The organism is Bradyrhizobium sp. Unk1 (assembly GCF_059512345.1).
Map to the genome: position 1 here is coordinate 227,849 of NZ_JCAMOP010000008.1, position 49,756 is coordinate 277,604.

Annotated in this window: 48 protein-coding genes and 1 pseudogene (1 of these 49 only partly in view); 24 read left to right on the top strand and 25 right to left on the bottom strand. The window is 64.6% G+C overall.

Annotation, left to right across the window (positions count from 1 at the left end):
• Positions 1-219: the 3' portion of a DUF4926 domain-containing protein gene (locus AC5ZFO_RS12965; RefSeq protein WP_282520132.1), read on the top strand. It extends 15 nt beyond the left edge of the window; 219 of the gene's 234 nt are visible here — the last part of the coding sequence; its start codon lies beyond the left edge, outside the window; the stop codon is at positions 217-219.
• Between the two features lie 8 nt (positions 220-227).
• Here the strand turns inward: AC5ZFO_RS12965 and AC5ZFO_RS12970 are convergent, their stop codons facing one another.
• Positions 228-902 carry a Crp/Fnr family transcriptional regulator gene (locus AC5ZFO_RS12970; RefSeq protein WP_282520131.1) on the bottom strand — a complete coding sequence of 225 codons (675 nt, stop codon included), beginning with the start codon at positions 900-902 and terminating at the stop codon, positions 228-230.
• A gap of 246 nt (positions 903-1,148) precedes the next feature.
• On the opposite strand from AC5ZFO_RS12970, the gene AC5ZFO_RS12975 reads away from it, so the two are divergent.
• From AC5ZFO_RS12975 to AC5ZFO_RS12985, 3 genes are all read left to right on the top strand, one after another.
• Positions 1,149-3,203: an AsmA family protein gene (locus tag AC5ZFO_RS12975; RefSeq protein WP_282520130.1), complete on the top strand. Its 2,055-nt coding sequence runs from the start codon at positions 1,149-1,151 to the stop codon at positions 3,201-3,203.
• A 247-nt stretch (positions 3,204-3,450) separates the two neighbouring features.
• Positions 3,451-5,898 carry an adenylate/guanylate cyclase domain-containing protein gene (locus AC5ZFO_RS12980; protein ID WP_282520129.1) on the top strand — a complete coding sequence of 816 codons (2,448 nt, stop codon included), beginning with the start codon at positions 3,451-3,453 and terminating at the stop codon, positions 5,896-5,898.
• 213 nt (positions 5,899-6,111) lie between these two features.
• Positions 6,112-6,978 carry a hypothetical protein gene (locus AC5ZFO_RS12985; RefSeq protein ID WP_308776715.1) on the top strand — a complete coding sequence of 289 codons (867 nt, stop codon included), beginning with the start codon at positions 6,112-6,114 and terminating at the stop codon, positions 6,976-6,978.
• Here the strand turns inward: AC5ZFO_RS12985 and AC5ZFO_RS12990 are convergent, their stop codons facing one another.
• Both AC5ZFO_RS12990 and AC5ZFO_RS12995 read right to left on the bottom strand, forming a co-directional pair.
• Positions 6,979-8,250 carry a Spy/CpxP family protein refolding chaperone gene (locus AC5ZFO_RS12990; RefSeq protein WP_282520516.1) on the bottom strand — a complete coding sequence of 424 codons (1,272 nt, stop codon included), beginning with the start codon at positions 8,248-8,250 and terminating at the stop codon, positions 6,979-6,981.
• A 141-nt stretch (positions 8,251-8,391) separates the two neighbouring features.
• Positions 8,392-9,417, bottom strand: a complete 1,026-nt coding sequence (locus AC5ZFO_RS12995) for a LysM peptidoglycan-binding domain-containing protein (protein WP_496122147.1) — start codon at positions 9,415-9,417, stop codon at positions 8,392-8,394.
• 186 nt (positions 9,418-9,603) lie between these two features.
• On the opposite strand from AC5ZFO_RS12995, the gene AC5ZFO_RS13000 reads away from it, so the two are divergent.
• The 3 genes from AC5ZFO_RS13000 (at position 9,604) to AC5ZFO_RS13010 (ending at position 13,804) form a co-directional block, all read left to right on the top strand.
• Complete coding sequence (locus tag AC5ZFO_RS13000) at positions 9,604-10,299, top strand: hypothetical protein (RefSeq protein ID WP_282520126.1); 696 nt, start codon at positions 9,604-9,606, stop codon at positions 10,297-10,299.
• Positions 10,300-10,457: 158 nt separating this feature from the next.
• A complete protein-coding gene (locus AC5ZFO_RS13005) occupies positions 10,458-13,121 on the top strand; it encodes a bifunctional diguanylate cyclase/phosphodiesterase (RefSeq protein WP_282520125.1) in 2,664 nt (887 codons plus the stop codon).
• Between the two features lie 284 nt (positions 13,122-13,405).
• Positions 13,406-13,804 carry a hypothetical protein gene (locus tag AC5ZFO_RS13010; RefSeq protein WP_282520124.1) on the top strand — a complete coding sequence of 133 codons (399 nt, stop codon included), beginning with the start codon at positions 13,406-13,408 and terminating at the stop codon, positions 13,802-13,804.
• Between the two features lie 991 nt (positions 13,805-14,795).
• On the opposite strand, the gene AC5ZFO_RS13015 is transcribed toward AC5ZFO_RS13010, so the two are convergent.
• Positions 14,796-14,924 carry a hypothetical protein gene (locus AC5ZFO_RS13015; RefSeq protein ID WP_282520123.1) on the bottom strand — a complete coding sequence of 43 codons (129 nt, stop codon included), beginning with the start codon at positions 14,922-14,924 and terminating at the stop codon, positions 14,796-14,798.
• 746 nt (positions 14,925-15,670) lie between these two features.
• Positions 15,671-16,102 carry a hypothetical protein gene (locus AC5ZFO_RS13020; protein ID WP_282520122.1) on the bottom strand — a complete coding sequence of 144 codons (432 nt, stop codon included), beginning with the start codon at positions 16,100-16,102 and terminating at the stop codon, positions 15,671-15,673.
• 50 nt (positions 16,103-16,152) lie between these two features.
• Here AC5ZFO_RS13020 and AC5ZFO_RS13025 point away from each other — a divergent pair, with 50 nt between their 5' ends.
• Entirely contained in the window at positions 16,153-16,422 is a 270-nt protein-coding gene (locus tag AC5ZFO_RS13025; RefSeq protein WP_282520121.1) for a hypothetical protein, read from the top strand.
• Positions 16,423-16,561: 139 nt separating this feature from the next.
• Positions 16,562-17,596, top strand: coding sequence for a transglutaminase family protein (locus tag AC5ZFO_RS13030; RefSeq protein ID WP_282520120.1), 1,035 nt, complete (start codon positions 16,562-16,564; stop codon positions 17,594-17,596).
• Between the two features lie 141 nt (positions 17,597-17,737).
• On the opposite strand, the gene AC5ZFO_RS13035 is transcribed toward AC5ZFO_RS13030, so the two are convergent.
• Positions 17,738-18,253 carry a Spy/CpxP family protein refolding chaperone gene (locus tag AC5ZFO_RS13035; protein WP_282520119.1) on the bottom strand — a complete coding sequence of 172 codons (516 nt, stop codon included), beginning with the start codon at positions 18,251-18,253 and terminating at the stop codon, positions 17,738-17,740.
• A gap of 104 nt (positions 18,254-18,357) precedes the next feature.
• Between AC5ZFO_RS13035 and AC5ZFO_RS13040 the strand changes: the two genes are divergently transcribed.
• Positions 18,358-18,501: a hypothetical protein gene (locus AC5ZFO_RS13040; protein WP_282520118.1), complete on the top strand. Its 144-nt coding sequence runs from the start codon at positions 18,358-18,360 to the stop codon at positions 18,499-18,501.
• A 40-nt stretch (positions 18,502-18,541) separates the two neighbouring features.
• Here AC5ZFO_RS13040 and AC5ZFO_RS13045 read toward each other — a convergent pair whose 3' ends face one another.
• The gene (locus tag AC5ZFO_RS13045) at positions 18,542-18,886 is read right to left on the bottom strand and encodes a hypothetical protein (RefSeq protein WP_282520117.1); all 345 of its coding nucleotides are present in this window, start codon (positions 18,884-18,886) and stop codon (positions 18,542-18,544) included.
• A gap of 348 nt (positions 18,887-19,234) precedes the next feature.
• On the opposite strand from AC5ZFO_RS13045, the gene AC5ZFO_RS13050 reads away from it, so the two are divergent.
• The 3 genes from AC5ZFO_RS13050 to AC5ZFO_RS13060 all read left to right on the top strand — a co-directional run bounded on the left by AC5ZFO_RS13050 (position 19,235) and on the right by AC5ZFO_RS13060 (position 20,187).
• Entirely contained in the window at positions 19,235-19,501 is a 267-nt protein-coding gene (locus AC5ZFO_RS13050; protein WP_282520116.1) for a hypothetical protein, read from the top strand.
• Positions 19,494-19,790 carry a hypothetical protein gene (locus tag AC5ZFO_RS13055; RefSeq protein ID WP_282520115.1) on the top strand — a complete coding sequence of 99 codons (297 nt, stop codon included), beginning with the start codon at positions 19,494-19,496 and terminating at the stop codon, positions 19,788-19,790. Before AC5ZFO_RS13050 ends, AC5ZFO_RS13055 begins: the two co-directional genes overlap by 8 nt.
• Before the next feature lie 118 nt (positions 19,791-19,908).
• The gene (locus AC5ZFO_RS13060; RefSeq protein ID WP_282520114.1) at positions 19,909-20,187 is read left to right on the top strand and encodes a DUF1488 family protein; all 279 of its coding nucleotides are present in this window, start codon (positions 19,909-19,911) and stop codon (positions 20,185-20,187) included.
• Here the strand turns inward: AC5ZFO_RS13060 and rpsU are convergent.
• The 3 genes from rpsU to AC5ZFO_RS13075 all read right to left on the bottom strand — a co-directional run bounded on the left by rpsU (position 20,177) and on the right by AC5ZFO_RS13075 (position 21,207).
• The gene (rpsU, locus tag AC5ZFO_RS13065; protein WP_282520113.1) at positions 20,177-20,458 is read right to left on the bottom strand and encodes a 30S ribosomal protein S21; all 282 of its coding nucleotides are present in this window, start codon (positions 20,456-20,458) and stop codon (positions 20,177-20,179) included. The genes AC5ZFO_RS13060 and rpsU overlap by 11 nt on opposite strands.
• Before the next feature lie 352 nt (positions 20,459-20,810).
• A complete protein-coding gene (locus AC5ZFO_RS13070; protein ID WP_282520112.1) occupies positions 20,811-20,933 on the bottom strand; it encodes a hypothetical protein in 123 nt (40 codons plus the stop codon).
• Between the two features lie 88 nt (positions 20,934-21,021).
• Positions 21,022-21,207, bottom strand: a complete 186-nt coding sequence (locus AC5ZFO_RS13075) for a hypothetical protein (RefSeq protein ID WP_282520529.1) — start codon at positions 21,205-21,207, stop codon at positions 21,022-21,024.
• 130 nt (positions 21,208-21,337) lie between these two features.
• On the opposite strand from AC5ZFO_RS13075, the gene AC5ZFO_RS13080 reads away from it, so the two are divergent.
• From AC5ZFO_RS13080 to AC5ZFO_RS13090, 3 genes are all read left to right on the top strand, one after another.
• The gene (locus tag AC5ZFO_RS13080) at positions 21,338-21,475 is read left to right on the top strand and encodes a hypothetical protein (RefSeq protein WP_175627410.1); all 138 of its coding nucleotides are present in this window, start codon (positions 21,338-21,340) and stop codon (positions 21,473-21,475) included.
• A gap of 124 nt (positions 21,476-21,599) precedes the next feature.
• Positions 21,600-22,730, top strand: coding sequence for a lactonase family protein (locus tag AC5ZFO_RS13085; protein WP_282520111.1), 1,131 nt, complete (start codon positions 21,600-21,602; stop codon positions 22,728-22,730).
• 180 nt (positions 22,731-22,910) lie between these two features.
• A complete protein-coding gene (locus tag AC5ZFO_RS13090; RefSeq protein ID WP_282520110.1) occupies positions 22,911-23,798 on the top strand; it encodes an efflux RND transporter periplasmic adaptor subunit in 888 nt (295 codons plus the stop codon).
• Positions 23,799-24,032: 234 nt separating this feature from the next.
• Here AC5ZFO_RS13090 and AC5ZFO_RS13095 read toward each other — a convergent pair whose 3' ends face one another.
• Positions 24,033-24,884: a caspase family protein gene (locus AC5ZFO_RS13095; RefSeq protein ID WP_282520109.1), complete on the bottom strand. Its 852-nt coding sequence runs from the start codon at positions 24,882-24,884 to the stop codon at positions 24,033-24,035.
• Positions 24,885-25,305: 421 nt separating this feature from the next.
• On the opposite strand from AC5ZFO_RS13095, the gene AC5ZFO_RS13100 reads away from it, so the two are divergent.
• From AC5ZFO_RS13100 to AC5ZFO_RS13110, 3 genes are all read left to right on the top strand, one after another.
• Positions 25,306-27,033: a hypothetical protein gene (locus tag AC5ZFO_RS13100; protein WP_496122148.1), complete on the top strand. Its 1,728-nt coding sequence runs from the start codon at positions 25,306-25,308 to the stop codon at positions 27,031-27,033.
• Between the two features lie 297 nt (positions 27,034-27,330).
• Positions 27,331-28,056, top strand: coding sequence for a thermonuclease family protein (locus AC5ZFO_RS13105; protein ID WP_282520107.1), 726 nt, complete (start codon positions 27,331-27,333; stop codon positions 28,054-28,056).
• Positions 28,057-28,220: 164 nt separating this feature from the next.
• Complete coding sequence (locus AC5ZFO_RS13110) at positions 28,221-29,408, top strand: pyridoxal-phosphate-dependent aminotransferase family protein (RefSeq protein WP_282520106.1); 1,188 nt, start codon at positions 28,221-28,223, stop codon at positions 29,406-29,408.
• Between the two features lie 242 nt (positions 29,409-29,650).
• Here AC5ZFO_RS13110 and AC5ZFO_RS13115 read toward each other — a convergent pair whose 3' ends face one another.
• Positions 29,651-30,751: a hypothetical protein gene (locus AC5ZFO_RS13115; protein WP_496122149.1), complete on the bottom strand. Its 1,101-nt coding sequence runs from the start codon at positions 30,749-30,751 to the stop codon at positions 29,651-29,653.
• Positions 30,751-32,187, bottom strand: a complete 1,437-nt coding sequence (locus tag AC5ZFO_RS13120; RefSeq protein ID WP_282520104.1) for an MBOAT family O-acyltransferase — start codon at positions 32,185-32,187, stop codon at positions 30,751-30,753. Before AC5ZFO_RS13120 ends, AC5ZFO_RS13115 begins: the two co-directional genes overlap by 1 nt.
• Before the next feature lie 152 nt (positions 32,188-32,339).
• Here AC5ZFO_RS13120 and AC5ZFO_RS13125 point away from each other — a divergent pair, with 152 nt between their 5' ends.
• Entirely contained in the window at positions 32,340-34,439 is a 2,100-nt protein-coding gene (locus tag AC5ZFO_RS13125; protein ID WP_282520103.1) for a S9 family peptidase, read from the top strand.
• Between the two features lie 284 nt (positions 34,440-34,723).
• Here the strand turns inward: AC5ZFO_RS13125 and AC5ZFO_RS13130 are convergent, their stop codons facing one another.
• From AC5ZFO_RS13130 to AC5ZFO_RS13155, 6 genes are all read right to left on the bottom strand, one after another.
• Entirely contained in the window at positions 34,724-35,815 is a 1,092-nt protein-coding gene (locus AC5ZFO_RS13130; protein ID WP_282520102.1) for an SMP-30/gluconolactonase/LRE family protein, read from the bottom strand.
• 75 nt (positions 35,816-35,890) lie between these two features.
• Positions 35,891-36,610: a ribonuclease activity regulator RraA gene (locus AC5ZFO_RS13135; protein WP_282520101.1), complete on the bottom strand. Its 720-nt coding sequence runs from the start codon at positions 36,608-36,610 to the stop codon at positions 35,891-35,893.
• A gap of 10 nt (positions 36,611-36,620) precedes the next feature.
• Positions 36,621-38,360, bottom strand: coding sequence for an L-arabinonate dehydratase (gene araD, locus AC5ZFO_RS13140; protein WP_282520100.1), 1,740 nt, complete (start codon positions 38,358-38,360; stop codon positions 36,621-36,623).
• Positions 38,357-39,220: an ABC transporter permease gene (locus AC5ZFO_RS13145; protein ID WP_282520099.1), complete on the bottom strand. Its 864-nt coding sequence runs from the start codon at positions 39,218-39,220 to the stop codon at positions 38,357-38,359. The genes araD and AC5ZFO_RS13145 overlap by 4 nt, the downstream gene beginning before the upstream one ends.
• 11 nt (positions 39,221-39,231) lie before the next feature.
• Positions 39,232-39,993: an ABC transporter ATP-binding protein gene (locus AC5ZFO_RS13150; RefSeq protein ID WP_282520098.1), complete on the bottom strand. Its 762-nt coding sequence runs from the start codon at positions 39,991-39,993 to the stop codon at positions 39,232-39,234.
• A complete protein-coding gene (locus AC5ZFO_RS13155) occupies positions 39,993-41,012 on the bottom strand; it encodes an ABC transporter substrate-binding protein (protein ID WP_282520097.1) in 1,020 nt (339 codons plus the stop codon). The genes AC5ZFO_RS13150 and AC5ZFO_RS13155 overlap by 1 nt, the downstream gene beginning before the upstream one ends.
• A 95-nt stretch (positions 41,013-41,107) precedes the next feature.
• Here AC5ZFO_RS13155 and AC5ZFO_RS13160 point away from each other — a divergent pair, with 95 nt between their 5' ends.
• The 3 genes from AC5ZFO_RS13160 to AC5ZFO_RS13170 all read left to right on the top strand — a co-directional run bounded on the left by AC5ZFO_RS13160 (position 41,108) and on the right by AC5ZFO_RS13170 (position 46,023).
• On the top strand, positions 41,108-41,833 hold the full coding sequence (locus AC5ZFO_RS13160; RefSeq protein ID WP_282520096.1) for a GntR family transcriptional regulator: 726 nt from the start codon (positions 41,108-41,110) through the stop codon (positions 41,831-41,833).
• A gap of 205 nt (positions 41,834-42,038) precedes the next feature.
• The gene (locus AC5ZFO_RS13165; RefSeq protein ID WP_282520095.1) at positions 42,039-42,455 is read left to right on the top strand and encodes a response regulator; all 417 of its coding nucleotides are present in this window, start codon (positions 42,039-42,041) and stop codon (positions 42,453-42,455) included.
• Between the two features lie 67 nt (positions 42,456-42,522).
• Complete coding sequence (locus AC5ZFO_RS13170) at positions 42,523-46,023, top strand: PAS domain S-box protein (RefSeq protein ID WP_282520094.1); 3,501 nt, start codon at positions 42,523-42,525, stop codon at positions 46,021-46,023.
• A gap of 116 nt (positions 46,024-46,139) precedes the next feature.
• On the opposite strand, the gene AC5ZFO_RS13175 is transcribed toward AC5ZFO_RS13170, so the two are convergent.
• Complete coding sequence (locus AC5ZFO_RS13175) at positions 46,140-46,775, bottom strand: response regulator transcription factor (RefSeq protein WP_028160526.1); 636 nt, start codon at positions 46,773-46,775, stop codon at positions 46,140-46,142.
• A 149-nt stretch (positions 46,776-46,924) separates the two neighbouring features.
• Between AC5ZFO_RS13175 and AC5ZFO_RS13180 the strand changes: the two genes are divergently transcribed.
• Entirely contained in the window at positions 46,925-47,215 is a 291-nt protein-coding gene (locus AC5ZFO_RS13180; protein WP_282520093.1) for a hypothetical protein, read from the top strand.
• Between the two features lie 54 nt (positions 47,216-47,269).
• Here AC5ZFO_RS13180 and AC5ZFO_RS13185 read toward each other — a convergent pair whose 3' ends face one another.
• The 5 genes and pseudogenes from AC5ZFO_RS13185 to AC5ZFO_RS13205 form a co-directional block, all read right to left on the bottom strand.
• Entirely contained in the window at positions 47,270-47,773 is a 504-nt protein-coding gene (locus AC5ZFO_RS13185; RefSeq protein ID WP_282520092.1) for a response regulator, read from the bottom strand.
• 156 nt (positions 47,774-47,929) lie between these two features.
• Positions 47,930-48,247 (bottom strand): hypothetical protein, encoded by a 318-nt coding sequence (locus tag AC5ZFO_RS13190; protein WP_014490546.1) that lies wholly within the window; start codon positions 48,245-48,247, stop codon positions 47,930-47,932.
• A gap of 2 nt (positions 48,248-48,249) precedes the next feature.
• Entirely contained in the window at positions 48,250-49,131 is an 882-nt protein-coding gene (locus AC5ZFO_RS13195; RefSeq protein WP_282520091.1) for a CheR family methyltransferase, read from the bottom strand.
• Between the two features lie 59 nt (positions 49,132-49,190).
• Entirely contained in the window at positions 49,191-49,577 is a 387-nt protein-coding gene (locus AC5ZFO_RS13200; protein WP_018321619.1) for a response regulator, read from the bottom strand.
• A 32-nt stretch (positions 49,578-49,609) separates the two neighbouring features.
• Positions 49,610-49,756 (bottom strand): annotated as a pseudogene (locus AC5ZFO_RS13205) (chemotaxis protein CheW); the annotation flags it as partial.

Here is a 49,756-nt window from a genome sequence, read left to right on the forward strand (position 1 = left end):
AAAGAAGATCCGGCACCGGCGACACTGGATGTCGTCGCATTGCTGGCGAACCTTCCGGAGCACCGGTTGGCGCGAGGAAACGTCGGCACGATCGTCGAAGAGCTTGACGACAGCACGGTGCTCGTCGAATTCAGTGACGATGATGGGCGACCATATGCCGTCGCCCCGTGCCGACGATCAGAGCTGCTGACTTTGCACTATGTGCCGGAAGCAGCCTAGCTACCTCCCTACTCGTTCCGCGCGATCGCCGTCAGCTTGGTCATGTTCCGCAGCAGGATGCGACCGCGCTGGAGATCGAGGATCGCCTCCTTGCGCCAGGCCTGAAGCTGACGGTTGACGCTCTCGCGGGCCGCGCCGACGAAGATGCCGAGCTGCTCCTGCGAGATGTGGACCTCCGATCCGAAATCGGCGGCGAGCGCGCAGAGCCGCCGTGCGAGGCGAACCGGCAGCGGTTGCAGCATGGATTCTTCCATGCGCTCGCTCTGCCAGCGGATGCGCTGGCACAGCAGCGCGATGATCTTGATCGCGACCTTCGGCTCGCGTTCGAGGAAGCTGAGAAAATCTTCGCGCCGCAGCACGAACAGTTCACTGGCTTCGCCTGCGGTCGCATCCGCAGTGCGGCTCTGGCCGTCCAGCACCGCGACCTCGCCGAACAGGTCGCCCGGCCCCATGAAGTTCAGGGTCAGACGGCTGCCGTCGGAGGCGCCGGTCTCGATACGGACCTGGCCCCGGCGCACGCCGAACAGCGCGTCCCCCGCATCGCCCTTCTGGAACAGCAGCTCGCCATTCCCCAGATGCTGGGTGTGGCAGAGATTCGACAGCCGCTGGAGCTCGTCTGCGCCGAGATCGGCGAACATCGCGTTCATCTTCAGGATGACCGCAAATTCGGCCTGCTTGCTCATTTCAATGTCCTTGTGAATTCCCTTAGCCAGTTTCCCTGGCAAATCGCTTGGAACCATCAAATCAGGATCGCGTAAAACCGCGCCGGGGAAGTGTGTCATAAGTCACATAACTTTGCAGCACCCCCTGACTATTTTTACGTGCTTGGAGCCGCTTCCCGTCCGGGGATAAACTCAGGGCAAAGGACGGATGCATAGGACGGTCATCTGCGGGATTCGCCGCCGATTGTCCGCCGTTGGAAAGTCGACATGAGAGCAGTGAAATTCGCCGGCGCGGCGATAGCCGCCGTCATCATCGTGATCGGGCTTCTCCTCGTGATCGGGATTCCCTCGGGATTCCTGACCACGACGATTGCCTCGCGGGTCGAGAGCGCGACCGGTTACCGCCTGTCCATCGACGGCACCACGAAGATCAGCCTGTGGCCGACGCTGAACGTCACGCTCAACGATCTCACGCTTCAGGACCCGAAGGATCGCAGCGGCATCACGCGCCTGACGGTCGACAGCGTGCAGGCCGACATGTCGCTCGCGAGCGTATGGTCGGGCAGCCCGAAGATCAGCGAACTCGTCGTCACCCATCCCGTGCTCTACCAGCCGCTGCTGCGTGAGCGACTGCCGAATGCCGGTACCGCGTCGAAGCCGCTGGCGCTCGACACCGGTGGCGCGACCATCGATCGCGTCAAGGTCGTCGACGGTGAAGTCGCATTCGCGCGCGTGCGCGACCGTGTCGAGGGCCGCATCAGCGCCATCAACGCCGACGCCGTCGTTGGCCGCGACCGCAAGGTCGACATCGCCGGCACCGCGCGCGTTGGCGATCACCCGACCAAGTTCGACATCAAGGCGTCGACGCCGGCGCCGCCGGCCGACCGGCCGACCATTCCGGTGGATTTCGCCATCGACATGCCTGATGTGCTGAAGTCCCAGCTCACCGGCCATGCCGAGATGCGGCTGAGTGGCGATGTCGTGATGATCAACGGCGTGAACGGCAGGCTCGGCGACGGCGCCTTCAACGGCTGGGCCTCGGTCGACATTGCGAGCAAGCCCCTGGTCAAGGTCGATCTCGACTTCCAGCGGCTCGCGATTCCGGTGGCGAAATCGCCGGAGGGCACGTCGGGACAGCCCTGGAGCAATGCACCGATCGACGTGTCGGGGCTCAATTATGTCGACGCACAAATCAGGATCTCCGCGAACGAGGCCGTGATCGGCGATGCGCACCTCGCGCCGCTGGCGCTCGATGCGAAGCTCGCCGGCGGCGTGCTGAAGGCCGGCACCGCCAATCTCGGCGCTTATGACGGCCAGGTCTCGGGCGAGGTGATCCTGGATGCCACAAGCGGTGCGCCGAGCTTTGCCATGCATTCCGATCTCGTCGGCGTGAGTGCACTGCCGCTGCTCCAGGGCCTTGCCGAGTTCGATCGGATCGACGGCAAGCTGCAGGCCAAGCTCGCGCTGCGCAGCGCCGGCACCAGCCAGCGCGCGCTGATGGCGAACATGCAGGGCACGGCCTTCGTCAATTTCCAGGACGGCGCCATCCGCGGCATCAATATCGCGCAGATGATCCGTTCGCTGACATCGGGCACGCTGTCCGGCTGGCAGGACAGTGAGGCCCAGAGCACGGATCTGTCGCAACTCTCGGCGTCGTTCCGCATCGACAAGGGCCAGGCGGTGACGACCGATCTCAATCTGATCGGACCGCTGGTGCGCGTGACCGGCGCCGGCACCATCGCCCTCGACACCAAGATGATGGGTTTTCGCGTCGAGCCGAAGCTCGTGATGACCACCGAAGGCCAGGGCCGCACATCGGAGCCGGTCGGCTTCGGCATCCCCGTGATGATCCAGGGCAGCTGGTCGCAGCCGCGGATCTACCCAGACATGGCCGGCATGCTGGACAATCCGGACGCCGCCTATGCCAAGCTGCGCGAGATGGGCAAGGGCCTGTTCGGCCCTGACGGCGCCGGGCTCGGCAATCTCCTGGGCAGCCTCGGATTGGGCGGCGCCACTGCGCCGGGCGGCGGCAACGCGACCGGCAATGCCAATCCGCAAACCCAGCAGCCGGGACAGAGCAACCCGCTCGGCGGTCCGCTGGGCGAGGCGATCGGCAATTTGATCCAGCAGGGGCTTTCCAGCGGCGCGGGGACCAGCACTGGCACCGGCCGCAGCCGCGGCCTGCCGGCAACACCGTCCACCCCCGCTCCGCAGGCCTCTCCCGCGCCCCCGGCCCAGGCTCCGGTTCAAGACGACCCGCCCCTGGCGCAGCAGGACAGCCAGCCGATGAACGACGTGCTGCGACAGCTCTTTAATCGATGATTGGCCGACCAACGCACTGGACTCCACGCCAATCCTTACATCGGCCTCTCCGTCCGCCGCTTCCTCCAAAGGGATGAGGCCGCGACAATTCACGACCCTTCCAGCCCAGCCCGGCGTCGACCGCGGGTAACCACGCTGGCCGGTCGACCGGCCGCAGGACCGTCCCCTGACCCGAATTGTGGTAGAAGGGCGCCTGGACCGGTACGGCCCGTAGCGCCGGCGTCGATGACGGCGCGAGAGGATCTGGATGGCGGGAGCGAAAGACAAGACACGGTTTCTGCGCGAGGGCCTGTTCGCCAAATACGTCGTCTCCCTCGTCGGCCTCGTCGTGTTTGTCCTCGCCGTCAACGGCGCGATGGAGACCTGGATCTCCTATCGCGCCACCAAGACCCAGCTGACCGACGGGCTCGACGACAAGGCGCAAGGCGCCGCCCGGCGGATCGAGCAGTCGATCTCCGAGCTCGAGCGCCAGATCAGCTGGGTGACGCGGGCAAGCCAGGACACGCTCGAGAAGCGCCGCGCCGACTACGCCTCGCTGCTGCACCAGGTCTCGGTCGTCAATCAGCTGTTCCAGCTCAACGGCGAGGGACGCGAGGTGCTGCGCGTCTCGCGCCAGTCGACCACGACCGGCGGCAATGCCGACCTCTCCCGCGACATGCGCTTCACCGACACGGTTGCCCGCGGCGTCAGCTACGCGCCGGCCTGGTTCTCCGACCGGACGCCGATGATGTCGATCTCGGTGGCGCATTCCGGCTTCAATGCCGGCGTCACCGTGGCCGAGATCGACCTCAGCTTCCTCTCCGACTTCCTGTCCGACGCCCAGGTCGGCAAGGCCGCGTTCGCCTATGTGGTCGATCCGCGCGGCCGCGTGCTGGCGACGTCGTCGAAAGGACCCGATGTCGGCAAGGACCTGTCGAAACTGCCGCAGGTGGCATCCGCGATTGCGCCCGGCCGCGAGCCCGACACCTCAGGCACCGACTTCAACGGCCATGCGGTGATGAGCGCCGCCAGCACCGTGCCGAAGCTCGGCTGGAACGTGATGTTCGAGCAGCCGGCCACGCAGGCGTTGATGCCGATCCGCGACCAGCTCGTGCGCATCGCGCTCTTGATCGGCATGGGCCTGATGGTCGCGATCCTCGCCGGCACGCTGCTCGCCCGCCGCATGATCATCCCGATCACGGCGCTGCGCGACGGCGCGCACAAGCTCGGCGAAGGCGATTTCAGCCACCGCATCGACGTCCACACCTCCGACGAGCTGGAAGACCTCGCCGGCCAGTTCAACCGCATGGCCGGCCAGCTCCAGGAAACCTATTCGGACCTGGAGACCAAGGTCGAGGAGCGCACCCGCGATCTCGCGCAGTCGATCAACGAGCTCAAGGCGCTGGAAGAGGTCGGCCGTGCGGTCGCCTCCTCGCTCGATCTCAACGCCGTGCTGCCGACCATCGCGGCGCGCGCGATCGAGATCACCCATGCCGATGCGGTGCTGATCTACGGCTTCGATGCCGAGACGCGCCGCTTCAACCTGATCGAATCCAACGGCATCGACAAATCGGCCGACGGCGCGCATGTCACGATCCAGCAAGGCGCGAACATCCTGAGCGACGCCGCCGACAGCGGCGAGCCGATCGTCATTGCCGATCTCGACCGGGCCTCCGAGCAGCCGCTGCGCGACGTCGCGGTCGATGCCGGCTTCCACTCGGTGCTGGTGGTGCCGCTGGTGGACCAGCAGGGCACGCTCGGCTCGCTGGTGGTGCTGCGCCGGGCCGGCGGCGAGTTCGCCGGAAGCCTCACCGGCCTGATGCGCACCTTCGCCAACCAGGCCGTGCTGGCGATGCGCAACGCGCGGCTGTTCACCGAGGTCGATCACAAGGGCCGCGAGCTCGCCGCTGCGCATAACACCGTGCAGCAGCAGGCGGCGAAGCTCCAGGAGCAGACCGAGCAGCTTCGCAATTGGAACCGCTCCCTGGAAGAGCGCGTCGAGAAGCAGCTCGGCGAGATCAGCCGCATCAAGCGGCTCGAACGCTTTCTCGCGCCGCAGGTCGCCCAGCTCATCGCGTCGTCGGATGGTCATGACTCGCTGCTCGACAGCCATCGCCGCGAGGTCACCGTGGTGTTCTGCGATCTGCGCGGCTTCACCGCCTTCACCGAGGCGACCGAGCCGGAAGAGGCGATGAACGTGCTGCGCGAATATCACGCAGCGCTCGGCAAGCTGATCTTCAAATACGAGGGCACGCTCGACAAATATGCCGGCGACGGCGTGATGATCCTGTTCAACGCGCCGATCCAGTTCGAGGACCACACGCGGCGCGCGGTGCAGATGGCGGTGGAGATGCGCGACACGATCGGCCCGCTGACCGAGAAGTGGCGCAACCGCGGGCACACGCTCGGCTTCGGCATCGGCATCGCGCTCGGCTATGCCACGCTCGGCCAGGTCGGCTTCGAGCAACGGCTGGAATATGCCGCGATCGGCAGCGTCACCAACCTCGCCTCGCGTCTCTGCGACGAAGCCAAGGCCAACCAGATCGTGGTCAGCCGCCGCGTCTACGGCATCGTCGAGCCCTGGGTCGAAGCCCGCGCGCTCGACGACCTCGTGCTCAAGGGGTTCAACCACCCGGTGCTGGCGATGGAGATTTTGTCCTGGCGCGAGCAGGTGGAGAACGTGGTGGATGCGTCCGCCGCGCGCCGGCGAGGGTAGCCAGCAACATAATACGCGAAAACAACCCCATGCACAGTAGACGGGGACTGTCGGATCAATGACTTACGCGGGTGCCAGTGTGGTTTGACACGTCGGGCAAAACACCGACAGAATGGCATCATCTCCCACACCCCGCCCACGAACCACATCCGTCCTCCCCGCGACTAACCATCGCCTCGGCGTCGAGGCTCGATTTTGGATGGGAGACGACCTGTGGCGTTTGCCTTGCCTTCGCGCGCGTATGATTTGCAGATGCTGGACCGTCCCGCTGATCGCGCGCGCGATCAGGGTTGGGTCTATGGCCTGCCGCCGGGCATCACATCCGAACAATGGCCGCTCGATCCCGTCACCGGCTTTCCGCTGATGCACGGTTTTACGCTTCTGCTGCCGGACGATTATCGCGTGCATGGCGAGGACATCGTTGCGGTGTCGTTCTTCGCCACCGCGCCCGATCACAATGACGGCGGGGCGCCCGATGATCCCGAGATTCGCGAGGCCGTGGCGGCGCGACCAGCGCATCCCAGGCTTTCGCGCATGACCGACATTCTCGACTACGAATATGCCGCGTTGCTGCTGACCAAAGCCGAATATGCGGGCGCATTCGCGGCGCCGCCGGCACCGCTTCCGCTTGCGACAGCAGATCGGCCGCGCTGGCTCGACGTCGGCGGCGCCAGTGCCTTCTTCGAGGCCGCGGCGCCTTACGCGAGGAAGATGTTCGCCGGCTCCCCGCGCACCGATCTCAGCGAGACCCGCGCGATCGCGCTGGTGCCACGCGCGACCGATCCCAATGCCGGCAAGGGCCCGCAGGGCGAGCACACAAGGCAAAAACCGCCGACCGGTTATCAGCCCTACTATTATTATGTCGGCGGCGTGCCGAGCCGCGACAATTTCCGCCTGCACGACTGGGGCAAGGATCACGCGCACAACCATCTCGGCGGCACCATGCGGCCGTGCCAGGCGGTGCCGGAGATGAGCCCGTTCTACATCGAGTTCGAGGAATATTTCGGCGGCTACAATTTCGGCGGCGGCAATGCGCAGCTCGACTTCAGGGACATGAAGTTCGACTGGGCATGCGGCTGATCACACCCCGCGCTTCGGCCCGATCGCCTCGAAGCCGGCCTTCTGCTCGTCGCTCAAGTCTGCCTTGAAATCGTCGAGCGCGTCGGCGACGCCGTTCACCGCCTGCAGCATCGTCTCCAGCCGCGCCTTTACGGCCGTGAGGCGGGCCTGCGGCGTGGGCTCAGCCTTGGACGGGCATGCACTCAGTGTCTCCATGGTGCGGAGCGTGGTGTCCTGCAGCACCTCAAGCCGGGCGCGAGCGGTGTCGTCGAGCCTCAGCGTGGACGCGATCTCGCCGGCGGGCCATTGCTGCTGCACGAGCTGCTCGTATTGCCGCTGCGCCTGCACATCATAGCGGGGATCGTAGCCGGCCTCGCACGCGGCTGGCGCCTGCGCGTCCTTGCGCTGGCCGGCCGCAAGCGCGGCACGGCGCTCATTGGCCAGCGCGTCGAGCTTTGCCTTCCGGCCGGCATCGAGGAGATCGACGAATTTCGCGAGCGGCGGCGCGATTGCGTCCGTCGCCTTGATCATGGCCTCGAGGCGCGCGCGCATCAGGCCGAGGCGCTCCGAGGCGGCGGTCGCGGAGGCCTGCGTCGGGCAGGCCGTGCGAATGGTGCCGCGCGCAGCGACCCAGGCGGTCGCGAGCTCATCGAGCGCTGCGCGCTGCAATTCGTTCGGCTGCACCAGGGCGGCGATACGGTCGACCGGCAGGCCGCCGGTGTCGCTGGCATCGCAAACGGCCTCGACCGAAGGGACCTTTCGCGCGCGCCTGCCTTGCGGCGCCGTGTAGGCGGCGAACTCCGTGGCTGCATAGGGGGCGAAGATCGCGGCGTAGATGTCGCCATAGCCATAGAGCGAGAGGCTGGTCGTATCCCCCAGGATGATTGCGGTGGTGAGGTCGTCATGCGCGAACGGCCAGAACACCGGGCCCGCCCAGCCATAGCTGCCATCGGGGTGGCGCCACCAGCCCTGCGGGCGGCGGCCACCGTGCCAGCCCGACAGCGCAGCTTGCGCCGTCAGCGCCGCACGTAGGATGTAGGGGTTGGCCGGCTGGCCGCGCTCGGCACCGCGCGGATCCTGCGACCTCAACGCGGCGGAGCGGTAGCGGCCGCCCCTTACCGCCATGCGCGCGTGGCGCAGGCGCGACATGCCGATCACGTGGCCGACGGCAAAGCGCGCGACACCGAGCGGGCCGCCGCGGAATCCGAACTGCGCCTCGGCTTTATTCGGCAGCAGCACTGCCGCAATCATGAGAGCAGCGCCCGCCATCGCCAATCCCATGCGTCCGGACATGAAAGCGGACCTGACCACCTCGGCCTCCTCCCGGCGCCAAGCGCGCACTGGGTCGCATCACAATGACGCGCGGGGGAACCGAATGTTCCGGAGAGACGGAGGGAAAAGCGTCGCAACGCGCACCGCGTTGCCGATGCGGTCTCACTCCGCGTTCTGCGGCACCACAAAAGTCTGGCCGGGATAGATCAGGTTGGGGTTGTGGATCTTGCCGCGGTTGGCGTTGAAGATCACCGCGTAGCGGGAGCCGTCACCGTAAGCGAGCTTGCTGAGAGCCCACAGGCTGTCGCCGCGGGAGATGATCCGGTTGGCGCCTGCTTCTGCCGGTGCACCGCTGATGATTTCCGCCGGCGAGGCCGATGCAACGGTCGTGGCCGCGGGTGCCCGCGCCATGACCCTGGGCTTCGGTGCCCCGATCGATCTCGGCTGAGCCGCGGGCCTGTCATGCGCCGATGCCTGGCGCGCCGATGCCGACGGCAGGGATGCCACGACATCAGACTTGTCGTCGGGCTTCTCGGCCTGCTTCAGCTCCTGTCTCGCGACCGGCGCCGGGCGCGCGGGCGGCGGCGCGGCTTCAGCGATGATCACCGGCATGCTGCGGCCCGACTGGGTAACAGTACCGTCGGGCGCTTTCGCCCGCAGGGTCAGCTCATAGGAGCCGGCGGGAAGCTGCGACGGGGTCATCACAAACTGGCCCGAGGCATCGGCGACCACCGTGTCGAGCGGCTTGCCGTCGCGCAGCAGCTCGACCTGTGCACCCGGCGCGGCGCGACCCGCGATCACCGCCGCCTCGCCGTGATCGTCGACGCGCGCGACGTCGAACCGCGGGCCGGCATCGGTCGTGGCCGCCGGCGGCTTGGCCGGCACGAGATCGGCCAGCGCCGTGACCTGCTTCTGCGTCTCGGCCAGCGCATCCACCTTCGGCGCGGGGGCCGGGGGCGTCGATGGCGCAGGCGGCGCGCTGGCGGCGAGCTTTGGCTCGTCCAGCTTCGACTCTGGTTTGGCTTCGGCCTTGGTTTCGGGCTTTGCCTCCAGCTTGGCGCCGACGGCGGTCTCGGTCTGCGCGCCGCCCGGCAGCAGGCGGCGCAGCTCGGTGGGACCGATCACCAGCAGGGTGCCGCCCACCGCGAGCAGGCAGAATGCAATGAAGGCCTTGGAAGCGGTGATCATCAGACAATAAACCCTTGGGTCGCAAATTAACCGAGGCCGGCAAATTGCGCCGATTTGGCTGCGTCAGCAAGTCGATCATTGGGATGATGCACCTTTCGTTCCGGCACGCCCGGCGTGAACCGGCGGGGCGCCGAGGGCGTCAAATCACCGAGGCCGCATCGCGGTCATTCTTTAAGGATTTTTCCCGTGACCGCATTTTGCCGTCCCGCGCCATGGCTGGCGTTTGTCCTGACGCTCGTCGCCTCTCCGGCGCTCGCCGCATCCGGCCCGCCGCCGGACTACATCCTCACCGACAATGCCGGCCTCGCCTTCACCTCGCCCGATGGAGCCACCAAGATCGAGCAGTACATGAAGGACGGCGGCGATTGGGAGGTCAAATGGCAGGTCTGGGCTCGCCGCGGCGAGCAGATGACGGAGCTGAAGCCCGAGCAGGGCTACGGGGCCGGCTTCCGCTTCACCAGCGACTCGCAATGGCTGGTGCGGATGCAGAAGACCGGCTCGGGCGAGCAGGACCTCTATCTCTACCATGTCGAGAAGGGCGCCTTCGCGAACGCGACGAAGAAGCCGCTCAGCGATCTCGCCTGGGCCCATTTCTACGGCCGGCCGGAGACGAAGCGGTTCGCCAAGCTCGACTTCCACATCTCGGCCAATCTCATGGAGGGTACGGAAGAGGCCTATCGCTCGCTCGGCATGGACTGGCCCAACAACCGCTACCTCGTGATCTCGCTGTCGGGCGAATATGACAATCATCCCAAGAACGTCGCCATGAAGGGACTGGGCGGCTGGAAATGCCGCTATGATCTCGAGACCGGAAAGTTCGACGTGCCGGCGACGTTCGCCAAGGCCAATGCGGAAGCCTTGAGGTGGGAAATCCGTCGGTGATCCGCCGGAAGCGCGTCAGCGTAACCCCGGCCTGCGGAACTCCCGCCGATCGAGGGAAACCAACCCTCTGATTCCGTTCCGATTCATGTTTCCCTAACCCTTACTGGTAACGGGCTCTTGTCGGTTTTGCTGCATCTTGCATCCCACGGGAGGACTGGATGGGCACATCAATCCGATGGACCACGCGCATGCGCGTGTTGCTCCGCCGTTGGCAGGGCGCGCCGCTGACGTGGCTGATCGCCGGCGGCTTCGTGCTGATGGTCGCGATGGCCATCGGCACCGCGCTCACCGTCGATCGTTTCCGGCAAAATGCAATCGAGAGCGGCCGCGACAGCCTGGAAAACTCCGTGCGCATGCTCGCCCGGCATTTCGACCGCGAATTCGCCGACTTTGCGGTGCTCCAGAAGAGCGTCATCGCCGAGCTCGAAAGCCACGGCATCGCATCCGCCGATGTCTTCCGCAGCGAGATGGGTACGCTGGCCATGCACGAGGTGCTGCGCGCCAAAGCCAGCGGCTGGTCCGACGTCGCCGGCGCCAATGTGTTCGATTCCAGGGGCGTGCTGATCAACTCGTCGCGGCGTTGGCCGGTCGCCGATATTTCGGTCGCCGACCGCGACTACTTCAATCGCCTCAGGAACGATCCGGCCTCGCAGGAAGAGATCGAAGTCGTGCCCGGCCGGCTCGGCAATGGAGCTGCAATCGTCTTCGCACGGCGCGTCTCCGGTCCCCACGGCGAATTCCTCGGCATGGTGTCGCGGGGCATTTCGCCGGAGCAGCTCGAATCCTTCTTCGCCTCGGCCGGGCTCGGCGAGGAATCCTCGATCGCGATGCACCACCAGAATGGCCAGCTGCTCGCGCGCGTTCCGCATGTCGACGCGATGATCGGACAGAACTTTCGCAACGGCACGCGCGAGCAGATGGCGGTGTTCGAGCGCACCTTCGTCACGACGCAGCTCGCCAGCCCGATCGACGGCAAGGACCGCATCGTCGCCGCGCGCCTCCTGACCGGCGAGCCGCTGGTCGTGGTCGCAACCAAATCGCTGGACGCGACGCTGGCGACCTGGCGGACGCAGACAAAATTCTTCGTCGCCGTCGCCGTGCTGTCGATCGGCCTGCTCGTGCTCACTCTGTACCTGATCTTCCGCCAGATGACGCGCAGGCTCGCCGCGGAGAAGCAGCAGCTCGACACCGCGATGAACACCATGACGCAAGGCCTGTTGATGTTCGACCGGGACGAGCGGCTGATCGTCTGCAACCGGCGCTACATCGAGATGTACGGACTGTCGGCCGACGTTGTGAAGCCCGGCGCCTATTTCCGCGACGTGATCCAGCATCGCCATGACACCGGATCGTTCCACGGTGACGTCGCGACCTATTGCGACGACATTCTGAGCAATGCCGGGCGAACCCAGAGCGCCGTCGTCGAGACCGCGGACGGCCGCCTGATCGAGATCAAGAACCAGCCCGGCGCCGCCGGCGGCTGGCTCGCAACGCACGACGACGTCACCGAACGCATCCGCGCCGACGAGCGCATCGCGCATATGGCGCATTACGACGCGCTGACCGACCTGCCCAACCGCGTGCTGATGCGCGGCCATCTGGAACGCCGCATCGCGGAGCTTGCCCATGGCCAGCCGTTCGCGATCCTCTACATCGACGTCGACGAGTTCAAGGGCGTCAACGATTCGCTTGGCCACGAGGTTGGCGACGAGCTGCTTCGCCAGGTCGCCAACCGCCTGCGCGCCTGCGTCAGCGGCAACGATCTCGTCGCGCGCCTGGGCGGCGACGAATTCGCCATCGTCAAGGCCGGCACCAGCGACCGGGCCGAGCTGACGGCGCTTGCCGAAAACATCCTGAAAGCGCTGCGCACGCCCGTGGACTGCAAGGGCCAGGAGATCCCGACCGATGCCAGCATCGGCATCGCGATCGCGCCGGATCACGGCGACAATCTCGACGATCTGCTCAAGCGCGCCGATCTCGCGATGTATGCCGCGAAGTCCGAGGGCCGCCGCACCTTCCGCCTCTTCGTGCCCGAATACGACGCCAAGGCGCGGCTGCGCCGCCAGCTCGAGCTCGACCTGCGCCAGGCCCTCGCCCGCGGCGAATTCGAGGTGCATTACCAGCCGCTGGTCGATCTCGCGGCCAATGTGGTGAACGGCTGCGAGGCGCTGCTGCGCTGGCGCCATCCCGAGCGCGGCATGATCTCGCCCGCCGATTTCATTCCGGTCGCGGAAGAAACCGGACTGATCGGCGAGATCGGCGAATGGGTGCTGAAGCAGGCCTGCACCGAGGCCGCGAGCTGGCCCGGCGATATCCACGTCGCGGTCAACGTCTCGCCGGTGCAGTTCCGCGCCAGGACGCTGGCGCTCAAGGTTGCAGCCGCGCTCGCGGAGTCAGGACTTGCACCCGGACGGCTCGAGCTCGAGGTCACCGAGACCGTCCTCATTCGCGACGACGAGGAGGCGCTGACGATTCTCCAGCAGCTGCGCGAGCTCGGCGTGCGCATCGCGCTCGACGATTTCGGCACCGGCTATTCGTCGCTGAGCTATCTGCACCGCTTCCCGTTCGACAAGATCAAGATCGACCGCAGCTTCATCAGCGACATCGGCCAGTCCGAGGATTCGTCCCCGATCGTGCAGGCGGTGGTGCACATGGCGGCCGCCCGCCACATGGCGACGACGGCCGAAGGCGTCGAGACCGAAGCCCAGCGCGAGGTGCTGCGCCAGCTCGGATGCAGCCAGATGCAGGGCTGGCTGTTCAGCCCGGCCGTGCCGGCGGCGAAGCTGAGGCAGCTGTTATCGGCGCAGGCGGTGGCGGCTTAGCGCGGCGATATCATTCGGGCGCGACACGATTTCGCAACAAATCCTGTCGTGCCTGAAGCGATGCGCCAACCCACCTCAGCCTCGACGTAACACCGAGCAAACACACCAGAGAGCGCGACGCATCAACCTCTCTCGGCTGCCCCTTGCGCACGATTGCGTGCACAAATCCTTTAAGACACAATCTAACGTTCAGTCACGAGGCAGACCAAATTGATCCTTGTCAATGTCGGCGTCAACCGACAGGCTTCTTATGCAAAGGGGGACGACAGCATAGGAGCAAAACGATGAAGCAGACAGCTTTCAGAACTTTTGCAATTGCAACGTCGACTATCGCCTTTGCAGCACTGTTCACCGTTGACTGGTCTGAGCAACGCGGGATCTCGCTGTCAGTTGAGAGTGCCCAGGCGAGGCGGCTCTATGTCAGCCCGTATCCCTATAGTCACTACGTACCCGATCAAACCGGTCTGCCCTGGTACGCGGTGCGAACCTACTACGCTGGCGGCCCCTGGTGTGGGGCCGGCGGCGGGACCGGGTACGGGTACGGCACGACGGTTGGAGTCTTTGGGCGTGCTTCCTATACCTGCTACGACGGTTGGGATAGCTATGCGAAGCTCAACGGCATTGGTTGCACGCCCGGCACATTGATCAAGGGCGGCGACGGAATCATGTACGTCTGCCAGTAAGCACGCGGACTGCAACGAGAGGCGGCGCGATCGCCGCCTCTTTCAATTTGAAGGCGCTGTCCGTTCTCGCTTCACGGGCTCGGCTGGTTCGATCCGCACCATCGAAGAAAACTCGTCGGTAGCGTCAGAGCCTCTGCCTCATCCGAGGCTCGCAAGCCCCCTCGTCCAACTTTGATCTAGCGCAATGCCGCCCCGGCGGTGAGGCAGCATCTTTTCAGCATGGGGCAAGCCAGTCATGGAGCAAGTTCATGAGCCAGATGCTTCTAACAAAACTTGCAATTGCGGGCTCAACTGTCGCATGCGCGGCACTGTTCTCGTTTAGCTGGTCTGAACAACGCGGCGTCTCCTTGTCGGTGGAGAGTGCCCAAGCACGGGTTGGTCGACCGCTAACCCCAATGAGCGTTGCAGGTGTTGCTCGCCGACAAAACCGGCGGGCTGCGTACGGGTATGGTGCCGGCGTGGTCGGCGCCGGCGTCGCCGGCGCGGCCGCCGTAGGCACGGCTGCTGCAGTGGCGGCCACATCCCCCAACTGGGGATGGGGAGGCAGCCCTTACGATACAGGTGTCGACAACTATGGAGTTACGGGCGTGAGTCCCGACAGAGGTGGGCCTTCCTACGGTGGTGGAGCCTTGGGAGCTAATGCCTACTATCCTGCGTCCACAGCCAGCGACAGCAGTGGCTGGTACATAACGCCCGCCGGCATGGCCTGCACATCGGGGACTTTGGTCACAGGCGCCAACGGCTTGCCGTTCCGCTGTCCGTAAAACACAGACGAACGCCGGTGAAGCGGACAAGGACTTCGGCCCGTCAGGGTATCAGCGACGTTATGGCATCCTGATCTAAAGGGTCGCGCTAACAAGTGATTGTGCGCAAAGCAACGGAATTGGTTGCACGCCCGGCATACTGATCAAGGGCGGCGACGGAACCATGTAGGTCGGTCCGCAAGGAAACACGCAGCGACCAGGAGGCGGTCCAAACGGCCGCCTCCAGATCAAACTCTTCCTGGTCCTGCATGTGGATTGATGTTGCCTTCGAAAGGCACCAGCCTTGCTTTGCGTGATTTCAAAAGGAGAGTGACGATGATCAGGTTATTTGCTGTTGCAGGTTTTGCGTTAGCCATCGCGTCATCGACGCAGGCAATGCCACGCGCGCCGATTCATTCGGACGATCTCATCACGCAAGTCGCTGCCGGCTGCGGGCCAGGTAGGACAATGGTTGGCGGCGCGTGCGTAGCCAGAACCACAATCCGCCAGACCCGCCGGGACGTCCGCAGGTGCGTACGATGGAATGCAGGCGTTTGCGCGCTGTACCAGTGAACCACCATCGCGCTGGCATCTGATCGGCCTCCCGCAGTTCCAACGCGCGAAAAACTAGTTCGTCGCGTCGGCAGGAGTTAACACTGGCGAAGCTACGCAGGCGTCACCCGTTACCGCAGCTTCCCTTTCGGACAATGGCGCGAGCAGCAATTTCAAGCTCCTAATGAGTGACCGACCTCTCGCGTAAGTGTGCACCCGCAGGTCGGTTCGGTGGGCTCCAGAGCAGTACAGGTCGATCATGCTTGTCCGGGGATGGCGACAATTGTGTTCCCTGCGGGGCGAGCGCCCGCGCATCAATGTGCGCGCGTGGCTCACGGCGGGCTGCAAACCTCGTTCGTCAAATGAGTATTCTTCTGATCCGCTGACATCCCCAATCGTCATGGGTTGGATGATGAGCAATTTGCATCCGCCTGAGGACGATTGGCACGGCGTCACGGCTGTTTCGCTCCTCAAACCTGCGAGCAGCCTTGATGGAGAGACGAGGCTGTAAGCCCGTCATGCCTGGACTCTGCGGGCTTAGAGTTTGACAGGCCCTGAGGCCATGCGAGCGCTAGGCGATGAGATGCTTGCCCACGAAGTTCATGAGCAACATGACGATTATCAGTACACCCATCACCACCACCGCGACGTTGGCGACGCGCCGCAAAGGTCCGCCAAGGGGGTTCAACTCGATCAAGAAGCGCAATAGCCAAATCACGAGACCAACGACAACGATGTTGATGACCAGATAGATCAGACCTTCGAGCATGGCAGGCCTTCTCAAATCTCGGGCGGCATGCGCCGTTTCACCGCCTTCTGTCGAGGACGCACCTGCCTCGGAGAAGGCTTCGCTGCGTCGTGCTCCGCGGCTCAGCATAGCTCCGAGAGCACGAAGGCTCGGGATTATATCGTGCGCTATGCAGCTTTTGCCAAACTTCCGAATGGCAACCTCGTCCAAGATAGCTTCGCGCCGTTGATGTGGATCAAGCGACGCGTTCGCCATGGGGGAAGTCTCGGCAGGCAAGGCACACACTGACCACGAGGAGGCTCATGATGAAGCGGACTGGTGGAATGCGGGTCGCATTCGTAGCAATCGGGCTGGCATGCGGATTTGGCGCGATCAATTGGTCGGAGAGCGACGGCCTGTCGCTTATACAGGGCGCAGAAGCGAGGGTCGGACGACCGGCGACGCCGGTGAGCGTCGCAGGCGTTGCGCGCAGACAGACGCGACGGGCAGTCGTAGGGGGAGCTGCGGTCGGTGCGGCGGCCGCCGGTACAGCCTGTGTGCGCGTGCTGGTGAATGGCGCCTACGTGTGTCGCTGAGACACTTCCGGACCTCGAGTTCGATGTCGTGGTCCCGAGCAGCTTCACTCAGGCCTCGCAGCTCGTTCTGATCGCAGAGCCAACCGGCGCTCCACGGGCGCTTATTTGCCTGGATAGGCAACGACGCTGACGCATTCGCATGCGCAGCGAACACGAAAGCTGCTTTCGTCTCTTCAACCGCGCGAATCGAGCAGATGCCGCGCGGTATCGGAATGACGACATCGACCTGATGGCGCGCTCGCCCAGGAGTCATTCGATCAAGCTCGGAGGTGCGATGGGCATTCTCTTCGAGATCAAGCACACCACCACCTACAGCTATGCCAAGCCGGTGACGTTTGGCATGCATCGCGCAATGTTTTTGCCGAGACCCGGAACGGGGGGCCGTTTGCTGAGCTGGTCCGCAAGCACCAATCTTGGCTCTCGAATCCGCTGGATTAGCGACAGCCTTTCCAACAGCGTAGCCGAGATCGAGATCGAGGAGCCCGGCAGGGAGCTGACCTTTACGTTTCAGTTTCGGGGCATTCATTTCGGGGCCAAGGACGTGGGGCAGTTCGTGCTGGAGCGACGAGCCGAGCGAGCCCCTGTGCAGTACACGCCGGATGAGTGGAACGACCTCGCCGGCTTCATGCGCCCGCACACAGAGGACCTTGATCTCGCCCTCGCGGAGTGGGCCAGGAGCTTTGTCGTCAACGGCAAAACGATCGGCGCTCTCCAGCAGATGCTCGACGCCTTCCGCGACGAATTCACCTACCAGGCGCGGGAGGCGGAGGGGACCCTCCCACCCGCGCAAACTTTGCACTCAAGGTCCGGAACGTGCAGGGACTATGCGTGGCTCATGATCGAGGCGTTGCGCCGGCTTGGCTTCGCGGCCCGCTTTGTCAGCGGTTACATTTATGATGCGGCGCTCGATGGGGGCGAGATCGGGATGACCGGTTCGGGCGCCACCCACGCGTGGCTGCAGGTGTTCCTGCCCGGCGCCGGCTGGATGAACTACGATCCGACCAATCACATCAACGCCGGATTCGATCTCATCCCCGTCGCGCTCGCGCGGCACCCCGCTCAGGCCGTGCCCCTTTCGGGATCATGGTTCGGAAGCTCCGAGGACAGCCTCGGCATGTCAGTGCGCGTCGAGGTCCACAAACTGGGAGACGTCGCCGATCAATCCGAGGGTTAGTTCGAACGAACGCGGCCCCCCGACAGTCGCGCATATGGCCCGGGGATGTCGACCTTGGCAAAGGGGACATCCCCAGGCTTAAAGTTAATTAGCCGCGCAGGTCCAGACCGTCGCGCGGCGGGTATGGATCGACATCCTGCTTCAGTCCTCGTCCTCGGCCTGCGCACGACGTCGTTCCACGACATCGCTCATGTCATGAAGCACAAGGACCGCGAGGGCCCCCATGCGCTGCCTCTGTTCGGGACTGAGGGTCTTGTAGAGTGGCTGCCACGCCTCGGCGAGTTTATCCAGATCGGCGGATCGTTGAGCCAATGCCTCCGAGCGTCGTTGCAAGAAGGCGATGGGGTCACGATTACGCATGGTTTCGACGGCATTTTGGTCGGCCCGTCTACCCACTGTTTCCGAGATCTTTGCAACACGGGCCTTCCGATCTTCCGCCCTGGCACGAATGGCGCTCTCGACAGGCGGCCAGAGTTTTTCCTGGTCAGGTGTCAGCTGCAACGCGGCCTTGGTCAGATCGATCCGCATGTCCATCAATGTACTCCGGTCCACTGTGTTCAGCCGTTCCGGCGTCGCAGGGGACGGAGATTGCGCGTTGGCAATCGATGGTGCGGCAAGAAGGAGCGCAGCTGTTCCGATCACTACTATTTTCATCATCGGTGAACTCCTAGGTAAGCGGCCCCCAGGCACCACGCTAACAATGGTCGGCAACGCGACGTCGCATTGATTAAAATCAAGGGATTTGGGGAAAGAAAAGAATCGTGGCGCGCAAGCCGAGCGCGACCTGCGGCGAGATCAAGATCGACCGCAGCTTCTGCAGCCAGATGCAGGGCTGGCTGTTCAGCCCGGCCGTGCCTGCGGCCAAGTTGCGGCAGCTGCTGTCGGCGCAGGCGGCGGCGGCTTAGCGCGCGCACTTTTTCTCTGCGCCCTTGTGTCGGCGCCTCGCTACTTCTTCTTCGCCGGTCCGAAATCCGGTTGCCAGGCGGCTTCCTTGCGGCTCGGGGCCGCGGCGATCACCTTGGATTTTTCCTTCTTCGGCTTCTTGGTTTCGCGATTACTGCGTTGCTGGCCCTTTGCCATGTCGCTCTCCATTGGTGGTTTGAGCTCGTCGAGCTCATCCGATTGCAGCAGCCGTCCACGAGGGGTGCAGACCTTGACGTCCATGTAGCCTTCGCGCAGCAATTTTCGCGCGAGGCGCCGCGCGACCATCGCATTGCCGCGACCGAGATTGGAACTGCCGTATTCGTTGGTTCCACTGATCAGATACGGCACAATTGTTGCCCTAGCCATTGAGGATGCCGCCCGCGCAGACGAGAAGCAGAAGAAACAGCGGAACGATGACCGGCGGCACGATCCGATCCGCGATGCGAACTCGCGCCATCGAACGCTCCTGCGAAGCCTTCGGCGGGAGCACACGTGACCCTCAGTCACCGGTCGAAGTCGTTGAGACGTGCGGTGACGACCCTACGCCCGCACCGAGCCGATAGCGAGGGTTAAAATACCGCGCAAATGACGGCTGCGCCGTAACATCGTCGCTTGCCGGCGCGGCGACGATAGTGCTGGCTATTGCCGTGGCATGCGCGCATGGTCGTGACAGCCGGCACCGGTTGGGGCTTCACTTGCGAAAGGCAGGCGTGCATGACCATCCGCTCGCGGCGAGAAACCGTCACCTTCAGGCATCCGTTCCGCATCCGCGGCGTCGAGCGCATCTTGCCGGCCGGCGCCTATGACGTCGTCACTGACGAGGAGACGATCGAGGGCCTGACCTTCGCGGCCTATCGCCGCGTTGCCACGATGATCACCGTGCCTGCCGAAGGCCCCCGCGGCGCCATGGAGATGCTGTCGATCGGCTCGGTTGATCTTGCGAACGCGCAGGCCGCAGACGCGAGCGCGACCAATGACTGACCGCACCGTCGATCTCGACAAGCACCGCGGCATGGCCGCGCAGAAGGCGACCGACCTGCGCCGCGCGCTGGCCGAGGTCGAGGCCAATGTCAGGGAGCTGCGCGAGCGCGAGGCCGATCTCGAGAACCGCATGATGACGGTGCCCGCGACGTCCTGGCCGGAGGCGGCGGTGAAGGCGCGCCATCTGCTCAACCTCTATGCTGCGAGCCTGCCCGCCGAGGACACACGACACCGCGCGCTGGTGGCAGCGCTGTTTGACGATTTCGTCCGGCTGTCGGGGGATGAGTGAGGCAAACGACGGCCGCCTGCGGTCTCGACACGCGCCATGCTGCGGCCGACCGGGGATCGGGCGGCGATCATTTGAGGGGGCGATCGTGCCAAGAAGCAATCAGGTGACGGAGTAAACCATGACATTGACCAGCGGCCGCTTCATCAGCCACGAATACGATCGGATGATCGTCAGGTTCTCGATGCATGACGGCGCCAGGGAGATTCCTTGCGCAATCTCGACATCGGCGATGGACTACCTCGAGCCCAGCCCGCAGGTCAGGCCCGAGCAACGTGAAGCCCAGTTCACTCGCCTGCGCGATCGCATCGAAGCACGTGCGGCGAGCAAATATCGCGCGACGGAGTTCGAAGGCACGCCGCCCGGCATCGTGCTGCGAGGCATCGACTTCAGGCTATAGGGACCCGAGCCTTGACCTCCGGCAGGGGCGGCTTGCGCTCAAAAGGCTTCTTCTTCGGCGGCGCGGGCAGCAATCCTTCCCGGATTGCCTGCTTTCGCGCGAGCTTGCGGGCGCGCCGAACCGCGTCGGATTTCTCGCGAGTCTTTTTCTCCGAAGGCTTTTCGTAGGAACGCCGCTGCTTCATTTCCCGGAAGACGCCTTCGCGTTGCATCTTCTTCTTGAGAACACGGAGTGCCTGTTCGATATTGTTGTCTCTGACGAGTACCTGCATCGATCCTCCTCGCTTGGGGCTGCAAATGCGACACGCCCTGCATGCAGCCAATTGCGCAGGAGCTTCATTGCGATTTTGAGGATAGCGCTGCGACTTTGGTCGCCAGCTTCGGACAAGTCGATGCGCTTGTCACAGCGATGCAACTTCCTGCTGTCACGTGACCACTCTCGCGCGGCCCTGTCAATCGATAAAGCCTTGCCTGCAAAGCCTTGGCCACACGTCGACCGGATCGCGTGAAGCCTCGCGATCGAAGCGCCGCAGCTGCCGATGTGCCGGCAAGCCCTTGAGATCAAGCCTTTGAGATCAAGCCCTGGAGATCAAGCCCTGAAGATCGGGCCTCAGGCGCGGGCGCTCACTTCGACTGCTTTGCCGCCCGGATCTCGGCGAACTCGGCGTCGGGATGGGTGACGATGGTGGTGAACATGATGCCGCTGATGATGAGCGACCAAGCGGTGTTCCAATAGATCCAAAACACGTGCCAGCCTCCGGTTCGACCTCGTCCGCTTGCGGGATCAGCATAACGGCAAGGCGAGGCTGATGTTCCCGGCGCGCGAAATACGGCGCTATTTTTGTTTGGTCGCCGGCAGCGTGCGATCGGTTTGGCCGGTGTGGCGCTTTGCCACGACGTCCTCATCGCGCGGACCCTCGCGCGGGCGCGGCGGCGGCTTGGGCTGGCCTTTCTGGCCGCCATGCTTGCCGCCCATGTCGGGCTTGCCTTCGAGGTCGTTTTCACGGGGCATATGGGTCAATGCACTTCCGCGGCATTGGTTCGCAATGCCGATGCGATGTTGTGCCTGTGAACGAGTTCATAGGATCGTCGCCGTTTGCAGTGCACGATCATGCCCGGGCCCCGGGGGCTTCAAACGACGGATGGACCTGATGCGGAAGCGATTGGTCGCCTGGACCATTTTGACCTGCGCGCTGCTCGCGGTGGCCGTGTGGGGCCTGCTCGGGGCACCCAACACTGCGTCCGGCCCGCATCTGCCCTCCCGCAGCCAGACGGCCGCAGTGCGGTAGCCACCCGCGCGACCGATACAATTTCGGCATCGATCGATCCCAACTGGAATTTGGTACCGCGGCACGGCACCCGCTATCCTGCACGGCAAAACGACAAGGCCGTAACGCTGCAAGGAGGAGCCCCATGTCGAGACCGACACGCCGCATCGCGCCACGCGCTGCGACCGCCATCACAATCGCCTTCCTCACCCTCGTTCCTGGAGTCCGCCCCGGCATGGCCGAGACCTTCGCCTATGTCGGCAACGCCGACAGCAACGACATCAGCGTGTTCAAGCTGGCCGAGAGCGGCGAGATGACACCGGTGCAGACCGCCGCCTTCACCGGCGTCGACAAGCCCGGCTCCTCGACACCGCTCGCGATCACGCCCGACCACCGCGTGCTGATTGCCGGCGTGCGCTCGCAGCCATTCCTCGCGGTGAGCTTCGCGATCGATCCCAAGACGGGCCAGCTCAGCCATATCGGCAACGGACCGCTCGCCGACAGCATGGCGAACATCGCGGCCGACCGCGGCGGCAAATTCCTGTTCAGCGCCTCCTATGGCGGCAACAAGGTCGCGCTGAATCCACTCAGCCCGAACGGCGTCGTGGCCGAGCCGAAGCAGGTGATTCCGACCGGGCTGAATGCGCACGCCTTCCTGCCCTCGCCCGACAACCGCTTCGTGTTCGCGACCAATCTCGGTTCGGATCAGGTGCTGACCTTCGCGTTCGATGCGGTGGCGGGCACGCTGACGCCGAGCGATCCGCCGGTGACCAAGGTGCCGGAGAAATCGGGACCGCGACACTTCGTGTTCCACCCCAACGGCAAATTCGTCTATCTCGTCCATGAACTGAACGGCGACGTCGCGGCGTTCAGCTATGAGGCCAATAGCGGCGCCTGGGACGAGATCCAGCGCACCACCGCGCTGCCGGAAGGCTTTTCCGGCAAGGAGCCTGATAAAAAGCCCTGGGCCGCCGACATCCACATCACCCCGGACGGCCGCTTCCTCTACGCCTCCGAGCGCACCACCAACACGCTCGCCGGCTACAAGGTCGACGCAACAAGCGGCAAGCTGACCACGATCGGCAGCGTGCCGACGGAGAAGCAGCCGCGCGGCTTCCACATCGATCCGTCGGGGCGTTACCTCGCCGCGGTCGGCGAGCTCTCCGACAGCATGACGGTCTATGCGATCGACCAGAGCAGCGGCGCGCTCGCCAAGCTGAAATCCTATCCCACCGGCAAGAAGCCGAACTGGGTGGAGTTTTTGAGTTTGCCGTGAACTCACCCTCCCCTGGAGGGGGAGGGTAAGGGGCGGCGAACCTCTTGGCTCGCGCCACGACTAATTCAACAGGCGGCATCGCGCCGCCTGCGCTGCGGCATTCTCATCCGGCCGGCCCATGGTCCGCTGCGGTTGCTTCTGCTAACGATGAGGCCGTCAAGGCCCCAACCGGAATGACCGATGCGTCCATTGCCTGCGCGTTCCTTTTCCCAAAAACTCGTTGCTCTCGCCGGACTGGTTCTGCTGTCCGCCCAGCCCGCGCGCGCCGCCGATGACGACGCGCCCAAGGGGCCCGCGGTCACGGTGCTGAAGGTCGCAAAATCCTGCTTCTCCGACATCGTCGAGGCCACCGGCACGATCATCGCGCGCGAGGAGACCTCCGTGCGGCCGGAACGTCCCGGCCTGAAGGTCACGGACGTGCTGGCGGAAGCCGGCGACACCACCACGGCCGGCCAGGTGCTGGCACGGCTGGCACTGCCCGAAGGTGGCACGCTTCAGGTCACCGCCCCCGTGGCGGGCGTGATCGCGACGTCGACCGCGCAGATCGGCAACCTCGCCTCGGCCAAGGGCGAGGCGCTGTTCACGATCGTGGCGCGCAGCGAATATGATCTCGTCGGCCTGGTCGCGACCACCGATATTCGCAAGCTCGCGGTCGGCCAGCAGGCGAGCGTGCGCATTGCCGGCGCGGGCGATCTCGACGGCAAGGTGCGCCGCATCGGACCGACCGTCGAGCCGAACATCCAGCAGGGCATGGTCTATATCGGCATCTCCTCGCAGAAGCGGTTGCTGCTGAACGCGAGCGGGCGCGCGCTGATCAAGACCGGGCAGAGCTGCAACGTCGCGGTGCCCCTGACCTCGGTGCAGTACTCCACCGCCGGCACCGTGGTGCAGGTGATCCGCCGCAACCGCGTCGAGACCAAGCGGGTCGAGATCGGGCTGATGTCGGGCGGCAATATCGAGGTTCGCGACGGCCTCAACGAAGGCGATATCGTCGTCGCCCGCGCCGGCGCGATCCTGCGCGAAGGCGATCCGGTGCGCCCGGTGATGGCCACGGAAGCTGCGAAGTAGGTCTCGCCGCACTCGTCATTGCGAGGAGCGAAGCGACGAAGCAATCCAGAGTCTTTCCGCGGAAAGATTCTGGATTGCTTCGCTTCGCTCGCAATGACGAGTGTGGGGACAGTGTGCGCATACACGCGCATATCGTAGGGTGGGCAAAGCGAAGTGTGCCCACGTCTTCCATCGAAATCCTGAAGAGATGGTGGGCACGGCGCTTTGCGCCTTTGCCCGCCCTACGATTTGCGGCTAGCCGCCAGCTGCTTCGCCGAAATGGACGTCCTCGAGCAGCGAGGAGGAGATGGTCGGGACCTGGTCGCCTTCGGAGGCGCGCGAGATGGCGACGCGGGTCTTGTTGAAGACGCTTTCGGCGCTGCCCTGCGCAGTGAGATTGGTGAGGAACTCGCTCACCAGCACGCTGTGCTCGCCCTTGCCGTCGTCGACGACCTTGCCGGGCGAAGCCGAAGACAGGATCAACGCGTTGTCGGGCGCACTGATCGGTGCGAGGCCGTGGCTGTACGAGCGGAAGCGGCGCTCGTAAGGGTTACGGCGGGAGGCGTCGACGACGACGAGCTTGGCCTTGGCGCCCTGCTCCTTCATCATGTCGAGCACGCCGTCGATGGACACGCCCTGGCGGCGGACGTCGCTTTCCTTCCAGATCACGGCATCGACCGGCAGCATGTAGCTCTCGCGGCCGGCCTGCACGCCGTAGCCGCCGAAGAACAGCATGACGACGGTGTCGCGCTTGATCCGGGACTTCAGGCGATTGACGGCGCGGACCATGTCGTCCTTGGTGGCGTCTTCCACCATGTCGACGTCAAAGCCGTTCTTGCGGAGCGACGAGGACAGCGCGCGGGCGTCGTTGATCGACTGCGTCAGCGGCGCGCTGGCGTCGGGATAATGTCCATTGCCGATGACGAGGGCGAGGCGGGACGACTGGCCGATCGAGCCGGTGACCTGGTCGGTCGACACGGCCTTGGCGGCATCGATCGCGCGCATGTTGAGGGCAGCATGGGCGCCGATCACGAGCGACACCGTGCCGATGAGGGCTGCGGCGACCGCGATCGTGCGGCGGGAGATGTCGAGCTGCCTTACATTCATCTCGGTTCGTTCCTGTGCCAAAGACCAGCCAAGCGCGCGCACAATGTTTGAGTAGCGCGATGGTGGCTTCAGGTTTGAGGGATTGGCCGGGGATGTGCCCCCGAACTGCGCGCAATTTGCGGCGCCGCACCAAACAAAGCCTTAACCGGATATCTCCTCCCCGGCAATAGATCGCCCAAAATTTGAGCTAAGCGACTGAATATATTGGTTAATCATCCGAGCAGAATTTGCACGTTTTTTCGTCGCGAGCCCCTTGTAACGGCCTTAATCACGCAGCTCCCGTGCCCGATTTTTCCGTGACCGCCATCACATTTGAATTTCCCGCGAATCCGGGTAGCTTTTTCAAAGACTTGGAGGGGGTGGCGCGCAGATGGGAGCGTGCCGGCCGGCCCCTGGCCAAGACCCCGCGACCAGGTATTTCATGAGCTTTCATTATTTTGCCGGCGCCGCCTGCCGGGCGCTGACGGCGCGAAAAGACGGCCCCTCGCTTTACGACGTCTGCGATCCCGTATTGTCGGGCCCGGCCAGCGGCGATCCGCATCTGGCCAAATTCTACAAGACCGCGCTCGGCAATCCCGCATTGCGGATCCTGCTCCGTCGCGCCGGGCTGCCCGAGTTGCGCGACGAGGCGAAGCTGAGCCGGCTTCGCACGGCGCTGGCGCGGGCGCGCGACGACGCCGAGCCCGATTGGGCGGTGGTCGGCCAGCCCGTCGCCGATCTCGTCGACAGCATCGCGCTCGATCATCCAAAACCGCCGCCGGCGATATTCACCGGATTAGCGCCGCAACAAGCGCAGATCGACGGCGTGATCCGCGACTGCGCGCAGCATCTGCTCGGCTCGTACCGCAAGAACGGTTTCCTGCCGACCTATGCCGCCTTCAACCTGATCGGCGACCCCGATGTCCGCGGCCGCGAGCTGACCATGGCGCTGACGGGGCTGAACGCGCGCGGCTACAAGAACTCCTCGCTGCTGTTCAACCTCGCCCGCGTCTTCATCGCGCGCTCGCCGGCAGCGGCCGTCGTCAATCCGCCCTGGAGCGGCGTTGCCGAGCCGATGTGGGAGCCGGTACAGATCCGACACCGCTCGGCCTATTACGACGCGTTCTTCATCGAGGCGCTGCTGAGCTATGTCGAGACCGGGCTCGCCTCGCCGGCCGACAAGATTACAACCGAGCGTGCGATCGCCGACATGGTCGATTTCTGCGTCAACATCAGCCGCGAGGAAGTCGAGGGTATCGACGGCACACGCTTCAATGTCATCACCGCGCTCGCGCCGGCGCCGCATCCGCGCTTTTCCCGTTTCTTCGCCCAGATCAAGCAGGACCTCGGCTTCGGCGTCTACGTGCCGGATTGCGACACCACGGCGTGCTCGATCTCGGCAGCGACCCAAGCCGGCTGCACCGATCCGATCATCGACCAGCCGCTGCTGGACTTCTATTCGGGCTATCAGGTGCTCGCCGGCGTCAACGAACCGCGCGTGACCGTGCCGCTCAACGACAACATCGACTACGAGGGCGGCGTCGCGACCTGGATCGACAACCTCAAAGGCGAGCGGCCCTATGGCAACGATCTCGATCCGACGCTCAATCTCGACATTCTCGAGGTGAGCTTCCGCAACCTCGCGCGCTGGAAGGTTTTGGAGACGCCGGCGCGGCTGGCCACCGTGCACCGGATCATCGGCTTCCAGAAGCGGCTCGCCGCCAGCGGTGCCTTCGCCAATCCGCGCTCGCACATCTATTATCTGCCCGAGCTCTACAGCGCCTATTTCGGCCGCTGCTATGCGGCCTTCCTGGCGCTGCCGCTGGCGGCGCAGGCGGCGATCGACCCCGACGGCGATTTCGATTTCATCCGCCATCGCGTGCTCTCCTACGTCAAGGGCGAGCTGATGGCCGCGGAGATGAACGTGTTCGACGCAGCGCTGGCGCTGATCGCGCTCGGCCATCTCGGCGCCGACCCGCGCGCCTTTGCACCGGCGCTGAACGTGATCGTCGCGAGCCTCGGCGAAGGCGGCCGCCGCGGCCCGTTCCGCGCCTATGAATGGAACAAGATGAAGACGCCGACGCGGATTCTGGTGGGTGGTCCCGAGGTGACGTCGGCCTTCGTGCTGATGGCGCTGGCGGTAGCGAAGCGGGCGATGGCGCGGGGGTGATGAGTCCTCTTACCCTCCCCTGGAGGGGGAGGGTCGATCGCGCGCAGCGCGAGCGGGGTGGGGTGACGGTCTCTCCGCGACGAACAGTGCCCGAGTGGAGAGATCACCCCCCCCCGTCACGAAATCTCGCTTCGCTCGATCGCGTGCCGACCCTCCCCCTCCAGGGGAGGGTAAGCGAAGGCCCGCCACAATGACGGGAAGTTGAAAGCTCAATCGTTAGGCATATGCTGGCCGGGCGGACAAAAGCCGACCACAATTGCGCGGCTTATCGAGATTGTCCTGAACACGCGGACCGGCATGTTGCGAAAATTCCTGATTGCGCTGTCTTTGCTCGCCATCCCCTCGCTGGCCGAGGCCGCCGACATCACCGGCACGGCAAAGGTCCGCGACGGCGATTCCGTCGTGATCGGCAATACGCGGATCCGGCTCGGCGGCATCGACGCGCCGTCGTCCGACCAGCTCTGCCTCAACACCAAGGGCGAGCGCTGGACCTGCGGCATCGCGGCGCGCGACGAACTCGCCAAATACACCGAAGGAAAGAACTGGGTCTGCCACGCCCGCGCGATCGACCGGCGCGGCCGCACCGTGGCGCGCTGCGAGGTCGGCGGCGAGGACATCCAGAAATGGCTGGTGCGCAGCGGCTGGGCACTCGCCTACACCCGCGTCTCGCACGACTACGAACCCGATGAGGCCGCCGCGCGCGAGGCCAAAGCCGGCATGTGGCAGGGCGCCTTCATCGCGCCGTGGGACTGGCGCGTCCGCAACAAGAAGACCACCATCCTGGGCGCGACCAAGCCGCCCGAGGGCGCGCATGCGGTGCTGCTCGCCTCGGCCTCCGGGCCCGTCGCGCCCTCGCCGGACTGCACCATCAAGGGCAACGTCAACACCGCCGGCGAGTGCATCTATCACCAGCCGACCAGCCGCTGGTACACCCAGATCAAGATGAAGATCAGCAAGGGCACCCGCTGGTTCTGCTCGGTGGAAGAGGCTGAAGCCGCCGGCTGCCGGGAAACCAAGAGATGAGTGCATGGTCCGGAAAAGTGTGAGGCGGTTTTCCGACAAGACCATGCTCGAACAAAAACCACCCCAGACCTGCGTTTTACGCGCTTTTCTTAGTTGCCTCCAACGCGTAAAAGCCTAAGCGAGCAACCCTCCAGACTGTCATCACGACACAAGGACCAACAGCAATGACCGTTCGCGCGGGCCGGGAATTTCTGGCCATCCCCGGGCCCACCACGATGCCCGACGAGGTGCTGCAGGCGATGCATCGTCCGGCGATCGACATCTACTCCAAAGAGATGCACGAGCTGACCGATACACTTCTCGCAGACATCTCGAAGCTGTTCGCGACCAAGGGCAAGTCCTACATCTACATCGCCAACGGCCACGGCGCCTGGGAAGCCGCGCTGAGCAACGTGCTGTCGCGCGGCGACAAGGTGCTGGTGCTGGAGAGCGGGCGCTTCGCGATCGGCTGGGGCCACGCAGCAGCGCTGATGGGCGCCGAGGTCGAGGTGCTCAAGGGCGACTGGCGCCGCGCGGTGCGGCCGCACGAGGTCGAGGAGCGCCTGCGCCGCGACAAGGAGCACACCATCAAGGCCGTCGTCGTCGTCCAGGTCGATACGGCTTCCGGCGTGCAGAACGACATCGAGGCGATCGGCAAGGCGATCAAGGCCGCCGGCCATCCCGCGCTGTACATGGTCGACACCGTCGCTTCGCTCGGCTGCATGCCGTTCGAGATGGACAAATGGGGCATCGACGTCGCGATGTCCGGCTCGCAGAAGGGCCTGATGACCCCGCCCGGCCTCGGCTTCGTCGCCGCCAACGCGCGCGCGCTCGAGGTGCACAAGAAGGCCAACATGAGCACGCCGTATTGGAGCTGGAGCGAGCGCGAGGGCACCGAGCACTATCGCAAATATGCCGGCACCGCGCCGGTGCATCTGCTGTTCGCGCTACGCCAGGCGATCGACCTGCTACACGAGGAAGGACTGGAGAACGCCTTCCGCCGCCATAGCCTGCTCGGCGAAGCCGCGCGCCGCGCCGTCTCCGCCTGGTCGGAAGGCCAGGTGCTCGGCTTCAACGTCGCGGAGGCGAGCGAGCGCTCCAACACCGTGACCACGGTGACCATGAGCAACGGCCATGATCCGGCGCTGCTGCAACGCTATTGCAAGGACAAGTGCGGCGTCGTGCTCGGCACCGGCATCGGCGATCTCTCGGGACAAGCCTTCCGCATCGCCCATATGGGCCACGTCAATGCGCCGATGCTGCTCGGCACGCTGGGGGTCATCGAGATCGGGTTGAATGCGCTGAAGATCCCGCACGGCAAGGGCGGGCTGGAAGCCGCGGTCGCTTATCTCGGCGAGCAGGTGGCGGTGTAAGGCGCCGCCGTCGTCCCTGCGAACGCAGGGCTTCTTTCTTCCTTCTCCCCTTGTTGGGAGAAGGTGGCGAAGGCGGCCTTCGGCCGCCGTTCTTAGGAACGCCGAAGCGAAGCTTCGGCTATGGCGCCGGATGAGGGGTTGTCTCAGCGAACTCAATTGCGAGATGGACTCGCGGGTAGATACCCCTCACCCGTCTCGCCGCTACGCTGCGAGCCACCCTCCCACAGGGGGAGAGGGGAAGTTCAGTGCGCGACTCGATACGCTTCGACCTGCGCCTTCAGCGCATCCAGCGACGCGAGCGGCGCCTCGGGATCGACGCGATACTCCCCACGCGCCAGCCAACTCAGCACCATCGCGTCCACCACCGGCGAATGATGGATGACGTCGCTGTAGTTATCGAGATCGTGCGTCACCGCCCTGATCGCACGGAAATCGTACAGACGCACATTCGGAAGCTGCGTCAGCCGCTCGGCGATGCGCGCGGTGAGGTCGGTGATGATCTTCAGCGTTGCAGGCGAGGCATCGCGCATCGCAACGAATTGCAGGATCGAATAGGGCGGGAGGTAGATGTCGAAAGTCACGTCCGGATGACGCGTGATCAGGCCTGCGGCGTCGCGCTCGAAATGCCGGACCATGGCGTCGTAGCCATAGCCTTCGCCGAGGAAGCGGCTGCGCACGGGGCTCGTGATGTAGGCGAACGAGGCAAGCGTCTTCTTCGCATTGTAGTCACGCGCGACGTCGAAATCGCGCGGCAGCGCGTAGATGTCGTCGACGTCGGACAGCGCGAACTTGACGGGGAGAAACGGCGCCGCCCGCGCCAGCGGCTGTTGCAGCTGCGGGATCGACCGCAGCAGCGCGAACAGGGATTCCTTCGCCATCGCGGCGCTGAACAGATAGGACGCGATGCCCTTCGTCGTTTGGCGATAGAGATCGACGGAGAGAAAGGGATCGGCCTCGATATCCGCCGCATCGACAAAGATGAAATCGTCCATCGCCCACACCACGCGCCGGGCGCCGCGCTCGATCGCCTGCTCCAGCACAAAGCCCTGCTGGCGCGAATTGGACCCGGTCATTGCCAGCTTGAGCGAGTGGACGCCGAGCGCGCGATCGATGTCGCTCTGGCGGAAATGGATCGCGAGCGAGGTGCCCATGAAGGCGGTGTCGAACGATTGGCTGCGGATTAGCCCAGCATTCTGCACGCGCGTGTCGTCGGAATAGAAGGCCAGTCGCGACGGGCGAAACAGTTGCAGGGGATCGACGAGATAGGTGAGCACCGCCGCGCCCAGCACGCAGACGATGCCGGCGAGCAGAAGACGCCTCAGATGTGTGAAATTGCCCCGCATCAGAACCGGAAATAGATGAATTCGCTGTGGCTCTGGATGCCGAGAATCCCGAGAGCGAGCACCAGCGAGGCGCCGTAAAGGACCAGCGGTCGCATCCGCCCTGCCGGCAGGGCCTCGCCGACCCTGCGATTGTCGTGATCGTATCCCATGATTGCTTGCGTGTTCGGCGCCAGCCACACCAATGCGGCGTAGATCGACACCAGAACCAATGCGGCGACCTCCTCGCGGCCGAGGACGATATTCGACGGATCGGCCATTGCGTGGAGGACGCGCAGCGCCCACGCGACGCTCTCGGCGCGGAAGAAAACCCAGGCCACGACGACGGCGAGGAACGTCAGCACGGCTCCGACGATGCGGACCGGGCTCACGAGCAACGTCGGGACGTCAGGCACCAGCGCATTGAAGGCGTGATTGACGCAGAGATAGGCGCCATGCAGCGCGCCCCAGACGACAAAAGTCCAGGCCGCGCCGTGCCAGAGGCCGCCGAGCAGCATCGTGATCATCAGATTGACATAGCGCAGCACGCGGCCGCGGCGGTTGCCGCCGAGCGAGATGTAGAGATAGTCGCGCAGGAATTGCGACAAGGTCATGTGCCAGCGGCGCCAGAACTCGACGATGCTGGTGGCCTTGTAGGGTGAGTTGAAATTCACTGGCAGGAAGATGCCGAACATCAGCGATATCCCGATCGCCATGTCGGAATAGCCGGAGAAGTCGAAATAGAGCTGGAACGTGTAGGCGAGTGCACCACACCAGGCCTGATCAAAGCTCGGCGAGCGCGCCTCGAAGGCGAGCGCCACCAGGGGCTGGATGCCGTCGGCAAGGCAGGTCTTCTTGAACAGGCCGATCGCGAAGATGATGATTCCGCACAGGATCAGATGCGCGTCCGGATGCTTGGTCTCCTTCCGCTCGAATTGCGGGATCATGTCCTTGTGGTGGAGGATCGGCCCCGCGATCAGATGCGGAAAGTATGTCACGAACAGCGCGTAGTGCGGCAAGGCGTAACGCGCGACCTGGCCACGATACGCATCCACCAGGAACGCGATCTGCGTGAAGGTGTAGAAGGAGATGCCGACCGGCAGCAGGATGTGGACCGCGACATGCGTGCCGGCCAGCGCATTGATGTTCTCGGCGACGAAGCCGGCATATTTGAAGATGCCGAGCACGAGAAGGTCGCCGACTACGCCGAGCGCGAGCGCCGCCTTTCGTTGCATTGGCGCGAGCTTCGCCGCGATCAGGAGATAGCCGACGCCGTAGTTGAAGGCGATCGAGATCAGCAGCAGGGCCACGATCTGCCAGCTGCCGATGGCGTAGAAGGCGAGCGAGGCCAGCGCCAGCCAGATCACCGGCGCCAGATTGCTGCGCCGCCCTAGCCAGAAATAGCCGGCCAGCACGGCCGGCAGGAACAGCAGGATGAACGGGTAGGAATTGAAGAGCATCAGGCTGGACCGGCGGCGGGGGTATCGCCCCTTAAGCATACAAGGGGGCGATCAACAACCCGGCGACTTGGCGCAGTGGCTGGAACAGCCGTGCTGGCAATTCGTAGAAACGGGACGATATAAGGTGGAACACGCAGTTGAATGAGGACCGAGTGACCCAAGCCAAGACACCTTCCCAGCCTCCCGTCGCCCCGCGCCGGCCGCATTCCTTCACGCGGCACGGGATCACCGTGACCGACGACTATGCCTGGCTGAAGGACGAGAAATGGCAGGAGGTGCTGCGCGATCCCGCCGTGCTCGATCCCGACATCCGCAACTATCTCGATGACGAGAACGGCTACACCGAGAGCCTGCTCGGCCACACCTCGTCGCTGCAGAAGACGCTGGTGCGCGAGATGCGCGGACGGATCAAGGAGGACGATTCCAGCGTGCCCTCGCCCGACGGCCCGTTCGCCTATTTCCGCAGGTTTCGCGAGGGCGGCCAGCACGAATTGTTCGGCCGCATGCCGCGCGACGGTGGCGAGGGCCATATCGTGCTCGACGGCGATGCGCTCGCCAAAGACCACAAATATTTCAAGTTCGGCGGCAGCCGCCACTCGAACGATCACAAGCTGCAAGCCTGGAGCGCCGACACCAAGGGCTCGGAGTATTTTTCCATCCGCGTCCGCGACTGGGCCACGGGCAAAGATCTTGACGATTTGGTCGAGGAGACCGACGGCGGCATCGTCTGGGCCGCGGACTGCAAGAGCTTCTTCTATGTGAAGCTCGACGACAATCACCGGCCGATGCAGGTGTGGCGGCACAAGCTCGGCACTGGGCAGGCCGACGACACGCTCGTCTACGAGGAGCAGGATTCCGGCTGGTTCACCCATCTGCACGAGAGCACCAGCGGCCGCTTCTGCGTGATCGCGGGCGGCGATCACGAGACCTCGGAGCAACGGCTGATCGATCTCGCCCACCCCGAAGCGCCGCCGCGCCTGGTCGCGGCGCGCGAGGACGGCGTGCAATATTCGCTGGCCGACCGCGGCGACGAGCTCTTCATCCTGACCAATGCCGACGACGCCATCGATTTCAAGATCGTCACCGCGCCGCTTGGCGCACCCGAGCGCAAGAACTGGCGCGATCTGATCCCGTATCGTCCCGGCATCTACATCATCGACCTCGATCTCTATGCCGGCCATCTGGTGCGGCTTGAGCGCGCCAATGCGCTGCCGTCGATCGTGATCCGCGACCTCACGACAAAGGACGAGCACGCCATCGCCTTCGATGAGGCCGCCTACTCATTGGATACGATGGGCTCCTATGAATTCGACACGACCAATTTGCGCTTCGCCTATTCGTCGATGACGACGCCCTCGGAAGTCTACGACTACGACATGGTCAAGCGCACGCGCACCTTGCGCAAGCGCCAGGAGATCCCGTCCGGCCACGATGCGGCCGACTATGTCACCACGCGCATCATGGCCAAGGCGCATGACGGCGCCGAGGTGCCGGTCTCGATCCTCTATCGCCGCGGGCTGAAGCTCGACGGCTCGGCGCCGCTGCTGCTCTACGGCTACGGCTCCTACGGCATGGCGATGCCGGCTTCCTTCAATGCCAACCGGCTGTCGCTGGTCGATCGTGGTTTCGTCTACGCCATCGCCCATATTCGCGGCGGCGCCGACAAGGGTTGGGGCTGGTATCTCGACGGCAAGCGCGAGAAGAAGACCAACTCGTTCGACGATTTTGCCGCCAGCGCACGGGCGCTGATCGATGCGAAATACACCAGCGCAAAACGCATCGTCGGCCATGGCGGCTCGGCCGGCGGCATGCTGATGGGCGCGGTGGCAAACCGCGCCGGCGAGCTGTTCGCGGGCATCGTCGCCGAAGTGCCGTTCGTCGACGTGCTCAACACCATGCTCGACGACACGCTGCCGCTGACGCCGCCGGAATGGCCCGAATGGGGCAACCCGATCGAGAGCGAGAAGGATTTTCGCACCATCCTGTCCTACTCGCCCTACGACAATGTCGCGGCGAAGGACTATCCGGCGATCCTGGCGATGGGCGGCCTGACCGACCCGCGCGTCACCTATTGGGAGCCCGCCAAATGGATCGCGCGCCTGCGCGCGACCATGAGCGGCGGCGGCCCGGTGTTACTCCGCACCAACATGGGCGCCGGCCACGGCGGCGCATCGGGGCGGTTTGATCGTCTCGACGAAGTCGCGATCGTCTATGCGTTCGCGCTGTGGGCGGCCGGGATGGCGGAGGCGTGACCTTGTAGCCCGGATGGAGCGCAGCGAAATCCGGGATTCGTGCAGGCGGCAAGACCGTCCCGGATTACGCTACGCTCCATCCGGGCTACGGCCTCTCCCCGCGCGCGGGGAGAGGCGAAGGAATTCGGCAGCTTTGTAGGGTGGGCAAAGGTGCGTCGCGCCGTGCCCACCATCTTTCAGCAATTGCGACGAGAGCGGTAGGCACGCTTCCGCCTTCGCTCTTCGAGCTACGGCGGACAAGTCGCTTTGCCCACCCTACCGCGGCTTAGCTGGCCACCTCTGCCTCACACCGCCCCATGCGCCTCCACATACAGCGCATACACCGAGTGGCTGCTCGCCATATAAAGCCGGTTGTTCTTCGGGCCGCCGAAGCAGAGGTTGGCGCAGCGTTCGGGCAGCTTGATGAAGGCGAGCGGCTTGCCGTCCGCGTTGAACACCATGACGCCGTCGAGATCCTCCGACTTGCCCTTGAGCTGAAACACCTTGCGGCCGCCGATGTCGGTGGGCTCGGATTGCAGCGCGCCGTTGGAGCCCCAGCCGCACCAGAGATTGCCGTCGCGATCGACGCGAAAACCGTCGAGCGAGGCCTGGTCAGCCGCGTCGATCAGCTTGGTCTTGCCGCTTAAGGCACCGTCCTCGCCGACATTGTAGCTCCAGATGCTGCGGTTGGGCGTGCCCTTCCATTCGACGATGTAGAGCTTCTTCTCGTCCGGCGAGAAGGCAAGACCGTTGGGATTGACGAGGTCGGTGAGGACGGCGCTGATCTTGCCGTCCTTGGCGATGCGATAGACGTTGGTGGTGGCCTGCTCGGCCTTCTCCTTCTTGCCTTCCCACTCGCCGTTGATGCCGAACAGCGGATCGGTGAACCAGATGCTGTCGTCCGACTTCACCACGATGTCGTTCGGCGAATTCAGCCGCTTGCCCTCGAACTTGTCGGCGAGCACGGTGATCTTGCCGTCCTTCTCGGTGCGGGTGATGCGGCGGGTGACGGAGTGCTCGCAGGTGACGAGGCGGCCCTGGCGATCGCGCGCATTGCCGTTGGCGTAGTTGGCGTTGGCGCGGAAGACGCTGGTCTGGCCGGTCTTCTCGTCAAACTTCATGATCCGGTTGTTGGGAATGTCCGAGAACAGCAGATAGCCGCCTTCGGGGAAATAGGCGGGGCCTTCGGCCCAGCGCATCCCGGTCGCGACCTGCTCGACCGTCGAGGAATAGAGCCGGTATTTTCCAAAGCTCGGATCGAGGATCTGGACGGCGGGATCGGGGTAGCGCTGGTTGGGCGCGAACGGAAACGACTGGGCACTGGCGGCGCGGGCCAGAAGTGCGGAAGCCGCAGTTGCGCCAGCACCGGCCAAGAGATTGCGTCGTGTAAAATTCATTGAAGTCCTCCCCTGCTCGACAAAAGGCCGGCGCTTGATGCGGCCGGCCTGTTTCTTGATGTGATTGGTCTTGGTCTAGCGACCGTTCTTCTTCCGCCATTCCGCGAAATCGGTGAGCGTCTGCGGATCGGTGGCGGGATAGAGACCGAAGATGCCGCGACCTTTGCCGACCTCCTCAGTGACGAAATCCTCGAACGCCGTCATCTCGAAGGTTTCGTTGGCGATCTCATCGGCGAGATGCGCGGGGATCACGATGACGCCGTCGGCATCGCCGAGGATGACGTCGCCCGGAAACACCGGCGCATCGCCGCAGCCGATCGGCACGTTGATCTCGATCGCCTGGTGCAGCGTGAGATTCGTCGGCGCCGAGGGACGATGATGGTAGGCGGGAATGCCGAGCTTCGCGATCTCGGCGGAATCGCGAAAGCCGCCGTCGGTGACGACACCGGCGACGCCGCGCTTCATCAGACGCGTCACCAGGATCGCGCCGGCGGACGCCGCGCGCGCGTCCTTGCGGCTGTCCATCACCAGCACGCTGCCGGGCGGACAATCCTCGATCGCCTTGCGCTGCGGATGCGAACGGTCCTTGAAGACGTCGATGGTATTGAGGTCCTCGCGCGCCGGCATGTAGCGCAGCGTGAAGGCCTCGCCGACCATGGTCGGCTGGTCGGCGCCGAGCGGGTGCACATCCTGGATCATCTGGATGCGCAGGCCGCGCTTGAACAGCGCAGTGGCGACGGTCGCCGTGGAGACGGATTTGAGCTTGTTGCGGGTGGCTTCGCTGAGTTTGGTCATGTCATGCTCTCTAGTAAATCGACGGCTCGCCGATCGGCGCACCGAAATCGGTCTCGAGGAAGTCGAAGTCGCAGCCGTCATTGGCCTGCTTGATGTGTTTTGTGAACATCCAGCCATAGCCGCGCTCGAAGCGGCGCTCGGGCTGCTTCCAGGCGGCGCGGCGTTTATCGAGCTCGGCTTCGGGGACATCGAGATTGATGGTGCGCGCGGCGACGTCGAGCGTGATGCGGTCGCCGTTCCGCACCAGCGCCAGCGGGCCGCCGACATAAGATTCGGGCGCGACGTGCAAAATGCAGGCGCCATAGCTGGTGCCGCTCATGCGCGCATCCGAGATCCGCACCATGTCGCGCACGCCCTGCTTCACGAGCTTGGTCGGGATCGGCAGCATGCCCCATTCCGGCATGCCCGGGCCACCTTGCGGCCCTGCATTGCGCAGGATCAGGATATGGTCCTCGGTGACGTCGAGATTGGGATCGTCGACCGCCTTCTTCATGGAGGGGTAATCGTCGAACACCAGCGCAGGCCCGGTATGCTTGAGGAAGCGCGGCGCGCAGGCGGAGGGTTTTATGACGCAGCCGTCGGGCGCGAGATTGCCCTTGAGTACGGCGAGCGCGCCTTCCTTGTAGATGGGGTTTTCGACCGAACGGATCACATCGGCATTGTGCACTTCGGCGCCGTCGATGTTCTCGCCGACCGTCTGTCCGGTAACGGTGATGCAGTCGAGATGCAGGTGCGGCTTGATCTGGCCCATCAGCGCCGGCAGGCCGCCGGCATAGAAGAAGTCTTCCATCAGATAGGCGTCGCCGCTCGGACGGACGTTGGCGATCACGGGCACCTTGCGGCTCGCCTTCTCGAAGTCGTCGAGGCCGATGTCGAGGCCGGCGCGGCGGGCCTGCGCGATCAGATGGATGATCGCGTTGGTCGAGCAGCCCATCGCCATGGCCACAGCAATTGCGTTCTCGAAGGCTTTTCGGGTCTGGATCGTCTTCGGCGTCAGATCCTCCCACACCATCTCGACGATGCGGCGGCCGCATTCCGAGGCCATCCGGATGTGGTTGGCGTCGGCAGCGGGAATCGAGGAGGCGCCCGGCAGCGTCATGCCGATCGCCTCGGCAATCGCGGTCATGGTCGAGGCCGTGCCCATGGTCATGCAGGTGCCGTAGCTCCGCGCGATGCCGGCTTCGATATCGAGCCAGTCCTTGTCGGAGATTTTTCCGGCGCGCCGCTCGTCCCAATATTTCCAACCGTCCGAGCCCGAGCCGAGCGTCTTGCCCTTCCAGTTACCGCGCAGCATCGGACCTGCCGGCAGATAGATCGCCGGGATATTCATCGAGGTCGCGCCGAGCAGCAGCGCCGGCGTGGTCTTGTCGCAGCCGCCCATCAGCACCACGCCGTCGACGGGATGGCTGCGCAGCAGCTCCTCGGCATCCATCGCCAGAAGGTTGCGATAGAGCATCGTGGTCGGCTTCAGCAGCGATTCCGACAGCGACAGCGCCGGCAGCTCGATCGGCAGGCCGCCGGCCATCAGGATGCCGCGCTTGACGTCGTCGACGCGCGACTTGAAGTGCATGTGGCAGGGCTGCGCGTCCGACCAGGTGTTGAGGATCGCGATGATCGGGCGGTCCTTCCACTCCTCCGGGGCGTAGCCCATCTGCATGGTGCGGGAGCGGTGGCCGAACGAGCGGAGGTCGTCGGGCGCGAACCAGCGCGCGCTGCGGAGCTGGTCGGGCGTGATTTTCTTCTTGGTCATGATTGGGTGCCCCATTTCTGCACGGTGTTCCGCTCGATGGCGCGGAAGATCAGGTTCTCGACAAAGAGCCCGATGATAATCACCGTCAAGAGGCCTGCGAAGACCGCAGGTATGTCGAGGAGATTGCGGTTCTCGAAGATGAACCAGCCGAGTCCGCCCTGCCCCGAGGACACGCCGAACACCAGCTCGGCCGCGATCAGCGTGCGCCAGGCAAAGGCCCAGCCGATCTTCAGGCCGGTGAGGATCGAGCCGAAGGCCGCCGGAATCAGGATTTTCGCGACATAAGGCAGCCCGCGCAGGCCGTAATTGCGCCCGACCATGCGCAGCGTGTTGGACACGCTCTTGAAGCCGGAATGGGTGTTGAGCGCGACCGGCCACAGCACCGAATGGATCAGCACGAAAACAAGACTGCCGTTGCCGAGCCCGAACCAGATCAAGGCGAGCGGCAGCAGCGCGATCGCCGGCAGCGGGTTGAACATCGCCGTGACCGTTTCCAGGAAGTCGGTGCCGATCCGCGTCGAGATGGCGAGCACGGTGAAGATCGCGGCCAGCACGATGCCGGCCGAATAGCCCATGAACAGCACCTTCAGCGAGGTCCATGCGCGCATCGGAATGGTGCCGTCCTTGACCCGGTCGTACAGTGTCACGATGGTGTCGTGCAGCGTCGGAAACAGCAGGGGATTGTCGAGATAGAGGCCGTAGGCTTCCCAGACGGCTGCCAGGAACAGGATGATGACGGTCTTGCGGACAAAGCCGTCGTTCCACAACAGCTCCGGCACGCTCAGCTTGCGCTCGACCTCGCCCGCACCGCCGGTCGCGGCAACCGACGCGTCACGCAGCAATATTCTCGCTTCGCCCATAACAGGCCCCCTCAATGCGCCACAGCTTCGGCCGCGAACAGGAGATCGTGGATCTCCTTCTCCAGCCGGCCGGCGCTGCCGTCTCCATTCGCGACCTTGTCGACATCGACCACCTCGGCCTTGACCCGGCCGGGATGCGGCGACAGCAGCAGGATGCGGTTGCCGATGCGGATCGCTTCCGCGATGGAATGGGTCACGAACAGCACCGTGAATTTGGTCTCGCTCCAGAGCTGAAGCAGCTCGTCCTGGCAGGTGCGCCGCGTCAGCGCGTCGAGCGCGGCGAACGGCTCGTCCATCAGCAGGATATCAGGCTCCATCACCATGCCGCGCGCGATCGCAACGCGCTGCTTCATGCCGCCGGACAGCGTGTGCGGATAGGCATCGACGACGCGGGTGAGGCCGACCTTCTCGATATAGGCCCGTGCCCGCGCCTCGGCGTCCTTGCGCGATAGCTTTCGCGCGGTCAGCAGCGGGAACATCACATTGGCGAGCACGCTCTTCCACGGCAGGAGCTGGTCGAACTCCTGGAAGATCATCATGCGGTCGGCGCCCGGACCATGAATCTCGCGATCGTTGATGCTCATGCGGCCCTCGCTCGGGCTCATGTAGCCGCCGACGGCCTTGAGCAGGGTCGACTTGCCGCAGCCGGACGGCCCGAGCAACACGAAGCGGTCGGACTTGTCGACGGTGAAGCTGACCCTTTCGGTGGCGGTGACGACGGCGCTGGAGGTCTTGTAGCGCAGCGTCACCCCGTTGACGTCGAGCAGCGCCATCAGTTGCCTTTCAGGTCGTGCGCGACGGGGAGATAATAGTCCGTCCAGGCCTTGGGCTGCATCTTCAGCGTGCCGGTCTTGTACAGATGGGCTGCGAATTTCATCGTGCCCTGCGGCTCGAGATTCCATTCCATCATGCCGGGCTGCTTCAGGAGATCGAGCAACTCTTCCACCGAGGTCTTGTCGCCGGTGATCTCCTTGTAGATCTCGACCGCCTGTTTGGTGTCGCTGCGGATCAGATCCTGCGCTTCCTTGGTGGCATCGCGCACCGCCTGGATGATCTTCGGATTGGCATCGGCGAATTTCGTCGTGGTGAAGAACTGGGCCTGGCTCAGCGGACCGCCCATCACGTCAGGCGAGTTCAGCACGACATGCGCGCCCGGCACGTTCTTCAGCTCGAGGAAGGTGAAAGGCGGGATCGAGAAGTGGGTGTGCACCTCGTGCTTGGGATTGGACAGCGCCGCATAGGCGTCGGGATGGCCAAGCTGCACGGTGTTGGCGTCCAGTTTCGACCATTGGTCGGCACCGAAGGCCTCGGCGGCCGCGATCTGAAGCACGATCGCCTGCGTCGAAACCTTCACCGTCGGCACCGCGATCTTGTCGCTCGGACCGAAATCCTTGATCGACTTGATGTTGGCGTCGCGGCTGATCAGCGTCATCGGCTGCGCCGAGGTCGCGACGATGCCCTTCACGCCGCCGCGGGTGCGGTCCCACAGCAACAGAAGATTGCCGGTGCCGGTGTTGAGGATGTCGACGCCGCCGGCGAGCAACGCATCGGTCTGCGCGCCGCCGCCGGAAAAGGTCACCCATTTGGTGGTGACGCCGGGTACGCCGAGCGAAGCTGCATGCTTCTCGATCAGCTTCTGCTTTTCCATGATGTGGCTCGGCATGTAGAAAATGCCGGGCTGGCGCGACAGCGAGATCTCGGATTTCTGCTGCGCATGCGCCGCGGATACCGGCAGGACGGTTGCGGCGATCAGGGCGGCAGCCGCAAGCTTGCTACGAAGATGCTTGATCATTGTTGTGTGTTTCCTCCGGGTGCGCGTCGCGCTGCGTTGACCCTGCTGATGCACTAATATATTAGTGCATCAAAGGCAAGCCCGCGGGACCCGCCATGGAAGCAACCCATACCGCGCCGCGCGCGGCAAAAACCGCTTCGAGACCTGCCGCCCGGCTCGACCGCGCCCGCCAGGCCGCGCCGCAGGTGTTCGAGCGGCTGCGCAATGCGATCATCGCCCTGGAACTGCCGCCGGGCGCGCCGCTGTCACGCGCCGAGCTTGCCGGCCAGTTCGGAATCAGCTCGACACCGGTGCGCGATGCCTTGATGCGGCTCGAGGAAGAAGGGCTCGTCGACGTCTTCCCGCAGCACGCGACTGTCGTCAGCCGGATCGACATCGGCCGCGCAGAGCAGGCGCATTTCCTGCGTCAGGCACTGGAGCTGGAGATCGTCCGCCTGCTCGCCGCCGGCAGGGACGCGGCGCTCGTGGTCCGCCTGGATCACGCCATCGCGCTACAACAGCAATTTGCCAAGGCCGGCGACTTCGAGGCCTTCATGGCCACCGACAACGACTTCCACGCCCAACTCTACGCCGCCGCCGGAAAGCAAGACCTGTGGACGCTGGTGCGCAGCCGCAGCGGACATATCGACCGGCTGCGTCGGCTGCATTTGCCTTCGCCCGGCAAGGCCCAGAACATCGTCCGCCACCACAAGCTGATCACGCGCGCGATCGAGGCCGGAGACGCCGACGCCGCGCAAGAACATCTGCGCAAGCACCTGTCGGGCACGCTCAGCGAGCTCGACAAGATCCGAAGCCACCATCCCGAATATCTGACCGATTAGGCACGACACGCCCCAGGCGTTGCGTCAGAGGTCTTATGTGCACGTAAGGATGCATATGGCCGGCGTCGCCGGAATCGCGCGAGGCTGACAATGTGCCGGCCGCGAAGTGCTTGCAGGACGGGCGCAATCCGCGCAACAATTTCGCATTTGAAGCGGTGATTTGGGGTCGCCGGGGAACATCCCTGTACGATCCGGAGGTTTTGACGTGGCTAACATCCTGATTGTGGATGACGACCCGGCCGTGCAGATCACGATCCGGCTGATCCTGGAGAGAGCGGGTCATCGCGTCACGGTTGCCGGCGATGGCTACGAGGGACTTGCCCGGTTCGAGGCGAGCCAGTTCGACCTCTTGTTCCTCGACATATTCATGCCCGGCATGGACGGACTGGAGACGATGCGCCACATCCGCGTGCTGCAGCCGGCCCTTCCGATCATCGTCATTTCCGGCCGCCGCGCCGTCACCCCGGACGCCTATGCCGAACCGGACTTTCTGAAGATGGCGACCAAGCTCGGCGCGGTCGCGAGTCTGCAGAAGCCGTTCCGGCCGGACGCCCTGCTCGCCGCTGTCGACGGCTGCCTCACATCAGCGCCGCAAGCTAATGTCGGCTCCGGCAGCCGATGACGGGGTGATCCATGTTGCAGCCTAGCAGGACATTCGGGACCGTTCGCGACGCGGCGCGAAGGCCGATATGACCCTCGCGACCCGGCTGGCCATCGCAATGATCCTGCTGGTCGCGGCTGCGGTCGCCGCCGTCGGATGGCTGAGCCATTACAGCCTGGAGCAAGCCTTCCTGCCGCGCGTGCTCGACCGTATCGAGGGCCACTCGCGGCTTCTGGCCTCGCAGCTCGAAGCGTATGCGAACGGCGCCCGCGCCGACGTTGCGACGTTCCGCTCACGTGCCGCCGCGCGCGGCATGATCGATGCCCATTTCAACGACGGGGTCGATCCGGTCGACCACCTCTCGGAGAAGACCTGGCGCGACCGGTTGCTGACGCGCCTCGTGGCCGACGTCGGCGCCAACCCGGCCTACGCAAAATTCCGCATCATCGGTGCCGACGGCGTCGAATATCTGCGCGTCGACCGCTCCGGCCCGAACGGAGCGGTGCGTGCCGTTCCCGACGATGCCCTGCAGAACAAGGGCGAGCGCTCCTTCTTCCAGGCGGCGATCAAGCTGGCAGAGGACCAGGTCAGCGTCTCACCGGTCGATCTGGACGTCGACAACGGCGAGCTTCAGGTGCCCTATGTTCCGACCTTGCGCGTCGCGGCGCCCCTGTTTGGGCCCGATCACCGGCTGTTCGGCATCGTCGTCGTCAATGTCGACATGCGCCAGGTATTCGACCGTATCAGGATATCGGGCCGGCGCGGCGAACAGGTCTATGTCGTCGGCCGCAACGGCGATTATCTCGTTCATCCGGATCGCACCCGCGAATTCGGTTCGCAACTGGGGACGCCGACGCACTGGCAGGACGACTTCCCCTATTTCGCTTCAGTCACCGGATCGACGCTGGGTGCGACGCAGGTCGTGCCGGGCAGTGACGGCAAGCCGAGCGGCACCGCGATCGCGCCTGCAATCCTGGCCGAGGACCAGTGGGTCGGTGTCATCCGCGTCGTGCCCAACGCCGTCTTCATGGCGCCGGCCGTCACCATCGAGAAAACGACCATCACGATCGGCCTCATAGCGGTGCTGGTCGCCGCCCTGCTGGCCGTGCTGCTGGCGCGGTCGTTGACCCGGCCGATCGGGCAGCTCACTGCGGCGGTCGAGTGGCTCGGTCGGGACAATTCGATTAGAATTCCAACCGACGCCCCCGGCGAGACCGGCATGCTGGCGCGGGCATTTGCCCGTCTGATCGATGAAATGCGGGCGAAGACGGCGGCGCTGGAGCATGAGGTCGAGGAGCGGCGGCGCACCGAGGCCGCGCGCGACCAGCTCGCCGTCCGCGAACGCCTGTTCAGCGCGGCGGTCGAATCCTCCGACGATTCGATCGTCATGCAGACGCTCGACGGCATCATCATCGGGTGGAATGCGGCGGCCGAGCGCCTCTACGGCTATACGGCCGAGGAAGCGGTCGGACGGCCGACCTTGATCCTCCTGCCACCCGATCGCCGCGAAGAGGGCAAGGACTATCTGCGGCGGATAGCGACGGGCGAGCGGATCGAGCATTTCGAAACGGTGCGCCTGCGCAAGGACGGCAGTCCGGTCGAAATCTCGGTGAGCCTGTCACCGATCAGGGGCAATTCGGGCGAGATCATCGGCGCGTCCGGCACGGCGCGCAGACTGACCGATGCGCGACGGACCGAGCGCGCACTGCAACAGCAGATCGAGGAACGGCGGCAGCTGTTCGACGCCTCGGAAGATCTGATCATGATCATGGATTCGCGGGGCCATATCGTGCAGGTCAGCCCGAGCAGCCAGGCCGTGCTCGGCTACCCGCCGGACGAGATGATCGGCCGCAGCGGCGTCGATTTCATCCATCCCGCGCATCTCGAACAATCCCGCGGGGAAATGCGCGCGCTCCGGCGCGGCGGGCACCCCAGGCTCGCCGACACCCGCTGCATCCACAAGGACGGACGCGAGGTCTGGCTGTCCTGGCTCGGCAACTGGTCAGATCAGGCCAAGCGCTTCTTCTTCGTCGGACGCGACATGACCGAGGCACGGCGCGCGGAGGAATCCTTGCGCGAAAGCGAGCTGCTCGCGCGCAATATCGTGGAGACCGCGCTCGACGCCTTCGTCCAGACCGATGACCGCAGCACCATCCTGAACTGGAGCTCGCGGGCCGAGGAGCTGTTCGGCTGGCGGCGCGACGAGGCGCTGGGCAGGAATGCGGTCGACCTCATCGTCGCAGAGAGTGAGCGCGAGCGGGTCAAGGCCGGCCTCGCGCGCTTCCTCGAATCCCAGGACGGCCAGACCCTCAACCGCCGCCGCGAGCTCACGGTTCGTCGTCGCGACGGCAAGGAATTCAAGGCCGAGCTGAGCGTCACGGCGCTGAGACGCCGCGAAGGCATCCTGTTCAACGTGTTCTACCGCGACCTCACCGACAAGATCGCGTCCGAGGAGCGCATGCGCCACGCCGAGAAGATGGAGGCGATCGGCCAGCTCACCGGCGGCGTGGCGCACGACTTCAACAACATCCTCACCGTGATCACCGGGACGATCGAAATTTTGGCCGACGCGGTGGCGAAGGAGCCGGAGCTTGCGGCGATCACGAAGATGATCGACGAGGCCGCCGGGCGCGGCGCCGAGCTGACCCAGCACCTGCTCGCCTTCGCGCGCAAGCAGCCGCTCCAGCCGCGCGAGGTCGACATCAACTCGCTGATCATCGACACCGCAAAGCTGTTGCGCCCGACGCTGGGCGAGCAGATCCAGATCGAATCGGTGTTCGAGGACGAGAGCTGCGTCGCGATCGTCGATCCCAACCAGCTCACCACCGCGATCCTCAACCTCGCGCTCAATGCCCGTGACGCCATGCCCGGCGGCGGCAAGCTGATCGTGGAGACGGGCACCGCCTATCTCGACGAGGTCTATGCCAGCGTCAACGACGTCAGGCCCGGACACTATGTGCTGATCGCCGTGAGCGACACCGGCACGGGCATTCCTGCGCACATGCTGGCCCGGGTGTTCGATCCGTTCTTCACCTCGAAGGGACCGGGCAAGGGCACCGGGCTCGGGCTTTCGATGGTCTACGGCTTCATCAAGCAGTCCACGGGCCACATCAAGATCTACAGCGAGGAAGGTCACGGCACCACGATCAAGATGTATCTGCCGCCCGGCAAGACGCCCGCGGCCGTGGGCGAAGGCGTGACGCCGTCGACGATCGAGGGCGGACACGAGACGATCCTCGTGGTCGAGGACGACCGGCTGGTGCGCGACTACGTGCTGGCGCAGCTGCATTCGCTCGGCTACGTCACCCTGCAGGCTGCGAACGCCGCGGAGGCGCTCGCGATCGTCGCCACCGGCAAGCCGTTCGACCTGCTGTTCACCGACGTCATCATGCCCGGCAAGTTGAACGGACGACAGCTTGCCGACGAGGTGTCGAGGACGCGTCCCGACCTCAGGGTGGTCTACACCTCGGGCTATACCGAGAACGCGATCATCCATCACGGCCGGCTGGATACAGGCGTTCTGCTGCTGGCGAAGCCGTATCGCAAATCCGATCTGGCGCGGATCATCCGCAAGGCGCTGAGCGGCTGAGGATCAATCTCCTGTAGCCCGGATGGAGCGCAGCGCAATCCGGGAGAGGTGGTGCCGCAGGCGCAGATCCCGGATTTCGCTTCGCTCATCCGGGCTACGAAACGTCACCGGCAGAACTACGACGCGCGCTGGGCCGCGGTCATCACGATGCGGATCAGATCGGCGGCGTTGCGCGCCCCGAGCTTCTTCATGATGTTGGCGCGATGGTCCTCGATGGTGCGTGGGCTGATGCCGAGCGTGCGGCCGGCTTCCTTGTTGGACGCACCGGAAGCGAACTGCTCGAGCACCTCGCGTTCACGCCGCGTCAACGGCTCGCGTCCGGGGAAATGCAGCGAAGAGAATTTCGGCGATACGCTCTCTGCCTGCCTGCGTGCATAGGCTCCGATCGCCTCGTCCAGCCGGCCAACGATCTCGCTGCCGCGGAACGGCTTTTCGATGAAATCGAGCGCGCCGCTCTTGATGGCGCCCACCGCCATCGAGATGTCGCCCTGCCCGGAAATCATGAAGATCGGCGCCGGATAATCTTCGCCGTGCAGTTCCTTCAGAATGTCGAGGCCCGACTTTCCGGGAATGTGCACGTCGAGCAGGATCGCAGCCGGCGTACGGTTCCGCGCGACGGAGAGCAGGGCTGCGCCGTCCGCAAAACAGATCACCTCATAACCCGCCGCCTTCAACACCATCGACAAGGTGTCGCGAACCGCAGGGTCGTCGTCGACCACGAAGATTTCACCACGAGAGGTTTGCTCGGCCATGTGCCACATCCAGTTGGCATTACGGACTCGCGTCCGCGCCAACCGTTATGGCGTTCGGCGCGGATTCGGCCCACCCGTATTTGTACGGGACATAGACTTAACGCACAAGTAGCGGCATTGCGCCTAATTGCAGGAGACGGAGAATATCCATGCTAAATTTGGCCGATACGCCGCCGCTGGTCGCGACATCCGAGGCCGACAGACAACGATTGATCGCCGCCGACCTGCGCTTGCTGATCGCGCAGATCGAGACCAGTATGCGCCGGATCGCCGCAGCCATGGATCGAGAACACAGCAACGATCCGGAAGGTTCCGCCGACGTCTTCATACTCGACGACGTCACGCCGCGTTATGTCAGCGCGAACGCCGCTCTCAACGCCTGCCGGGCGGGCCTCGGCCACGCCCTGCAATGCCTGTCGGAATCCGGCAACCCGGCTTGAACTGCGATCAGTGCGGCGAAACGCCCGCGTCCGATCGCATGGCAGCTCCGCGCCTCAGGTGCGGTGCCGTTCCACGATCGCGTCGGTGGCGACGCCACCCCAGGTATGCATCGCCGGCAGCCCCATTGCGGTCTTGCCGAGATTGGCGAGGCTGATGCGCAGCGCCGCGAGATCGAGCGGCTTCGGCAGGCCCTGGAGCTGGATCCCGACGGAACGGGCGAAGCTGCGGGCGGCGCTGCGGCGCTTGCCGTCCATGCCGCTGATGACGATCACGTGGCCCGCGAATTTCGCCGCCGCCATCTCGCGCAGCACGTCGATGCCGTCGCCATCCTCCAGCACGAGGTCGAGCGTCACGCAGTCGAAGCGGGCGGCGCGGAGCTTCTCGATCGCCTCCGCGACGGACGGCGCCACCGTGACTTCATGGCCGGCCTGCCTGGCGGCGACCGTGATCAGGCTGCGCTGCGTGGCGTCGTCGTCGACCACCAGAAGCTGAAGCGCACGCCGCTCGGCGACGTCGGGCAGGTTTGACGGGATGGGAGAGAGGGAGCTTCTGGGCATTACCGTATCCTGAGAATTGAGACGAGCGATCGATACACGGATCGCGCTTCAACCCCGTAAAGCCGGTGCGGCGAATTCGTCCGGATGTTTCAGCAAATATGAACCAACGTCTCGGAAAACGGCGACGGGGCGCGCGGGACGAGGCCTATTTGGCGATCACGCTGCCTCGTCACGGCCGCCGGCGGCGCCGCGCTTCTTCCGGTTCTTGCCGCGCAAGAACTGGATGTCCATTTCGGCGCCGTTGACGCGCACCAGCTCGCAACGACGATAGGCGAGCCCGGTCGACGACAGCAGCAGGAAGAATTCCTTCAGGTTCAATCCCTGGATCGAGCCATCCACCGTGAGGATGGCGTCGGTGTCGGAAATCGCATTGAGCTTGCAGTCGCGCCGCCACGTGCCGTCGATCGCCATGATGCAGACATCATAGCCTCGACTGAACGTGACGCGCTCCGCGCCCTTGCCATCCTCTGCCATCCCTATCGTCCTGCCAACACCGCCATGCGCGGCGGCGCGGCGCCGGCGATCGCCGGTTTGGCTGCCGCTGCACGCGGATCGTTCGGCTTGTAGAGGCCGCGACGATCCGGGATCGGCCTGAACGTGTCGGTCAGTCCGACCACGGTTTCGGCTGCACCGAGTACCAGGAAGCCGTCTCCCTCGATCTGGCGGGCGAGGCGGTTGAAGATGTTGATCTTGGTGTCCTGGTCGAAATAGATCAGCACGTTGCGGCAGAAGATGACGTCGAAGGTGCCGAGCTGGCCAAAATCATGCAGCAGGTTGAGCTGCCGGTGCTGGATCATCGCGCGCAGCTCGGGATTGATCTGCCACGTCTCGCCGGTCTGCTTGAAATATTTCATCAGCATCTGGATCGGCAGGCCGCGCTGCACTTCGAACTGGCTGTAGATGCCGGCCTTGGCCTTCTCGAGCACCTCCTGCGACAGGTCGGTCGCGATGATCTCGACGCGCCAGCCGGTCAGGGCCGCGCCCATCTCCTTCAGGCACATCGCCAGCGAATAGGGCTCCTGCCCGGTCGAGCCGGCGGCGCACCAGATGCGCACGCTTCGTCGGCCGGCGCGCGCCTTGATGACCTCAGGCATGATGGTGTCGCGGAAATGATCGAACGGGACCTTGTCGCGGAAGAAGAAGGTCTCGTTGGTGGTCATGGCTTCGACCACGCTGGTGACGAGCGCACTCGAGCCGCCCTGCAGCTTCTGCACGAGCTCGCCGATCCCGGAGAGCCCGGCCTTGCGGGCGAGCGGCAACAACCGGCTTTCGATCAGATATTGCTTGTCTGCGGACAGGTCGAGCCCGGAATGATCCCTCAGGAACTTACGCAGATACTCATACTCGGTCGGGGTCACGGATAGCCTCTCGGAAGCTGTACTGGGGACACTCTGGCTGAAACGGTTTCGCCAGACACTCAGACCATGGCTTGTCCGACCGGGATCAAGCCGACTTCAGCGAACTTGTCGGCGATGATGTCTTTGTCGAAGGGCTTCATGATGTACTCGTTGGCGCCGCCGCTGAGCGCCTGAGCGATATGAGCCACGTTGTTCTCGGTCGTGCAGAACACCACCTTGGGCTGGTCGCCGCCGGGCAGGCGGCGCATGTGGCCCATGAACTCGAAGCCGTCCATCACGGGCATGTTCCAGTCGAGCAGCACCGCGTCGGGCAGCTGCCGCTGGCAGATCTCCAGCGCCTTCGAGCCGTCCTCGGCCTCGGTGACTTCGAATTCCAGGCCTTCCAGGATCCGGCGCGCGATCTTTCGCACGACGCTGGAATCATCGACCACCAAACATGTCTTCATTTTGGTTCTCCGGCTTCGATGTTTCGGTTAGCTCAGGCAGCCATTTGCACTTCGGTTTTAAGCTCGAGGACACGATCGACGTCGAGGACGACCATGAGCTGGCCGTCGAGGCGGTGGACGCCGCCGGCGAGCTTGGCCATGCGGGGATCGAGGTTGACGGGGTTCTCTTCCATGCCGGC

What these genes read in the sequence shown, in the direction of transcription:
- AC5ZFO_RS12970 (WP_282520131.1), bottom strand. Translation starts at nt 902, where the DNA reads ATGAGCAAGCAGGCCGAATTTGCGGTCATCCTGAAGATGAACGCGATG.
- AC5ZFO_RS12975 (WP_282520130.1), top strand. Translation starts at nt 1,149, where the DNA reads ATGAGAGCAGTGAAATTCGCCGGCGCGGCGATAGCCGCCGTCATCATC.
- AC5ZFO_RS12980 (WP_282520129.1), top strand. Translation starts at nt 3,451, where the DNA reads ATGGCGGGAGCGAAAGACAAGACACGGTTTCTGCGCGAGGGCCTGTTC.
- AC5ZFO_RS12990 (WP_282520516.1), bottom strand. Translation starts at nt 8,250, where the DNA reads ATGTCCGGACGCATGGGATTGGCGATGGCGGGCGCTGCTCTCATGATT.
- AC5ZFO_RS12995 (WP_496122147.1), bottom strand. Translation starts at nt 9,417, where the DNA reads ATGATCACCGCTTCCAAGGCCTTCATTGCATTCTGCCTGCTCGCGGTG.
- AC5ZFO_RS13005 (WP_282520125.1), top strand. Translation starts at nt 10,458, where the DNA reads ATGGGCACATCAATCCGATGGACCACGCGCATGCGCGTGTTGCTCCGC.
- AC5ZFO_RS13010 (WP_282520124.1), top strand. Translation starts at nt 13,406, where the DNA reads ATGAAGCAGACAGCTTTCAGAACTTTTGCAATTGCAACGTCGACTATC.
- AC5ZFO_RS13015 (WP_282520123.1), bottom strand. Translation starts at nt 14,924, where the DNA reads ATGGCTAACGCAAAACCTGCAACAGCAAATAACCTGATCATCGTCACT.
- AC5ZFO_RS13020 (WP_282520122.1), bottom strand. Translation starts at nt 16,102, where the DNA reads ATGGCGAACGCGTCGCTTGATCCACATCAACGGCGCGAAGCTATCTTG.
- AC5ZFO_RS13025 (WP_282520121.1), top strand. Translation starts at nt 16,153, where the DNA reads ATGAAGCGGACTGGTGGAATGCGGGTCGCATTCGTAGCAATCGGGCTG.
- AC5ZFO_RS13030 (WP_282520120.1), top strand. Translation starts at nt 16,562, where the DNA reads ATGCGCAGCGAACACGAAAGCTGCTTTCGTCTCTTCAACCGCGCGAAT.
- AC5ZFO_RS13035 (WP_282520119.1), bottom strand. Translation starts at nt 18,253, where the DNA reads ATGATGAAAATAGTAGTGATCGGAACAGCTGCGCTCCTTCTTGCCGCA.
- AC5ZFO_RS13045 (WP_282520117.1), bottom strand. Translation starts at nt 18,886, where the DNA reads ATGGCTAGGGCAACAATTGTGCCGTATCTGATCAGTGGAACCAACGAA.
- AC5ZFO_RS13050 (WP_282520116.1), top strand. Translation starts at nt 19,235, where the DNA reads ATGACCATCCGCTCGCGGCGAGAAACCGTCACCTTCAGGCATCCGTTC.
- AC5ZFO_RS13055 (WP_282520115.1), top strand. Translation starts at nt 19,494, where the DNA reads ATGACTGACCGCACCGTCGATCTCGACAAGCACCGCGGCATGGCCGCG.
- AC5ZFO_RS13060 (WP_282520114.1), top strand. Translation starts at nt 19,909, where the DNA reads ATGACATTGACCAGCGGCCGCTTCATCAGCCACGAATACGATCGGATG.
- rpsU (WP_282520113.1), bottom strand. Translation starts at nt 20,458, where the DNA reads ATGCAGGTACTCGTCAGAGACAACAATATCGAACAGGCACTCCGTGTT.
- AC5ZFO_RS13080 (WP_175627410.1), top strand. Translation starts at nt 21,338, where the DNA reads ATGCGGAAGCGATTGGTCGCCTGGACCATTTTGACCTGCGCGCTGCTC.
- AC5ZFO_RS13085 (WP_282520111.1), top strand. Translation starts at nt 21,600, where the DNA reads ATGTCGAGACCGACACGCCGCATCGCGCCACGCGCTGCGACCGCCATC.
- AC5ZFO_RS13090 (WP_282520110.1), top strand. Translation starts at nt 22,911, where the DNA reads ATGCGTCCATTGCCTGCGCGTTCCTTTTCCCAAAAACTCGTTGCTCTC.
- AC5ZFO_RS13095 (WP_282520109.1), bottom strand. Translation starts at nt 24,884, where the DNA reads ATGAATGTAAGGCAGCTCGACATCTCCCGCCGCACGATCGCGGTCGCC.
- AC5ZFO_RS13100 (WP_496122148.1), top strand. Translation starts at nt 25,306, where the DNA reads ATGAGCTTTCATTATTTTGCCGGCGCCGCCTGCCGGGCGCTGACGGCG.
- AC5ZFO_RS13105 (WP_282520107.1), top strand. Translation starts at nt 27,331, where the DNA reads ATGTTGCGAAAATTCCTGATTGCGCTGTCTTTGCTCGCCATCCCCTCG.
- AC5ZFO_RS13110 (WP_282520106.1), top strand. Translation starts at nt 28,221, where the DNA reads ATGACCGTTCGCGCGGGCCGGGAATTTCTGGCCATCCCCGGGCCCACC.
- AC5ZFO_RS13115 (WP_496122149.1), bottom strand. Translation starts at nt 30,751, where the DNA reads ATGCGGGGCAATTTCACACATCTGAGGCGTCTTCTGCTCGCCGGCATC.
- AC5ZFO_RS13120 (WP_282520104.1), bottom strand. Translation starts at nt 32,187, where the DNA reads ATGCTCTTCAATTCCTACCCGTTCATCCTGCTGTTCCTGCCGGCCGTG.
- AC5ZFO_RS13130 (WP_282520102.1), bottom strand. Translation starts at nt 35,815, where the DNA reads ATGAATTTTACACGACGCAATCTCTTGGCCGGTGCTGGCGCAACTGCG.
- AC5ZFO_RS13135 (WP_282520101.1), bottom strand. Translation starts at nt 36,610, where the DNA reads ATGACCAAACTCAGCGAAGCCACCCGCAACAAGCTCAAATCCGTCTCC.
- araD (WP_282520100.1), bottom strand. Translation starts at nt 38,360, where the DNA reads ATGACCAAGAAGAAAATCACGCCCGACCAGCTCCGCAGCGCGCGCTGG.
- AC5ZFO_RS13145 (WP_282520099.1), bottom strand. Translation starts at nt 39,220, where the DNA reads ATGGGCGAAGCGAGAATATTGCTGCGTGACGCGTCGGTTGCCGCGACC.
- AC5ZFO_RS13150 (WP_282520098.1), bottom strand. Translation starts at nt 39,993, where the DNA reads ATGGCGCTGCTCGACGTCAACGGGGTGACGCTGCGCTACAAGACCTCC.
- AC5ZFO_RS13155 (WP_282520097.1), bottom strand. Translation starts at nt 41,012, where the DNA reads ATGATCAAGCATCTTCGTAGCAAGCTTGCGGCTGCCGCCCTGATCGCC.
- AC5ZFO_RS13160 (WP_282520096.1), top strand. Translation starts at nt 41,108, where the DNA reads ATGGAAGCAACCCATACCGCGCCGCGCGCGGCAAAAACCGCTTCGAGA.
- AC5ZFO_RS13170 (WP_282520094.1), top strand. Translation starts at nt 42,523, where the DNA reads ATGACCCTCGCGACCCGGCTGGCCATCGCAATGATCCTGCTGGTCGCG.
- AC5ZFO_RS13175 (WP_028160526.1), bottom strand. Translation starts at nt 46,775, where the DNA reads ATGGCCGAGCAAACCTCTCGTGGTGAAATCTTCGTGGTCGACGACGAC.
- AC5ZFO_RS13180 (WP_282520093.1), top strand. Translation starts at nt 46,925, where the DNA reads ATGCTAAATTTGGCCGATACGCCGCCGCTGGTCGCGACATCCGAGGCC.
- AC5ZFO_RS13185 (WP_282520092.1), bottom strand. Translation starts at nt 47,773, where the DNA reads ATGCCCAGAAGCTCCCTCTCTCCCATCCCGTCAAACCTGCCCGACGTC.
- AC5ZFO_RS13190 (WP_014490546.1), bottom strand. Translation starts at nt 48,247, where the DNA reads ATGGCAGAGGATGGCAAGGGCGCGGAGCGCGTCACGTTCAGTCGAGGC.
- AC5ZFO_RS13200 (WP_018321619.1), bottom strand. Translation starts at nt 49,577, where the DNA reads ATGAAGACATGTTTGGTGGTCGATGATTCCAGCGTCGTGCGAAAGATC.